Annotated in this window: 52 protein-coding genes (1 of these 52 running past the window's edge); 17 read left to right on the top strand and 35 right to left on the bottom strand. The window is 54.1% G+C overall.

Going from position 1 to position 57,548, the window contains the following annotated elements; translation table 11 throughout:
- Nucleotides 1-638, top strand: partial view of a glycerophosphodiester phosphodiesterase gene (locus ACT3T6_RS11395; RefSeq protein WP_193053947.1) — the 3' portion only. The gene continues 298 nt to the left of window position 1, outside the view; only the last 638 of its 936 coding nucleotides appear in the window; its start codon lies off the left edge, out of view; the stop codon is at nt 636-638.
- A 52-nt stretch (nt 639-690) separates the two neighbouring features.
- Here ACT3T6_RS11395 and ACT3T6_RS11390 read toward each other — a convergent pair whose 3' ends face one another.
- Entirely contained in the window at nt 691-1,584 is an 894-nt protein-coding gene (locus ACT3T6_RS11390; protein ID WP_193053948.1) for a dihydrodipicolinate synthase family protein, read from the bottom strand.
- 196 nt (nt 1,585-1,780) lie between these two features.
- On the opposite strand from ACT3T6_RS11390, the gene ACT3T6_RS11385 reads away from it, so the two are divergent.
- The 4 genes from ACT3T6_RS11385 (at nt 1,781) to dusA (ending at nt 5,114) form a co-directional block, all read left to right on the top strand.
- Complete coding sequence (locus ACT3T6_RS11385; protein WP_193053949.1) at nt 1,781-2,614, top strand: AraC family transcriptional regulator; 834 nt, start codon at nt 1,781-1,783, stop codon at nt 2,612-2,614.
- A gap of 13 nt (nt 2,615-2,627) precedes the next feature.
- The gene (locus tag ACT3T6_RS11380; RefSeq protein ID WP_193053950.1) at nt 2,628-3,236 is read left to right on the top strand and encodes a LysE family translocator; all 609 of its coding nucleotides are present in this window, start codon (nt 2,628-2,630) and stop codon (nt 3,234-3,236) included.
- Between the two features lie 130 nt (nt 3,237-3,366).
- On the top strand, nt 3,367-3,678 hold the full coding sequence (locus ACT3T6_RS11375) for a hypothetical protein (protein WP_193053951.1): 312 nt from the start codon (nt 3,367-3,369) through the stop codon (nt 3,676-3,678).
- A gap of 401 nt (nt 3,679-4,079) precedes the next feature.
- Nucleotides 4,080-5,114, top strand: a complete 1,035-nt coding sequence (gene dusA / locus ACT3T6_RS11370; RefSeq protein WP_193053952.1) for a tRNA dihydrouridine(20/20a) synthase DusA — start codon at nt 4,080-4,082, stop codon at nt 5,112-5,114.
- A 45-nt stretch (nt 5,115-5,159) separates the two neighbouring features.
- Here the strand turns inward: dusA and ACT3T6_RS11365 are convergent, their stop codons facing one another.
- Nucleotides 5,160-6,614, bottom strand: a complete 1,455-nt coding sequence (locus ACT3T6_RS11365; RefSeq protein WP_193053953.1) for a catalase — start codon at nt 6,612-6,614, stop codon at nt 5,160-5,162.
- 201 nt (nt 6,615-6,815) lie between these two features.
- A complete protein-coding gene (locus ACT3T6_RS11360; protein ID WP_193053954.1) occupies nt 6,816-7,847 on the bottom strand; it encodes a succinylglutamate desuccinylase/aspartoacylase family protein in 1,032 nt (343 codons plus the stop codon).
- A 225-nt stretch (nt 7,848-8,072) separates the two neighbouring features.
- On the opposite strand from ACT3T6_RS11360, the gene ACT3T6_RS11355 reads away from it, so the two are divergent.
- Complete coding sequence (locus ACT3T6_RS11355; RefSeq protein WP_193053955.1) at nt 8,073-8,684, top strand: TetR family transcriptional regulator; 612 nt, start codon at nt 8,073-8,075, stop codon at nt 8,682-8,684.
- Between the two features lie 361 nt (nt 8,685-9,045).
- On the opposite strand, the gene ACT3T6_RS11350 is transcribed toward ACT3T6_RS11355, so the two are convergent.
- The 15 genes from ACT3T6_RS11350 to ACT3T6_RS11280 all read right to left on the bottom strand — a co-directional run bounded on the left by ACT3T6_RS11350 (nt 9,046) and on the right by ACT3T6_RS11280 (nt 27,905).
- Nucleotides 9,046-9,720 carry a hypothetical protein gene (locus tag ACT3T6_RS11350; RefSeq protein ID WP_193053956.1) on the bottom strand — a complete coding sequence of 225 codons (675 nt, stop codon included), beginning with the start codon at nt 9,718-9,720 and terminating at the stop codon, nt 9,046-9,048.
- A 202-nt stretch (nt 9,721-9,922) separates the two neighbouring features.
- Nucleotides 9,923-13,108 carry an efflux RND transporter permease subunit gene (locus ACT3T6_RS11345; RefSeq protein ID WP_193053957.1) on the bottom strand — a complete coding sequence of 1,062 codons (3,186 nt, stop codon included), beginning with the start codon at nt 13,106-13,108 and terminating at the stop codon, nt 9,923-9,925.
- Nucleotides 13,108-14,382 carry an efflux RND transporter periplasmic adaptor subunit gene (locus tag ACT3T6_RS11340; RefSeq protein WP_193053958.1) on the bottom strand — a complete coding sequence of 425 codons (1,275 nt, stop codon included), beginning with the start codon at nt 14,380-14,382 and terminating at the stop codon, nt 13,108-13,110. Before ACT3T6_RS11340 ends, ACT3T6_RS11345 begins: the two co-directional genes overlap by 1 nt.
- A gap of 145 nt (nt 14,383-14,527) precedes the next feature.
- Nucleotides 14,528-15,985 carry a TolC family outer membrane protein gene (locus ACT3T6_RS11335; RefSeq protein WP_193053959.1) on the bottom strand — a complete coding sequence of 486 codons (1,458 nt, stop codon included), beginning with the start codon at nt 15,983-15,985 and terminating at the stop codon, nt 14,528-14,530.
- Nucleotides 15,986-16,304: 319 nt separating this feature from the next.
- Nucleotides 16,305-17,150, bottom strand: coding sequence for a fructosamine kinase family protein (locus tag ACT3T6_RS11330; protein ID WP_193053960.1), 846 nt, complete (start codon nt 17,148-17,150; stop codon nt 16,305-16,307).
- A gap of 81 nt (nt 17,151-17,231) precedes the next feature.
- Nucleotides 17,232-18,719, bottom strand: a complete 1,488-nt coding sequence (xylB, locus tag ACT3T6_RS11325) for a xylulokinase (protein WP_193053961.1) — start codon at nt 18,717-18,719, stop codon at nt 17,232-17,234.
- Nucleotides 18,719-20,206 carry a mannitol dehydrogenase family protein gene (locus tag ACT3T6_RS11320; RefSeq protein WP_193053962.1) on the bottom strand — a complete coding sequence of 496 codons (1,488 nt, stop codon included), beginning with the start codon at nt 20,204-20,206 and terminating at the stop codon, nt 18,719-18,721. The genes xylB and ACT3T6_RS11320 overlap by 1 nt, the downstream gene beginning before the upstream one ends.
- An 82-nt stretch (nt 20,207-20,288) precedes the next feature.
- A complete protein-coding gene (locus ACT3T6_RS11315) occupies nt 20,289-20,909 on the bottom strand; it encodes a nucleoside/nucleotide kinase family protein (protein ID WP_193053963.1) in 621 nt (206 codons plus the stop codon).
- Between the two features lie 7 nt (nt 20,910-20,916).
- Nucleotides 20,917-21,702, bottom strand: coding sequence for an L-iditol 2-dehydrogenase (locus ACT3T6_RS11310; protein ID WP_193053964.1), 786 nt, complete (start codon nt 21,700-21,702; stop codon nt 20,917-20,919).
- A 48-nt stretch (nt 21,703-21,750) separates the two neighbouring features.
- A complete protein-coding gene (locus tag ACT3T6_RS11305) occupies nt 21,751-22,428 on the bottom strand; it encodes an HAD family hydrolase (protein WP_193053965.1) in 678 nt (225 codons plus the stop codon).
- Nucleotides 22,425-23,600: an ABC transporter ATP-binding protein gene (locus ACT3T6_RS11300; RefSeq protein WP_193053966.1), complete on the bottom strand. Its 1,176-nt coding sequence runs from the start codon at nt 23,598-23,600 to the stop codon at nt 22,425-22,427. Before ACT3T6_RS11300 ends, ACT3T6_RS11305 begins: the two co-directional genes overlap by 4 nt.
- An 11-nt stretch (nt 23,601-23,611) precedes the next feature.
- A complete protein-coding gene (locus tag ACT3T6_RS11295; RefSeq protein WP_193053967.1) occupies nt 23,612-24,487 on the bottom strand; it encodes a carbohydrate ABC transporter permease in 876 nt (291 codons plus the stop codon).
- A 25-nt stretch (nt 24,488-24,512) separates the two neighbouring features.
- Complete coding sequence (locus ACT3T6_RS11290; RefSeq protein WP_193053968.1) at nt 24,513-25,403, bottom strand: carbohydrate ABC transporter permease; 891 nt, start codon at nt 25,401-25,403, stop codon at nt 24,513-24,515.
- A gap of 78 nt (nt 25,404-25,481) precedes the next feature.
- Nucleotides 25,482-26,801, bottom strand: a complete 1,320-nt coding sequence (locus ACT3T6_RS11285; RefSeq protein WP_193053969.1) for an ABC transporter substrate-binding protein — start codon at nt 26,799-26,801, stop codon at nt 25,482-25,484.
- A 138-nt stretch (nt 26,802-26,939) separates the two neighbouring features.
- Nucleotides 26,940-27,905 carry a sugar-binding transcriptional regulator gene (locus ACT3T6_RS11280; protein WP_193053970.1) on the bottom strand — a complete coding sequence of 322 codons (966 nt, stop codon included), beginning with the start codon at nt 27,903-27,905 and terminating at the stop codon, nt 26,940-26,942.
- Between the two features lie 202 nt (nt 27,906-28,107).
- On the opposite strand from ACT3T6_RS11280, the gene ACT3T6_RS11275 reads away from it, so the two are divergent.
- On the top strand, nt 28,108-28,419 hold the full coding sequence (locus ACT3T6_RS11275; RefSeq protein WP_193053971.1) for a Nif3-like dinuclear metal center hexameric protein: 312 nt from the start codon (nt 28,108-28,110) through the stop codon (nt 28,417-28,419).
- Nucleotides 28,420-28,430: 11 nt separating this feature from the next.
- Here the strand turns inward: ACT3T6_RS11275 and ACT3T6_RS11270 are convergent, their stop codons facing one another.
- A complete protein-coding gene (locus tag ACT3T6_RS11270; protein WP_193053972.1) occupies nt 28,431-28,988 on the bottom strand; it encodes an NUDIX hydrolase in 558 nt (185 codons plus the stop codon).
- Nucleotides 28,989-29,080: 92 nt separating this feature from the next.
- Between ACT3T6_RS11270 and ACT3T6_RS11265 the strand changes: the two genes are divergently transcribed.
- The 3 genes from ACT3T6_RS11265 to ACT3T6_RS11255 all read left to right on the top strand — a co-directional run bounded on the left by ACT3T6_RS11265 (nt 29,081) and on the right by ACT3T6_RS11255 (nt 31,328).
- Entirely contained in the window at nt 29,081-29,758 is a 678-nt protein-coding gene (locus tag ACT3T6_RS11265) for a CoA pyrophosphatase (protein ID WP_193053973.1), read from the top strand.
- Nucleotides 29,755-30,423 carry a 2OG-Fe(II) oxygenase gene (locus ACT3T6_RS11260; protein WP_193053974.1) on the top strand — a complete coding sequence of 223 codons (669 nt, stop codon included), beginning with the start codon at nt 29,755-29,757 and terminating at the stop codon, nt 30,421-30,423. Before ACT3T6_RS11265 ends, ACT3T6_RS11260 begins: the two co-directional genes overlap by 4 nt.
- A gap of 473 nt (nt 30,424-30,896) precedes the next feature.
- A complete protein-coding gene (locus ACT3T6_RS11255; RefSeq protein WP_172116000.1) occupies nt 30,897-31,328 on the top strand; it encodes a PRC-barrel domain-containing protein in 432 nt (143 codons plus the stop codon).
- Between the two features lie 369 nt (nt 31,329-31,697).
- On the opposite strand, the gene ACT3T6_RS11250 is transcribed toward ACT3T6_RS11255, so the two are convergent.
- The 4 genes from ACT3T6_RS11250 to ACT3T6_RS11235 form a co-directional block, all read right to left on the bottom strand.
- Nucleotides 31,698-32,120: an OsmC family protein gene (locus ACT3T6_RS11250; RefSeq protein ID WP_193053975.1), complete on the bottom strand. Its 423-nt coding sequence runs from the start codon at nt 32,118-32,120 to the stop codon at nt 31,698-31,700.
- Nucleotides 32,121-32,384: 264 nt separating this feature from the next.
- Nucleotides 32,385-33,233: an MOSC domain-containing protein gene (locus ACT3T6_RS11245; RefSeq protein ID WP_193053976.1), complete on the bottom strand. Its 849-nt coding sequence runs from the start codon at nt 33,231-33,233 to the stop codon at nt 32,385-32,387.
- Between the two features lie 95 nt (nt 33,234-33,328).
- Nucleotides 33,329-34,324 (bottom strand): gluconate operon transcriptional repressor GntR, encoded by a 996-nt coding sequence (gene gntR / locus ACT3T6_RS11240; protein ID WP_193053977.1) that lies wholly within the window; start codon nt 34,322-34,324, stop codon nt 33,329-33,331.
- A gap of 26 nt (nt 34,325-34,350) precedes the next feature.
- Nucleotides 34,351-34,881 carry a gluconokinase gene (locus tag ACT3T6_RS11235; RefSeq protein ID WP_193053978.1) on the bottom strand — a complete coding sequence of 177 codons (531 nt, stop codon included), beginning with the start codon at nt 34,879-34,881 and terminating at the stop codon, nt 34,351-34,353.
- Nucleotides 34,882-35,376: 495 nt separating this feature from the next.
- Between ACT3T6_RS11235 and ACT3T6_RS11230 the strand changes: the two genes are divergently transcribed.
- Complete coding sequence (locus tag ACT3T6_RS11230) at nt 35,377-35,802, top strand: organic hydroperoxide resistance protein (protein ID WP_193053979.1); 426 nt, start codon at nt 35,377-35,379, stop codon at nt 35,800-35,802.
- A 21-nt stretch (nt 35,803-35,823) separates the two neighbouring features.
- Here ACT3T6_RS11230 and ACT3T6_RS11225 read toward each other — a convergent pair whose 3' ends face one another.
- Entirely contained in the window at nt 35,824-36,519 is a 696-nt protein-coding gene (locus ACT3T6_RS11225) for an aspartate/glutamate racemase family protein (protein ID WP_193053980.1), read from the bottom strand.
- Nucleotides 36,520-36,677: 158 nt separating this feature from the next.
- Here ACT3T6_RS11225 and yghU point away from each other — a divergent pair, with 158 nt between their 5' ends.
- Nucleotides 36,678-37,538 carry a glutathione-dependent disulfide-bond oxidoreductase gene (gene yghU / locus ACT3T6_RS11220; protein ID WP_193053981.1) on the top strand — a complete coding sequence of 287 codons (861 nt, stop codon included), beginning with the start codon at nt 36,678-36,680 and terminating at the stop codon, nt 37,536-37,538.
- Nucleotides 37,539-37,711: 173 nt separating this feature from the next.
- Here yghU and ACT3T6_RS11215 read toward each other — a convergent pair whose 3' ends face one another.
- The gene (locus ACT3T6_RS11215; RefSeq protein WP_193053982.1) at nt 37,712-38,146 is read right to left on the bottom strand and encodes a hypothetical protein; all 435 of its coding nucleotides are present in this window, start codon (nt 38,144-38,146) and stop codon (nt 37,712-37,714) included.
- A 430-nt stretch (nt 38,147-38,576) separates the two neighbouring features.
- Here ACT3T6_RS11215 and ACT3T6_RS11210 point away from each other — a divergent pair, with 430 nt between their 5' ends.
- A complete protein-coding gene (locus ACT3T6_RS11210; RefSeq protein WP_193053983.1) occupies nt 38,577-40,229 on the top strand; it encodes a sodium:solute symporter family protein in 1,653 nt (550 codons plus the stop codon).
- 116 nt (nt 40,230-40,345) lie between these two features.
- Nucleotides 40,346-40,477 (top strand): putative transporter small subunit, encoded by a 132-nt coding sequence (locus ACT3T6_RS11205; RefSeq protein ID WP_216657919.1) that lies wholly within the window; start codon nt 40,346-40,348, stop codon nt 40,475-40,477.
- Between the two features lie 198 nt (nt 40,478-40,675).
- Here ACT3T6_RS11205 and ACT3T6_RS11200 read toward each other — a convergent pair whose 3' ends face one another.
- From ACT3T6_RS11200 to ACT3T6_RS11180, 5 genes are all read right to left on the bottom strand, one after another.
- Nucleotides 40,676-41,365 carry a DUF899 domain-containing protein gene (locus ACT3T6_RS11200; protein ID WP_193053984.1) on the bottom strand — a complete coding sequence of 230 codons (690 nt, stop codon included), beginning with the start codon at nt 41,363-41,365 and terminating at the stop codon, nt 40,676-40,678.
- An 84-nt stretch (nt 41,366-41,449) separates the two neighbouring features.
- A complete protein-coding gene (locus ACT3T6_RS11195; protein ID WP_193053985.1) occupies nt 41,450-42,097 on the bottom strand; it encodes a glutathione S-transferase family protein in 648 nt (215 codons plus the stop codon).
- 182 nt (nt 42,098-42,279) lie between these two features.
- Nucleotides 42,280-42,501, bottom strand: a complete 222-nt coding sequence (locus tag ACT3T6_RS11190; RefSeq protein ID WP_192528609.1) for a VF530 family protein — start codon at nt 42,499-42,501, stop codon at nt 42,280-42,282.
- A 128-nt stretch (nt 42,502-42,629) separates the two neighbouring features.
- Nucleotides 42,630-44,831 carry a catalase/peroxidase HPI gene (gene katG / locus ACT3T6_RS11185; RefSeq protein WP_193053986.1) on the bottom strand — a complete coding sequence of 734 codons (2,202 nt, stop codon included), beginning with the start codon at nt 44,829-44,831 and terminating at the stop codon, nt 42,630-42,632.
- A 315-nt stretch (nt 44,832-45,146) separates the two neighbouring features.
- Nucleotides 45,147-46,715, bottom strand: a complete 1,569-nt coding sequence (locus tag ACT3T6_RS11180) for an MFS transporter (protein ID WP_193053987.1) — start codon at nt 46,713-46,715, stop codon at nt 45,147-45,149.
- A 93-nt stretch (nt 46,716-46,808) separates the two neighbouring features.
- Here ACT3T6_RS11180 and ACT3T6_RS11175 point away from each other — a divergent pair, with 93 nt between their 5' ends.
- Entirely contained in the window at nt 46,809-47,615 is an 807-nt protein-coding gene (locus ACT3T6_RS11175) for a helix-turn-helix transcriptional regulator (protein ID WP_193053988.1), read from the top strand.
- 210 nt (nt 47,616-47,825) lie between these two features.
- Nucleotides 47,826-49,637 carry a DUF4153 domain-containing protein gene (locus ACT3T6_RS11170; protein WP_193053989.1) on the top strand — a complete coding sequence of 604 codons (1,812 nt, stop codon included), beginning with the start codon at nt 47,826-47,828 and terminating at the stop codon, nt 49,635-49,637.
- 97 nt (nt 49,638-49,734) lie between these two features.
- On the opposite strand, the gene ACT3T6_RS11165 is transcribed toward ACT3T6_RS11170, so the two are convergent.
- Both ACT3T6_RS11165 and ACT3T6_RS11160 read right to left on the bottom strand, forming a co-directional pair.
- Complete coding sequence (locus tag ACT3T6_RS11165) at nt 49,735-52,911, bottom strand: efflux RND transporter permease subunit (RefSeq protein ID WP_193053990.1); 3,177 nt, start codon at nt 52,909-52,911, stop codon at nt 49,735-49,737.
- 6 nt (nt 52,912-52,917) lie between these two features.
- Entirely contained in the window at nt 52,918-54,108 is a 1,191-nt protein-coding gene (locus tag ACT3T6_RS11160) for an efflux RND transporter periplasmic adaptor subunit (RefSeq protein WP_193053991.1), read from the bottom strand.
- Between the two features lie 381 nt (nt 54,109-54,489).
- Here ACT3T6_RS11160 and ACT3T6_RS11155 point away from each other — a divergent pair, with 381 nt between their 5' ends.
- The gene (locus ACT3T6_RS11155; protein WP_193053992.1) at nt 54,490-55,449 is read left to right on the top strand and encodes an AraC family transcriptional regulator; all 960 of its coding nucleotides are present in this window, start codon (nt 54,490-54,492) and stop codon (nt 55,447-55,449) included.
- Nucleotides 55,450-55,568: 119 nt separating this feature from the next.
- Here ACT3T6_RS11155 and ACT3T6_RS11150 read toward each other — a convergent pair whose 3' ends face one another.
- From ACT3T6_RS11150 to ACT3T6_RS11140, 3 genes are all read right to left on the bottom strand, one after another.
- Nucleotides 55,569-56,618, bottom strand: a complete 1,050-nt coding sequence (locus ACT3T6_RS11150; RefSeq protein ID WP_193053993.1) for an alpha/beta fold hydrolase — start codon at nt 56,616-56,618, stop codon at nt 55,569-55,571.
- A 167-nt stretch (nt 56,619-56,785) separates the two neighbouring features.
- Nucleotides 56,786-57,061: a DUF1971 domain-containing protein gene (locus ACT3T6_RS11145; RefSeq protein ID WP_172115986.1), complete on the bottom strand. Its 276-nt coding sequence runs from the start codon at nt 57,059-57,061 to the stop codon at nt 56,786-56,788.
- A gap of 1 nt (nt 57,062) precedes the next feature.
- A partial coding sequence (locus ACT3T6_RS11140; protein ID WP_444625947.1) for an O-methyltransferase occupies nt 57,063-57,548 on the bottom strand: 486 nt, incomplete at its 5' end.

Raw genomic sequence — 57,548 nt, 5'->3', positions numbered from 1 at the left:
GCATCAACGATCATACGCTTGCCGAACTCAAGAACCTGGATGCGGGCGCCTGGTTTAACGACGCTTATCCTGACTTGGCGGATGAGGCGTTTATGGGTGCCGAGATATTAACGCTTGAAGAGGTTTTCAGCCGTTTTGGTCAGAACGCCCGCTACTACCTGGAAACCAAGTCGCCCCAGTTGAATCCAGGCGTTGAAGCGGCGCTTGTTAAGCGCCTGGAAGCTTTTGATATGATCAACACCGGACGCGTGTTGATCCAGTCGTTTGAGCAGGAGAGCCTGCTCAAGATTCACGAACTGAACGACGATATCCCACTGATTCAGTTGGTATGGTACTCCCCCAGCACAGAGGACAGTGAACGTCTGGTGGAGTGGAGAGGTACCACGCCTGGAGCGCAGGACATCACCGACGAGCACTTTCAAGCCGTGGCCAATTACGCAGTAGGCTTAGGGTCGAATTACCGTTATGAAGGCGAGCAGGTGATCGACGAAGCATTCATCCGTCAGGCTCAGGATAACGGCTTGGCGGTACACATCTACACGGTGAACGATACCGATCACATGCAGCAGCTCATCGGCTGGGGCGTGAACGGCTTGTTTACCGACTATCCGGATAGGTTGATTGAGCTTGTCGAGTAACGCGTTAAATACGCATTTGCCCAGCGTTTACTGGACGTTTTGATGCTTTCGCCTAACGTAGTTCGAGCTCTTCAATCACCTGCTCGACTCTTGCGCGCTGACTGCCTTGGAACGTGTTTAGCGGCAGCGGCAAGCAAGGCGTGCTGACCTTGCCAAGGATCTCGGCGGCGGTGGCGATAACCCGTAAGCTTCCTCCGTATTCACGGTACAGCGCCCAGAAAGGTTCTAGCTGATCAGAAAGCCTCAGCGCCGTTTTAAAGTCACCCGCCTGGGCTGATCGCGTTATCGCCAGCGCCGTTTCAGGAAATAACCCGCCCAGCACGGAATACCAACTATCGCACCCTGCCGTTAGGCCGGTGGCCGCGACGACGTCGCCACTTATCCCCAAGGTGACATCTTCCGGAATCAAAGCACGCAACCGATCAACCCGCTCGCGAGCGGCGTTGGGATTCATGCTGACCGGTGGAATCTTAATCGAGCGTACCTGAGGCAACTGGGCAATACGCCCATGCAGCTCATCGCTGAATGTAAAGTGAGTCGTACCCGGATTATCGTACACACACAGCGGCACGCTTAATGAACGGCAGACCGTTTCATAGTGACTGAACACTTCGTCATCGGTCAGCGTTTGATAGGAAACGGGCGCCAGCAACACGCCGCTAGCGCCCACTTTCTGAGCATCTTCGGCAAGCGCCAACACATCGCGTGTGCGCATTGCACCAATGCCGATAATCACGGGTATATCGCCCGCGCTTTCTATCGCCAGTTGAGTAACGCGCGCCCGCTCCTCTCGGTTGAGATACACATAGCTTCCGGTTGAACCCAGCACGCCGATAGAGTCCACCCGCGCCTCGGCCAAACGTTCCACTAAACGGGAAAACTCGTTTTCACGAATCCCCTGCTCATTCATGGGCGTTAATGGAAATGCACTCAGGCCGGTAAACATAGGCAGCTATCCTTTTAACGAAGGCTTAGTAGATACGTCTGAAATTATCAGACAACACGGCATGAGGGTAGCGGGAGGAGAATAAGCAGGCACGAAAGGAGCAACCGACACTTATAAAGCGCAATTTTGTACAAGCTGCGCTAACACGTGAGCGTTAAACTAGCGCAATGACATTTGGATAGACGGAGGCTTAGCAATGGGAAAATCGGCAAGCCGCTTTCAGTTCACTAAAAGCCAGCACATCCCCACGCTGAAAACGCTACAGGCAGCGATGTTCGATTTTCGCTATGACCCTCATGCGCATGAGGAGTACGCCTTTGGGGTGACGCTGTCAGGTCGTCAGGACTTTTTCAGCGGTGGGCAATATCACCGTAGCCCACCAGGTAATGTAATTATCTTTAACCCGGATGACATTCACGACGGCCAACCAGGCGGCGACCGCACGCTCGACTACGTCATGCTGTACGTTCATCCCGCTCAAGTTAAGGCCCTATTTGACGACGCCCTGGGGCAGGAAACAGCATCCCACTTTCGATTCGACAGTACGCTGGTGCAAGACATGGCACTACGCGAGTGGATAACCAACGTTGCCCGATTGATTACCACATCAACCGGCAGCCAGATCGACCAGGAAAACGCGCTCTATCAAGTTATTGAACGAATCACCCAACTAGGCGGTGCTTACCAGCCTGGGCATACCTCTAGCAGGCCCGACGCACTTCTCAGCTTGGCCAAAGAGTATATCCACGCGCACCTGGATACCGACCTCTCGCTTGAAGCGATTAGCCAAGCGGCACACCTTTCCAAGTTTCATTTCTTACGACTGTTTCGTCAGCAGTTGGGCATCACGCCCTACCAGTACGTCATCAACTGCCGGGTTAATGCGGCGTGCAGCGCACTTGAAAAAGGCGCATCGCTTAGTGAGGTGACGTTTCGCTACGGCTTTACCGACCTTAGCCATTTCAACCGTCGCTTTAAACGTATTTATGGCCTTACTCCCCACCAATACCAGCACCACCTTAACGACTAACCAGAGAGCTTTTATGTTAGCTATTATCGCTTATGCCGTGGGCATCATGTACTCGCCTGGGCCTGTGAACCTGATGGGGTTAAATACAGGCGTTAATGGGCAGGCAAAAACGTCGCTGGGTTTCTGCCTGGGCGTGGGCACGGCGATGCTATTACTGTTTTTACTCTTCGGCTGGGCGGGTGCTGCGTGGATTGATGGGCGCCTACTCATCGCGGTTAGCGTTTTCGGCTGTGGTTATATTATTTACCTTGCCATACACATTGCGAGAGCGCGCATTGACGTTAATGCCGTATCCAGCTCGCCACTCACCCTTCGCTATCGTGACGGCCTCATTCTGCAATTGCTGAACCCCAAAGGAATTGTGGCGACACTCCCCATCGCCACACTGCAGTTTCCCGCGGCGGGCATTCAAGGGCCTGGCTTGGTAGTTTGGTCGATGGGATTAGCGCTACTGGCCGCAGGCGCCCCTGGAAGCTACATGTGGATAGGTAGCCTGGTCGGTAACCGAATTGACAACCCCGCCTTCTTTAAACGCTTTAATCAGATAATGGCGGTGCTGTTGATGGGCGTCGCGCTATCTATCGCTTATGAGCATGTTTGGGCGACTTTAGTATCTGCGTAGTAGGGTGTGGCAAAGCATCTAACCGTGCTTTTTTGGGCCTGCAGGTTTCAGAGGGCTGTTCTACGCTGTAAGCAGAAAGAGCCACGTTGGCTTTTTCAAAGCGAAGGCTCGGAATACAAAGGAGTACGTCATGAACCATGGACAGGATAAACAGCGTAACAAGAATGAAGAAGCTCAAAAAGCCAAAGAGGTCGTTAATAAAGATACTCCTCGTGGCGATGATGCCACCCAAAAAGCGTCTCACCATGATGAGCCGCGCCCTTATCGGCCAGATGAAAACGTTGATAACCAGAAGAGCCCAGGCGCTCGCTCAGAGCCTGGCCACAACACGTCAGGCAAAGCAGCGCCCATTCCAGGCGCTCAAGTCGTTAAAGAAAAGCGCGTTCATAAAGACAATATCGATCAGCAGTCTGATGAAGCCGACCCGAAAGGAAGCGAGTAGTTTACGCCTGCAACCTTAACGGCTCCTGCATCGTGCAAAGAACCTCTTAAAGGCCATCTGTTACAGGTGGCTTTTTTTGATGCTTTTATGCATTTTTTTTCAAATTCAATGACGCGATTACGAAGCGATGTGAGTAACCCACTCTCGAATGCCTATGCCCAACCACATGCAGCTTGGTAAAAACGTCTTGCTTTGTACTGGCTACCCTTTCTTGCGTACAATTGCCCGCCAACGAATCCTCCGCTTTTGATACGTCGCTTTGGTGTACCCCCTTTTTAGATAATTATCTGATTACGTAACCAAGGTACGAATCAGGTACACCAAGTACACCTATGTACCGTATCAAAGGGTATTGAATATGTGTATTTATATACGGCATCAAAAAGATGCAAATGGTTGATATGAAAAAGTTAAGCCCAGCAGATGCGGCCCGCCGCTTTTCTGTGGCCCCTATGATGGACTGGACAACCCGCGATTACCGGGCGTTCGCACGTACGTTAACCAAGCGGGCGCTGCTGTATACCGAGATGGTGACGACGGGCGCTATTTTGCATGGCTCGCCGCGTGAGCGGTTTTTGGGCTATAGCGATGTGGAGCATCCCATTGCCTTACAGCTTGGTGGTAGCGATGCAGGGGAGCTTGCCGAGTGCGCGGCGATTGCTGAGGCGTGGGGGTATGACGAGGTTAACCTGAATGTAGGTTGCCCAAGCGACCGGGTGCAGAACAACATGATTGGCGCTTGCCTGATGGGCTACCCGGAAAAAGTCGCTGATGCCGTGCGCGCCATGCAGGCGGCCGTCTCGATTCCGGTTACGGTGAAGTGCCGTATCGGGATTGATGAGCAGGATGAAGACGCCGACCTGGCGCGCTTTATCGACATAGTCGCAGATGCCGGTTGTGAAATTTTTACTGTGCATGCGCGCAAGGCGTGGCTGAAAGGCCTATCGCCCAAAGAGAACCGCGACGTGCCGCCGCTCAATTACCCGCGTGTGCACCGTTTAAAGCAGGACCGCCCTGAGCTGCATATCGGCATCAACGGTGGGATTAAAACGCTTGAAGAGTGTCAGGCACAGCTTGAGCGTGTGGATAGCGTGATGATTGGCCGTGAAGCGTACCAAAACCCTTGGTTACTGGCTGAGGTAGATACGTTGCTTTATGGCGTGCCCGGCCCAGCCGCTAGCCGGGTTGAGGCGGCCCGGACATTTCGCCCGTATATTCAGCAGCGGTTGGATGAAGGCGCGAAGCTTAACCATATTACCCGTCATCTGTTGGGGCTTTTTCAGGGTTGCCCTGGCGGTCGGCGTTTTCGGCGTCTTCTATCGGAGCACGCACATAAAGAAGGCGCTGGGTTACTCTTATTTGATGATGCTATCGGGTTAGTTAACGAGCCATCACAAGCGCCGATGCCAGAACGAGAACAGCCCGCCACGTCTTAACGTAGCGGGCTGTGGTGGACGGCGATTAATCCACGTTTGCGTGGTTTAGTTGCCGCGCACGCCTTTTTCGATACGCTCACCAACTTCCTGGTCGATATTACGCCAGTACTCGAAGGCGCGCTCCAGCACTGGCTCTGTTACGCCACCCGACAAGTGCCCCACCACGTTGGATAACAGCCGGTCACGTGCGGCGTCATCCATTACCTCACGCACCAACGTATGCGGTTGGCTCCAGTCGTCATCGTCTTTACGCAGCGTGTAGGCGGTACGTACAAGCTCACCGCTGGTCGCCCATACGGCATCTTCCGGGAAGCGCTCGCCATCGGCTTTGGGGCCGCCTTTGCTGTTCGGCGCATATACCGGGTCCGTTGCGTTATGCACCCGCATCGCCCCGCCCTGGGTATAGCTATTGACCGGGCTCTTGGGTGTATTGACCGGGATATGCTTGTAGTTCACACCCAAGCGAGCTCGGTGCGCATCGGCATAGGAGATTGAGCGCGCCAGCAGCATCTTGTCGGGTGAAAGCCCAGTGCCGGGTACCATGTTGTTAGGCTCGAAGGCAGCCTGATTGATTTGGCTATGGAAGTCGGTGGGGTTTTCATTAAGGGTTAGCTTACCCACTTCCATCAGCGGATAGTCGGCGTGGGGCCACACCTTGGTGAGATCAAAAGGATTGTAGCGATACGTTTTGGCATCCTCGAAGGGCATGATCTGCATCTGCAGTGTCCAGGTGGGATACTCGCCGCGTTTGATGGCTTCAAACAGGTCACGGCGGTGGTAATCCGCATCGCTACCGGCCATCTGGTCGGCCTGCTCCTGGGTCATGCACTTGATGCCCTGGTCGGTTTTGAAGTGATACTTCACCCAGAACCGCTCACCTTCATCGTTCACCCACATATAGGTATGGCTGGAGTAACCGTTCATGTGCCGCCACGTAGCAGGCACGCCGCGGTCGCCCATTAGCCAAGCCACCTGGTGGGCGGACTCCGGCACCAGCGTCCAGAAATCCCACTGCATATCGTGGTCACGCAGGCCGTTATCGGCGCGACGCTTTTGCGAGTGGATAAAGTGCTGGAACTTCATCGGATCGCGGACAAAGAACACAGGGGTATTGTTACCCACCATGTCGAAGTTGCCCTCTTCGGTATAGAACTTCACCGCAAACCCGCGTGGATCACGCCAAGTATCCGGGCTGCCGCTTTCCCCTGCGACCGTTGAGAAGCGAATGAGTACGTCTGTTTTTGTGCCTTTTTTCAGAAACTTGGCTTTAGTGTACTTACTGACATCATGGGTGACTTCAAAGTGGCCAAAAGCGCCGCTACCCTTGGCATGTGGTTGGCGGTCGGGGATCATCTCGCGGTTGAAAGCCGCCATTTGCTCCATCAGAAAATGATCGTGCAGTACAATCGGGCCATCCGGGCCTACCGAAAGAGAGTGTTCATCACTGGATACCGGAATGCCAGCCCCTGTCGTCGTATGCTTGGGTTTATCGCTCGTCATCGCTTTTTCTCCATGTCACGGCTCGCACGGCACTCAAGGCACCGCTTTATAGAAACAAATCATACATTTGTGCTTATTATTTTTAATTTAGGATAACCACTCCCTCATAGGTATAGTCAAAGGAACTGCTTCCCGCCAGCTATCTCATGTACTGCTTGGCTATTGCGCTAATAAGCTTTTTTTATGGCGCTTATCAAACATTTAATAGAGTGCGTCCGGGGGCGGTGTCAGGCTTGATTGAAAGCTCTCAATCGCCGTTTCGGCTTCTTCTATCTCATCAAAACGAGCAATGTGATAAAGCGCCTCACCTTCATTGGCTAACGGCAGTCGGCTCATGCCAATCACAATGCCATCGGCCATCGACTTGACCTCGCCTTCTTGATTGCCAAATGGGTCGGCCACTATACCGAGCACTTCCTCCTTGGCGACACGCGCGCCCAGGCGCACTTTGGGCCTTAAAATACCGTCGATAGGTGCACGCGCCCAACTGGACCCATTGGCAAGCTCGGCAGGCGCTGGCGAGCGGCGCCGCTGTTCGCCGGTCAGCATATCCAGGCGGCGCATTACACGCAGTACGCCGCGTACACCGGGGGCAATGGCCCACTCATCAAAGCGCAGCGCTTCCCCCGCCTCATAAGTCAGTACCGGAATGCCACGCGTTTGTGCATAGTGACGCAGGCTACCTTCGCGCAGCTCTGCATTCAGAATCACCGGCGCGCCGAAGGCATCGGCCATGCGCTCGGTTTCACTGCCAGGACTTAACTGCGCGCGTATTTGGGGAAGGTTCGTGCGATGAATTGCGCCGGTATGAAGATCAATAATATGCGTCGCCTGATCGACAATCTGCTCGCGAAATAGCGCCGCGATTCGCCCCCCGAGGGAGCCGTTTTCACTGCCCGGGAAACAGCGGTTGAGATCGCGTCGGTCAGGCAGGTAGCGCGTTTGCTGCAGGAAGCCAAAAACGTTAACCACCGGCACGGCAATCAAGGTACCTCTTAGGCTTTTGATGGCCTTTGAGCGTAATAAGCGACGTACAATTTCAACGCCATTGATCTCATCCCCGTGAATGCCACCACACACCAATATAACGGGCCCCTCTTTACGTCCGTGTACCACTTCGACCGTAATATGCAGGGGGGTATGGGTATAAAGACGCGCCACCGGCACATCAATTTGGGAACGTTGGCCAGGCAGTATGGTGTGCCCGGCAAGTTGAAAAGGTGCTCGCGCCATCCTGAGTCTCCTTTTTTCAGCGTGATTAACCACTAAGAAAATGGCATTAATGAGGGCATGGCGATGCGCCTACCGCACGCAGTGAGCCCCAGCGGTTTCGAGACATGAGGTTTTGATAACACAAGCCATGCGTTTAATCATCTATCCATACAGTTTTGAATGTAAAAATTACACCATATCGGATAAAATATGTTCATCTTGTGTCATTAATGAGGTTGCGTTTCCATGGCGAGAAAGACCAAAGCGGAAGCCGCTGCTACCCGAGAAGCGTTGCTGGATGCGGCCGAAGAGGTATTTTTTGCAAAGGGTGTTGCACGCACGTCTCTTGAGCAGGTTGCTCGCCATGCGGGATTAACCCGTGGCGCGGTCTACTGGCATTTTAAAAACAAGGGCGACTTGTTTATGGCACTGGTGGAGCGCGTACACATGCCGTTCCAGTCGCTAATGGAAGCTGTCAGCAAGGCCGATGAAACTATCTCTCCGATGGAGGCCATCCGGCTTGCCTGTCATGCAGGTCTGGCGCGTCTTGAGCAACCTTCTCACCAGCGGATTCTTTCCATTTTGCTCCACCGCTGCGAGTTTTTTAGCGATATCAACCCACTTGCCATGCAGGATGATATAGGTGAAGAGTGTTATTCAGAAATGCTGATTGTGTTCAAAGAAGCGGAGCATCAGCAGCTGCTGCGTGAAGATGTGACACCAGAGGTGGCGACGCGCATGTTGCAGTCGACACTGGGAGGCCTTTTCCACGACTGGCTACGCACACCGGATACGTTCTCCATACGCCAACGCGGCGGCGAACTGATTGATACATTGATACGCATTATGCAACGCTAGGCTTTGCACGAAAACTGCTTACGCTCGACCATGCGGCGTTAAAAATCAGCTCGTGCGCGAGTCCGATCAAAATACTCATTTACACATGTAAACTCGTGCGCGAGCTCGGTCCGTTTTTTCGCTGATTTTTGCCTTGTCTGGCCTTCGCTCAGCAACTTTTCGTACAAACCCGAATCCATGCCATCCGCTGCAATGCAGCAACCTGCCTCTACTGGAATGACCCTCTATTGTGGTGATTAGTGGCCAGCATTCAACACCGTTGGGTAAAGCTACACCGCCACAGACATGTCATCCATAAGGCAATGGCTAACAAGGCAGTGGCGGCGCGGGTGCGAGTAGTGAACGTTAATCGCTAATAACGTTAGGTTGAGTAGCCTTCACCCTGGTGGTGATAGCGAAGACGCAGCTTATTTAAACGTACCCGAGTATCCAGATAGGTTTGTTCCATTACGCTGCGATAAGCGCTCTCACCAGCGAGGTATTTCACCAGAACACGACGCTCGCCCTCTTGTGGGCAATCCCCTTCTTTACAGTGCAGCCTGACATGGCTATTGGGCTCGTTTTCAATCACTGCCATGGCAAATCCATCGCCCTGACGCCCGGACACGATAACCGTCGAACCCAACAGGCAGCGCCGCGTAAAGGGCTGATAGCGATGCAAGCCCCGGTGTAAGCGATGGCATAAGACGGCGGCAACGGGTGAAGCAACAGCAAAGGATACCCACAGGATCAGCACGCCTACCGGCACGCGCAACATGCCCAGCGATAGCCAACGCAACACTAAAAGCTCTACCGCTAATGCCAAACTCCCCGCAATCACGACAAGAAACGTCAGCGCAAGCGTCGCTGGCACCCCTGCAAACCCTAACGACACCAGCGTACTGGCCATGTGATCATCGCGCAGGCTGTCGCGCTCAAATAACTCAAGAGGGGCTATTCGAAGCAGCACCAACATCCAATACAGCGCTAACAGCCCCATTAGAAACGTAAATACAATGGTTGGAAACTGTAGCGCAGCAGAAATAACAGGTTGCATGGCGTGTCCTCCTCCAGACATTTCGTCCGGTGCTGTTTCCGCCTGGGCGTATATGATGGGTCCAGGCTAAAAACGTGTGGTCTCTTTTAGCATAGTCCAAACTATTCTTTTTTGCCCTTGGCAGCCTTGATGCGAATCATTACAGCATAAAAAAACGGGCACTCCCTTTCGGTAGTGCCCGCTCATTAGTGGTGAAACGCGGTTACGGCTGGTCGTGCTCCAGTGCCGGTTTCTGGTTATCGCGATCCGGATGACGTTTACGATAGAGCCAATCGGACACAGTGGCGATCATGGCGTAGAAGCTGGGAATAAACACGCTTCCCAAAACGGCCACAGAGGCCATGCCCACCGCAACGGTTGTCCCGATATGGTGGCTACTTACATCGCTGGCGCCGGTTGCCAAGGCCAGTGGCAAGGTACCAAAAATAAACGCAAGCGATGTCATGACGATAGGACGGAAACGCAGCTCAGCGGCCGTAATCGCGGCTTCGCGAATCGTTTTGCCCTGCTCTTTACGCTGCAGTTCGGCAAACTCCACGATCAAGATCGCGTTCTTCGCCGCAAGCCCCACGACCACCAACATACCAATCTGCACATACACACTGGTATCCAAGCCTCGCAACGCGATGCCTCCAATCCCGCCCAGGAAGGCAAACGGCGTTGCGGTAAGTACCGCCAGGGGCAACGACCAGCTTTCATACTGGGCCGCCAGGATCAGGAAGACCATCAAGATACCAAACACAATGGCAAGCATCGCTGTATTACCCATGTTTGCTTCCTGGTAAGCCGTACCGGTCCAGCCCATGCCCCAGTTAGGCCCGAGCGTATCCATGACGACTTCATTCATGGCTTCAATGGCTTGGGTAGAGCTATAGCCAGGCGCCGCGCCGCCCTGGAACTGCGCGCCGGTGTACACGCCAAAGCGTGATACGACCGATGGACCTACCTGACGCTCCAGCGTGACAAACTCAGAGAGCGGGATACGCTCACCATTGCCCCCTCGCACGAAGACACTATTTAAGTCGTCAGGCGTTTTACGGAATTGATCCTCGTTTTGTAGATACACCTGGAAGTTACGGTTTTGGTAACTAAAGAAGTTCACAAAGCCATTACCAAAGGTGTTGGATAACGCCGAGTTGATATTCTCCAGTGCCACGCCATAGCTAAGCGCTTTCTGCTGGTCAATTTCAGCTCGGTAGGAAGGCACGTTCACGTTAAAGGTGGTAAAGACCTGATTTAACGCTGGGTGCTGATTCGCCGCGCCCATAATCTGTAGTGAGGCTTCGTAAAGCTCGCGAGGTGAGGCGCCGTCAAACGACTGCAGATAGCCGGTGAACCCACCGGTGGTAGAAAGCCCCATAATCGGCGGTACGTTAAAAGCCATGGCAGTACCGCCATCAATACTGGCCCCCAGCTGCATAATTTGCCCCACCAGGCTCGCTGCCGTTAGATCACGGTCTCCCCAAGGCACCATATTGACAAAGATAATCCCGCGCGCCGTATTGACCGAGCCTGCAAGAATATCGTAGCCCGCTATCGCCGAGGAGTATTGCACCCCGGGAATATCCTCAATAGCGGAGCTAAGTTTTGCCATGTAGTTCTCGGTGCGGTCAAGCGAGGCGGCATCGGGTAGCGACACGCTGACCAGCACGATGCCCTGGTCGGTTTCCGGCACCAATGTTGAGGGCGTATTGGCGTACAACCAGTAGGAGCCGGCACCGGTTGCGATCGTTAGCGCCAAGGCGAGCACCCAAAAGCGTACTAGGCGCACCACAAACCACATATAAACCGCGGTGATACCTGCAAACAAGCGATCAAATAGACGCAGAGGTGTAGTAATCGCCCGCTTGAATGCTGACTGGCGAGAATGATGCAAATTATGCTTGATGAAGATGGCAGACAGCGCCGGTGTAAACGTCAACGCCATTAGCGCTGACAGCGCTACCGAGATCGCGACAGTAATCGCGAACTGCTGATAGATCTGCCCAGTAAAGCCGCCCATAAACGCAACAGGTACGAAAACAGCGGCCATGATCAGTGAGGTGGCAATAACTGGCCCGCCAACCTCGCGCATGGCACGAACCGTTGCTTCTCTGACGGTAACCTCGTCATCTTCGCTTAATACACGCTCAACGTTCTCCACCACCAGTATCGCATCATCCACCACTATCCCGATTGAGAGCACCAGGGCGAATAGCGTTAGCAGGTTGATAGAAAAATCAAACAGGTAAAAGCCTGCAAAGGTACCAATCACCGACACTGGCACCACCGACATGGCAATCACGGTAAAGCGCCAGTTCTGCAGGAAGATAAACAGGATCACGATAACGATCAGGAAGGCTTCAATAAAGGTATGCAATACCGTTTCTACCGACGCATCGATAAACTGCGTGGTGTCGTACGGCGTAACATACTCAAGCCCTGGCGGGAAACGGTTGGAAAGATCTGCCATGGTTTCACGCACGGCATCAGCCGTGGCCAGCGCATTGGCGCCCGGCTGCTGGTTGATGATGATCGGCGTCATCGTTGAACCATTAAGCTGTGCATCAATGCCGTAAAACGATGCCCCCAACTCAATGCGTGCTACATCTTCCAGGCGTAGCGATGAGCCATCAGGGTTAGTGCGCAAATAGATATTACGGAAATCATCCGTATCCGATAAACGGCCACCGGCAGTGATGGTATACGTATAAGCGCGCGGGCTACCTTGCGGCGTGGCGGCTAAATTACCGGCAGGGATTTCGGTATTTTGTGAACGGATAGCATTAGCCACCTCACTCGGCGTGAGGTCGTATTGCGCCAGCTTGTCAGGGTCCATCCAGATACGCATGGCAAACTCACCACCTCCCAGCACCTCGGCATTACCTACGCCAGGCACCTGGCGTAGGTCATCGAGGATATTAAGCGTGGCGTAGTTCTGCATATACACGTTGTTGTAATCGCCGTTCGGGGACGTTAGGGCGATCAACATAAGGATCGAGTCAGAGCGCAGTGAAACGTTAACGCCCTGAGCCTGAACCTGCTCGGGCAGCTGAGAAAGCGCCCCCTGAACACGGTTATTAACGTTGATGGTATTGATATCACCATCAGTGCCAATATTAAACGCGACACTCAGGCTCATAATGCCGTTATCAGCGCTGTTAGAGGTCATGTAAAGCATGTCCTCTACCCCGTTGATTGCCTCTGCCAACGGTGCAGCGACCGTCTGGGCGACCGTCTCAGCGTCAGCGCCTGGGAATTGAGCCTGTACAGATACGGTGGGCGGCACCACACTTGGATACTGCTCAATGGGCAGTATCCGCATGGCCATGGCACCTATCAGCGTGAGGATAATCGCAAGTACCGTGGCGAAAATCGGCCGGCTGATAAAGAAGTTGGAGAAATTCATTATTGAGTACCCTCTTCCTCTTCCCCTGCAGGCACATCACCAGCACCCTCTGTCATTTGGGAAGCGGCAGCGGCTTGCTCTTGTTGCTCCTGAGCGTCAGCCTCTTCAACACGCTCAACTACTTCATTGGCGTCGCCATCAAACGGCTGCGGGTCAATGGCCATACCAGGCTCAATGCCTGCTGGGTCGCCCACAATCACACGGTCGCCCTCTTCAAGGCCGTCAACAATGATCTGCCAAGGGCCAGCGACTTCGCCTAATTGCACCGTACGCTCGCGCGCCTGGTCATTTTCATCCAGGACAAATACGCGAGGGCCCATTAAACCTTGGGTGACCGCAATTTCAGGTACAGCCATTACGTTAAAACGGCGCAGACCATCAAGGCGTACGCGCACAAATTGGCCGGGCAGGATAGCGCCATCCGGATTAGCAAAGCTGGCAGACGCCTGAACGGTACTGGTACCGGCATCCACGCGGGAGCCCAGGAAGTCGAGCTGACCTTCAAGTTCAGACCCGCTGGCACCGCTTACGCCGGGCACGCTTAACAGCGCGGTAATGGACGAGTCGCCCTCTTCACGCAACTGGCGGCGTAGCTCAAAGGCATCACGCTGGGGCAGTTGAAAACGCACTTCAAGCGGGTCCAGCGGGGTGATAGTGGCAAGCTCAGTTCCTGAGGTAACCAGGTTGCCAACGTTAACCTGGCTCAAACTGATCATGCCCGACACAGGAGCCGTTACATTTGAATAGCCAAGGTCCAGGTTAGCACTGCGTAGTGCAGCCTCAGCTTGGGCAACATTGGCTTGTGCCACGCGCTGCTCTGCCTGCGCCTGGTCATACTGCTGGCGACTTACAGAATTTTGGCTGAGCAGTTGCTCAAAGCGCTGGGCATCACGCTGAGCGCGGGATAACTCGGCACGAGCACTTTGTAGGTCAGCTTCACGCTGGTTAACCGTTGACTGGTAAAGATCAGGCTCAATGGTATACAGCGAATCACCCTCTTCCACCAATTGGCCAGGCTGGAAGTGGCGCTCTTCAAGATAACCGTTAACACGTGCCACCAGCGTCACTTCACTATCGCTACGCAGTAACGAAGGGTACGATTTATTTAACGGAATATCCTGACGTACGGCTTCCGCCACTTCCACCTTATGAGGAGGAGCCTCTGGCTGCTCGGCCTGCTGCTCTTGTGATTGGTCCTGGCCACAGGCCGTCAACACTAGCGCGGCAATCAGCGTTACTAGACTCGCTCGGCGTGAGTGAATCATTTTTCTCATGCGTGGGTTCCCTTGATCTTTTCAAAACGTTGATTGACGGCGCTGGCGGCAGCCCTGGTGTCCAATGACGCTTTATTCGAATGCAGACGACTCATAAAGTCATGTTTTAAAAGCATGTCTTAAAAGCGCCGACGGTTCGTTGTGATCAACGATCCAGCGTCGGTGGCGCACCAATATTCATGGCACGCTCATAGCTGCCACCATCGGTATCAGGTATTGCAAAGGTCACCTGATCATCCGTTAGCCAGGCATTCACTTCTTCGATCGCCGGTACATCCAACAACCCTGCCTGCTGGCGCAACCCAAGGAAGTTAACGACATAGTCGTAACGTGACTCAGCATAATCAGCAATGGCGTCGTAATAACTCTGCTCGGCATTCAGCACATCGACGATATTACGTGTGCCGACTTCATACCCTACCTGCGTGGCTTCCAACGCACTGCGCGCTGATACGATAGTTTGCTGACGCGCTTCTACCGTTTCAACGTTATTGCTGACCTGGGTGTAGAGCGAGCGCACTTGCTGGATCGTGGTACGGCGCTGAGACTCAAACTCGTACTGCGTACTTTCCAACTGGTAAGTGCCTTGGCGGATACTCGCACTGGTACTGCCACCGGTATAAATAGGCAGATTGGCCGATATCCCGACCTGACCGGAGGCGTCATAACCGCTAACCGCATCGCGATCATTATCGGCATGCTGATAGTTGGCGAATGCCTGGAACGTGGGCAGGCGACCGGCACGGGCAATATCAACGCCCACGCGTGAAATTTCGATGCCCGCCTGCTGAGCAAGGACTTGAGGATTAAGCTCAATCGCTTGTTCAACCCAGTAGTCACGATTGCTTGAAGGCTTCACCACCGGCATCGCATCGCCTAGCGCGTTGATGTTCGGGTAACGCTGACCGGTTAACTGCTCAAGCACCTCAAAAGCCACCTGCAGGTTGCTCTCAGCGGCGAGCCGATTAGCACGCGTCTGATCATAGCTTGAGCGTGCTTCTTCGACGTCGGTAATGGCAATCAAACCCACTTCAAACTGCTCACTGGCCTGCTCCAGCTGGCGTTCAATAGCACGCTCCTGGGCCTGTCGGGTGGTCAGTACATCATGCGCACGAAGGATATCGAAATAGGCGTTAACAACATCAAAAAGCAGCTGTTGTTCGGTCGCAGCCAACAGGTAGAACTGCTGGTCGATTTCGCGATCAGCCTGATTGAATTGCTGGCGCGCCACTTCATCAAACAGCATTTGAGTGGCTTCCAGGGTCAGCGATACGCTGTTATAGCGATCATCTCCCCCTCCAACACCAGCTCCCCCTCCGGCGCCCGGTGTGGTGCGCGTTGACTGACTTTCAAATTGCTCATGGTGCGCCACGTTGCCTGATGCATTCACCTGCGGCAGCAGCGCGCCTCTCGCAACATCCCGACCGGCTTCGACCCCAGAGTACTGAGCACGAGCTGAATTTAGCGTGGCGTTATTGCTCAGCGCTTCACGAGCGACCGTTATCAGGTCTGCCGCCTGAGCAGGCAGCGCAATAGACGCAGTGAAAACGGCTAGTAATAAGGGTCGTAAAGGGGCATTGACTGCCCAGTTTGCCAGTCGCATGGTGGTGCCTCTAGGTGTCAACGATGGGAATGCTATTAGTAAACTATTTATGGAAGATGGCATTATAGTTACATTCATGTATGTATGCTAGACTTGAAGTCTAGCAAATTGTATGAACAAAGAGCTTGTCAAGCCTCATCCTGTTAGCCTGGACCAAAGCATGACGCCAGGATTTTCAGCACTGCTTCTCTGCTATTCTTCACGCTATCGCCCTGCCCCTTTGTTTATATTTTACTGTTTGTACTTTAGTGGGTAATTCTTCTATTACTACTTCTTTTGCTACATCTATTACTGCTATTACCGCCACTTCGCTTTCAGCTTAGTGAGCGCAGGTTTCAAGTAGAGCTACGCGCTGCTCAATACCGGTGCGATAGGTCGCTCCAAAAAGCAGTAAATGATTAAGCAGCGGGTACAGCTGAAACAGCGCCTCACGCCTCGACCAATCAGCCGGGGCACTGCCCTCCCAGTAGGCATCAAAAAAGCCGCTGCCCGGCGAACCAAACAGCGTCAGCATGGCAATATCCACATCGGGATAATGACGATAAACGGCAGGGTCGATTAAGGCAGGGCCACGGGTAGTGATCAATACGTTGCCCGACCATAAGTCGCCATGCAAAAGGCTTGCGGGCGCCTCTGGCAGCCACTCTTCAAGCTGATAAGCAATGTGTTCGATGCGGGCGCGTAGTGCATGATCAATCAAACCGTGTTGAAAGCAGGCATCACTAAGCGGGAATAGGCGCCGCTCGCGCTGAAAAACGCGCCCGTTCTTATGCAGCGTGTTGGATTGTGGCGTTTGCCCACAGGCATTATCCTCATGCCAGCCGTGGGCTTCACCAATAGCGCTATGCAGCTTACGCAGCCCTTCACCCAAGAGGGTGTCACTGGTAGGCCCGCTGGGCTGGGTGTTTAACGACTCAAGCAGCAACCACTCTTCATCCAGGCCTAGCACGTCCGGCACAATAAGCGTTTTGCAGGCTCCTCTAAGGGCACGTAGCCCTTCCGCTTCTCCGCGCAAGCGCTCGGCCTTATCATGCTTGACGACCACCCGCCCCTGGGAGGTTTCAAGTGCATATACCGCCGCACTGTCTCCACCGCCAAGCGGCGTTAATTCACCGGTTGGCCGTATCGCCTGGGCGTCGAGTAGCCTTCGCAGGGTAGCATCCATCGCCGTCTCCGCTGGATAGTATTCCCCCAGTGTGCCTGCTAACCCCTGTGCACGTCGATTTTTTGAAAATGTTATAAGCCGCTATACGTTTTGATGGCGCTGCTTTAGCGCTTGCGTATAGCGCGCATAGACCTCTTGATACGCCTCAACGCGTGCAAGGTTCGGCTCCGCAAGCGAGTGCGCATCAAGATGAACGAGGCGGTTACATAACGCGTCAAGCGTTACGCCCTGTGCACGTTGATCACACCATGCAGCTTGAATGGCCGCACCTAGCGCAGCGGCATCGGTAATCTCCGGGCATATTACTTCCGTGCCCGTAATATCGGCCACCATCTGCCGCCATACCGGGCTATTGGCCCCGCCGCCGATCAGCCGGATTTGGCTGGCGCCTGCGGTTAAATCGCCCAGTAACTCAAGCCCATAGCGCAGCCCGAAGGTAGCCCCTTCAACCACCGCACGGCACAGGTTTGCCTGGTGGGTATTGATACTGTTCAAGCCCAAAAAATCAGCCGACGCCTCCGGCAGCATAGGTACGCGCTCACCGTTGAAAAACGGTAGCACGGTAACGCCCTCAGCACCTACCGGGGCGCTGGCCACCTGGTCGCTAAACGTTGTTAAATCCAAACCAAACAGTTCACGTATCCGCGTGGTGGCCGAAGTCACGTTCATGGTGCAGATAAGCGGCAGCCACCCGCCGGTACTTGAGCAGAAATTAGCCACCATGGCGTTATCGCAGAGAATAGGCTCAGGCGAATAAGCGCAAACGGTGCCCGAGGTACCCAGACTAAGGGTTATCAGGCCTGGGGTAATATTGCCGGTACCAATCGCCCCTAGCATGTTGTCGCCGCCGCCTGAAGAGACCACCACGTTATCGCCAAGCCCCAGCTCGCGGGCAATCAGTGGGCGCACCATCCCTGCCGGTTCATGAGCTTCCAACAAGCGTGGCAGTACGCGTTGCGGGTCAAGCTCAGGGGCTATTTCAGCAAACACCTCCAACTGCCAGCACCGCGTGCGGGTATCAAAATAGCCGGTGCCCGAGGCATCGCCCGCTTCGGTCACACGCTCGCCTGTCAGCCAAAAGTTCAGGTAATCGTGGGGCAATAACAGACTATCGATGCGCCGGTAGGCGTCCGGCTGATGCTCGCGCAGCCAGGCGACTTTAGAGGCGGTATAGCCGGTCTGTAGCACCAGCCCCAATTTTTCCAGGCACCCTGTTTCACCGCCCAAGCGGGCGACAAGATCACTGTTTTGGGCGCTGGTTTCGGTATCGCACCATAGTTTGGCGGGGTAAACCGGCACACCATCAGCATCCAATGCCACCATGCCATGCTGCTGACCTGACACACCGATACCGCGAACCTGCGAGGCATTGACCCCAGCGCGCTCCAGGGCACTAAAAAAGGCACCTTTTAAAGCCGCTAACCATTCAGAGGGCGCCTGTTCACGGCGGCCATTTTCACCTTCATCCAGCCGATGCGGGCGGCTTGCCTCGCCCAGGATAACGCCGCGCTCCACATCAACCACTACGACCTTGGTACTCTGGGTACCGCAATCCACACCAATATACATCACAGCGTTCCTTTGGATGCCACAAGCGCCTCAAGCGTAGCCCGTGCGCCGTGCTTATGCAGCGAATTAAGCGTTTGGACATAAGCCTCATAAAAGCGCGGATGGTCGACCAGGTCGCCGAACAGCTCACGATTGTCGATAAACGCGCTGGGCCGGGTACGGTTTTCAGCGGCGATTGCGGTCAGCGTTTCCTTTAAGCGATCTACAATCTCGATGGGCTCGCCCTGCTCATCGACTCCTTCAGCGTAGCGTGCCCAGCTGGCCACTACCGCTGCGCTGCGCTTGATCTCGCCTCCGTGAGCCAACTGATGATGGATCACCGGCACCAGCCACTTGGGAATACGGTCTGAACTTTCGGCACACAGCCGCGCTAGCGTATCCTTAATTTCGGGGTTGGCAAACCGCTCAATCAGCGTTAAGCGGTAAGCTTCCAGGTCGACACCGGGCACAGGCGCCAACGTGGGCGAGCCCTCTTCACGCATATAGCCGAGCAGAAAATCTACAAACAAGGGGTCCTGGCAAACTTCATGGGCATAGCGATAGCCCGCTAAATAGCCAAAGTAGGTGAGCGCCTGATGGCTGGCATTTAAAAGCCGCAGTTTCATTAACTCGTAGGGCTCAACATCCTCGACCACCTGCACGCCTACCCGCTCAAACGGCGGACGGCCCAGCGGAAAGTGATCTTCCAGCACCCACTGCGTAAACGGCTCGCATACCACCGGCCAAGCGTCTTCTACCCCAAAGCGCTGAGACAGTTCATCAATATCCGCCTGTGCGGTAACGGGAGTGATGCGGTCGACCATGGCGTTGGGAAACGCAACCTCTGACGCAAGCCACTCGCCCAGTTGGCTGTCGCGGGCACGGGCATAGGCGGTGAACATGCGCTTGGCCACGTCGCCATTGCCCTGAATGTTGTCACACGACATGACGGTAAACGGAGCAATGCCGCGCTCACGGCGGCGTACCAGCGCCTCGACAATCAGGCCAAAACTGGTGGAGGGCTTTTCAGGGTGCGCAAGATCCTCACTCACTTGGGAATTTTCGAGGTTAAATTCGCCCGTTACTGGATGAAAGTTATAGCCTCCTTCCGTCACGGTGAGTGAGACAATTCGAATGGCCGGGTCGGCCATCTGCTCTATGACCGCCTCTGCGTCCTCCGGGGCAAACAGGTAATTAACCATGCTGCCGATAACCCGAGGCGCGTACTGGCCGTTAGGGTGCTTCACCACCAGAGTGTAAAGGTAATCCTGCGCGGCAAGCGCCTGCTGCATGCGTTTATCACCCTGCATAACGCCAACGCCCACGATACCCCAATCAAGCGCCAGCCCTTGCTGCATCAGCTCATCAAGGTACATGGCCTGATGAGCCCGATGAAAACCGCCTACGCCGACATGCACAATGCCAGGCGTTAGCTTCGCACGCTCATAGCATGGTATGGCAACATCGCCGTTTAAATTGCCCAGATTGTGATTATTAAGTCGGGTCATGGGTACTCTCCAGCCAAAACCTGCTTGGCGCGATGGGTAGATTTGAAAACGGTTAAAAAGAGGGTGAAGCAGCGCATTGGCATTAGTGCCAGTGTTGATCGGGAGGTAAGGAGCAGCGTTTGACGAGTTGCGCGTTGAGCATATCTTTTCGGTGGGTACGCTCCAGCGCCCCTGCGTGGTCCTGGCCCATCTCAAGCCAGCGCTGGATTAGCCGGCCCACCAATACCTCATCGTCGACGTCCAGAAACAGCGTCCAGTCAAACAGCGGACGTAGCTCACGCCAGGGGGAGCGGTCGAGCAGCAAGTAGTTGCCCTCGACAATCACAATGCGTTGCTCAAGGGTGATGAGCCGCCCTCCTGCCCGTGCTAAATCCAACGGCCGATCAAAGACGGGCACCGCGACCGGATGCTGCGCCTGGCGAATACGCTCAAGGGCGCTGCGCAACCCGTCCACATCGAAGGTATGAGGCGCGCCTTTTATCGGCAACTGCTGCTTGCCCAGCACGGCATTGTCGAAATGGTAGCCGTCCATCGGCACGAGCCCCGCCTGACCTGGAAGCAGCTGATTAATAGCCTCGCAAAGCAGAGCGCTACGATAGGACTTACCTGCGCCCGGCGGCCCTGCGAGCGCAACCAGATAGCGCGAAGCGCCTTCGGCTGAACCAATAATTTGGCGGGCCAGGCTATCAAGTTCGGGTGTCATAACCACCTCAGCTCATCCAGTTACCGCCATCCACATTGAGCGTCTGAGCAACAACGTAATCGCTGTCGGCACTGGCCAAAAAGACCGCAGCACCGGTGTGATCCTCCGGCAAGCCCATGCGGCCAAAGGGTACGGCTTCACTGACCAGGCGCTTTTTCTCGCCCAAGGGGCGGTTTTCATAGCGAGCAAACAGCGCATCCACTGCTTCCCACATCGGAGTATCGACGACACCTGGGGCAATGCCGTTAACGTTGATCGCATGTTTGATCAAGTCCAGGCCAGAGGATTGCGTCAGGCTAATCACGGCGGCTTTACTGGCGCAGTAAACGCTCACCAAGGCCTCGCCCCGCCTTCCTGCCTGGGAGGCCATATTGATAATTTTGCCGCCCCGCCCCTGCTCAACCATCCATTGAGCGACCGTCTGTAGCGTAAAGAAAAGCCCCTTGGTGTTCACCGCAAACTGCTTATCAAAACTCTCCTCGGTCACTTCAAGCACCGGTGCCAAATCAAAAACTGCGGCGTTATTGACCAAAATATCGATACCGCCAAAATGCGCCACGACCTTTTCCACCATGGCATCAATAGAGGCGCGCTGGCAGACATTAAGCACGACCCCTAGCGTCTCCTGCCCACGGGCCTGCTGGTGCAACACGGCAAGGGCTTCCTCAATGGCCGCGGCATCAATATCCGCCACCACCACCTTGGCTCCCTCTTCCAAATAGCGTTGCGCAATTGCCAAGCCGATGCCCCGTGCGCCCCCGGTAATCACCGCCACTTTATCGGTCAGTTTCATTATCGCCCCGTCTTATTTGAGTGTTGTTGAGTGCTAACAGCCGCCTGCTTAGCTAGCAATGCGTACTTGCCACTCATTCACCAGCGCGTTCAGCCCCTGCATGTGCTCCAAAATACGCCAGGCGCCTGCGTGTAAAAGCCGTGCTGGCTGTTCGGCATCCACGTGGCTGGCACCGACAAAACCAATGACACACATACCGGCCGCGTGAGCGGCGGTGACACCCGCCACGCTGTCTTCGATGACCAGACAATTACCAGGGAGATAGCCCAGCTGCGTGGCGGCCAGCAGATAAAGCGCGGGGTCTGGCTTGGGGTTGGCTACCTGGTCCGCCGTAAAAATAGGCGTGTCCTTGCCAAAGGCATCAGCCAGCTGAGTGCACGCAAGTGACGCTACAACCCGCTGACGGCGGCTGTTGGATACCACCGCCTTGGCCAAGGGAATTGCCAACACGGCATCGTGCGCGCCCGCGACAGGGGCAAGCTCACGCGCCAGGCGCGCTTCAATGGTCGCGTCCACCTGTTCAGTGGCGTTATCAGGTAGCGTATACACGCTGTGCTGCTCCAGGTGCTTAAGAATGTCGCCGGTAGTCATTCCCAACGCCTGGCTAAGCCGCTCGGCAATGTTCAAATCGGGTAGCCACCTACCGAGATACTCCTCCAGCACACCTTCCGCCAGTGCTTCGCTATCCACCAACACGCCATCGCAGTCAAATATCACTGCCTTCATGCCAACGCCTCATCACCGGGTGTGCGGTTATCGTGGCGCGTAAGCCCCGCCAGCGGATGCTGAGCAAGACTGGGCAACGCGCGGCCATCGGCCGCAAACAAGTGTGCCCGCTCAGGGGCGAAGCCAAAGCGTATGGTCTCGTGAACGCGATAGGCCACATCCCCATCCGTCATCAGCGTGACCAACAGGTCACCCATACGTACATACAGCGAGGTTTGCCCACCCAAGCGCTCAAGCACTTCAATCTGGCCACTGAGCGCACCCGCCTCATCAAGCACCAGGTGCTCGGGGCGAATACCCAGTTCAAGGGCTGGCTGGCTTTCGACTGGTGTGTTTTCAGAAGACGCGTTTTCAAGCGCTTGGGCGTTGACGGGCACCATGCATTCGCCACCACCTGGCAAGCGAACCTGAACACCTTCCGGCGAGGTACTGATTAATTCAACATCAAAGAAATTCATTTTTGGCGAGCCAATAAACCCGGCCACAAAGCGGTTTGCCGGGTGATGGTAGAGCGCCATGGGTGAACCGACCTGTTCGACCACGCCGTCATGCAAGACGACAATCTTATCGGCCATGGTCATGGCTTCAATCTGGTCGTGGGTCACGTAAATCATGGTGGCGTTGAGTTTTTCGTGCAGGCGGGCAAGCTCAATACGCATCTGTACGCGCAGCGCGGCATCCAGGTTGGAAAGCGGCTCATCAAACAGGAAAATACTCGGGTTGCGCACGATAGCTCGACCAATCGCCACGCGCTGACGCTGACCACCGGAAAGCGCCTTGGGCTTGCGGTCAAGCAGCGGCTCAAGCTGAAGTATTTTAGCAGTTTCCAGCACCTTGGCGCGGCGCTCCTCTTTGGGCACACCGGCCAAGCGCATGCTAAAGCCCATATTGCCCTCTACCGTCATGTGCGGGTACAGGGCATAGCTTTGAAACACCATCGCCAAGCCACGGTCGGCAGGCCCCACATCGTTCATTCGCTGGCCATCAATCACGATATCGCCATCAGTGGCGCTCTCAAGCCCCGCGATAATGCGCATCAGCGTTGATTTTCCGCAGCCGGAAGGCCCCACAAACACCACAAACTCGCGGTCGTTGACTTCAAGGTTGATCCCTTTGATGACCGCGGTGTCGCCAAAGCGCTTGGTAATATTGTTAAGTTGTAAGGTTGCCATGCAAAACTCCTTTACTTGACGGCGCCAAAGGTCAGGCCACGCACCATTTGTTTTTGGGTCATCCAGCCAAGAATGAGGATAGGGGCGATGGCCATGGTAGAAGCCGCCGAGAGCTTGGCCCAGAACAGCCCTTCAGGACTTGAGAACGAGGCGATATAAGCGGTTAACGGTGCCGCCTTGGAAGAGGTGAGATTGAGACTCCAGAACGCTTCGTTCCAGCTCAAGATAACCGAGAGCAAACCGGTAGAGGCAATGCCTGGCAGAGTGAGCGGCAAGAGCAGGAAGAACACTTCTTGTAGCGTCGAGGCACCGTCCATTCGCCCGGCTTCAAGGATGTCCTTGGGCATGTCCTTAAAGAAGGTGTAAAGCATCCACACCACAATCGGCAGGTTCATTAGCGTGTAAATAATGATCAGCCCCGTGCGGGTATCCAGCAGCCCGACATCGCGGAAAATAAGATAGATCGGTACCAACACGCCAACAGGCGGCAGCATCTTGGTAGAAAGCATCCAGAGCAACGTGCCCTTGGTGCGTTTAGTGGGCAGAAAGGCCATGGCATAGGCAGAAGGAATAGCAATTAACAGCGCCAGAAACGTCGAGCCAAAGGCGACGGCAACACTGTTGAGCGCAAAGCGTGCATAGCCTGAGCGCGCCTGCACGGCTTCGTAGCTTTCAAGCGTGGGCGTAAAGATAAAGCTTGGGTCGGCAATTGCGGCCGCTTCGGTTTTAAACCCGGTGAGTATCATCCATAAAATCGGGAAGAAAATCACCAGCGCTACCGACCAGCCCACCAGCGTAATCACGAGCGTTTTCATGCCGGCCGACCCGCGGGCAGTGCCCGCCCCCGACACGTTTTGCGCTGGCGTAGTGGAACGTAATAATGACATTTATATTCTCCAAGTGCCCAAAGCGCTAATCTTCAAGGTTTTTCGCAACCATCCGCACCAGGAAAATCGCCACGATGTTGGCAAGAATAATCGCGATTACCCCGCCTGCAGAGGCAACCCCCACATCAAAATCAAGCAGCGCCCGCATGTAGATCAGATAAGCCAAATTGGTGGTCGCAAGCCCAGGCCCGCCTGAGGTGGTCACAAAAATTTCGGCAAAAATGGTCAGCAGGAAGATCATTTCGATCATGATCACCACGCTGATGGCTCGCTTAAGATGCGGAAGCGTTATAAAGAAGAAGATCGCGATAGGCCCGGCACCATCCATTCGTGCGGCTTCCACCTGGTCTTCATCCAGGGATTGCATGGCGGTGAGCAGAATCAACAGCGCAAAGGGTAGCCACTGCCACGCCACAATAATCACGATGGAGGTTAACGGGAGCGTTGAAAACCAATCCACGGCAGGCAAACCAAACGAGTTTGCCAACCATGCCAACACCCCGTTGGAGGGGTGCATCATCATGTTTTTCCACACCAGCGCACTCACGGTGGGCATTACAAAAAAGGGTGAAATTGCCAGCACTCGGGCAATACCGCGCCCGGCAAAGTCTTGTTGAAAAAGAACGGCCAGCAGCGTGCCGCCTACTACGGTAATCGCCAATACCCAGCCTACCAGCAGCAAGGTATTGCCCATTGCCTTCCACAGTGCGGGGTCGGTTAGCAAATACTCGTAGTTTTCAACCCCGGCAAAGCCACTCATGCCCGGCATCAGCAGGTTGTAGTACTGGAAGGAGAACCATATCGTCATGCCTAACGGTATGATCATCCATAACAACAGCAGCGTCACAGCGGGAGCTTGAAGCGATAACGTTCTTAGCCCGCCAACCGTACGGCCAGAAGCACGTGTTTTAGTCATGGGAATACCTGCGCGAAAAAACCAACGAGAAACCGTTACAACACACCTACCCGCGTAACGGGTAGGCGCTTTTACTTATTAGTCGTTGTAACCCGCTCGCTGCATAGTGCGCTCAGTGGCGCGCTGGGCGCTGTTAAGCGCTTGCTCTACCGTGGTGTCACCGGTTAACGCAGCGGCAATGCTCTGCCCTACCTGGGTGCCAATCGCTTGGAACTCGGGAATATTGACAATTTGCACGCCGGTATACGGGTTCGGCTCTAGCGTGGAGTCGGTCGGGTCGGCATTTTGAATCGCGTTCAGCACAAAATCAGCGAAAGGCGCCGCCTCCGTGTACTGCTCATTGGCGTAGGTGGATGCGCGAGTGCCCGGCGGTACGTTGGTCCACCCTTGGGTTTCGCCCACCAGCTCAATGTACTCTTGTGATGTCGCCCAAGAGATAAACTGCTTAGCGGCATCTTTATGCTCGGAGGAGGCTGGAATTGCCAGCGCCCAGGTCCATAACCAGTGCGAGCCTTTTGGCGTTTCAGCCACGGGCGCCGGGGCAAAACCGAGGTTATCGGCGACGCTCGACTCGTCACCATCATAAAGCGTGCCCGCAGCAGAGGTAGCGTCGACCCACATCGCACAGTTACCGCGTGAGAACAGCGCCAGGTTTTCATTAAAGCCGTTGGAGCTGGCGCCAGGAGGACCATAGTTACCCAGCAGGTCCACATAGAACTCAATGGCATTCATCCAGGGCTCAGAATTGATTTCGGGGTTCCACTCTTCATCAAACCAGCGGCCACCGTAGGTATTGACCAGCGTAGTGACGAAGGCCATGTTTTCACCCCAACCGGGTTTGCCACGTAGGCAGATACCCGCCACTCCTTCCTGCGCACCGTGGAGCTGCTCGGCCCAATCGCGTACCTCGCTCCAGGTCGGCTGTTCGGGCATTTCAATCCCGGCCTCCTCGAAGAGGTCTTTGCGGTAGTACATCATCGAACTTTCCGCATAAAACGGCAGCGCGTAGGGCGTGCCGTCAAGGCTTAGCCCGTCGCGTACGGAGGTCAACAAGTCGTCTACGGCGTACTCATCAGGCAGGTCATTCAAGGGTTCAAGCCACTCGCGCTCCGCCCAGATCGGTGCTTCATAAGCGCCAATCGTCATAACATCAAACTGGCCGCCGCCCGTGGCAATATCGGTGGTCATGCGCTGACGAAGAACGTTCTCCTCCAGCACGACCCAGTCCAGGGTGATATCGGGATGCGCCTCTTCAAACGCATCGGTCAAGCTCTGCATGATCACCATGTCGTTATTATTAACGGTGGCGACCGTGATTTCAGTTTGTGCCTGAGCATGGCCTGCCACGGCAATGGCCGCTGCTAAGGTGGTGACGGGCAAGTGACGCGCGAGTCGCATATAACTCTCCTTTGGCTAATGTTGGCATTATTATCGCCTGATCATTTTGATCATGTTTCGAACAAATGATCGTACGTAGAGGAAAAAAAATCAAAGCCCTGCGGCTTAGACTTTATGATTACGCCTCTTTTTAACGCATTACGCTTGGCGGGAAGGTAGCCGCTCAACAATGCGCCGTGCCGCCACTTCGTCGGTGATTAAGCCTTTTAACCAGCCGCCTTGTAGTGCCGCATGAATGCCTAACGCTTTATCGTAGCCACCGGCAATCGCGACCATAAGATGCTTGCCAAAATGCTCAAGCGGCAAGCTTGTCACACGCCGAGTAATGGAGCAGTCAATGACTTCGCCTTGGCTATTTAACGGCCAGCCGAGCAGCTCCCCCACGGCCTCCAAACCCAACAATTCATCAAGCTCGCGCTCACTGATAAAGTGGTCCTGGAACAACGTCGCCTGGCGGTCGATTCGCCCTACCCCAATAAACGCGGCTTCCGACGTCCGAGCCACATTGGCGATAGCCTGAAACAGGCGCTGGGAAAGCATTGCGTTTTTCTCGTCAATCGATTCGGCCACCACCGGCGCGGGGAGTAGAAATCGTTCGCCACCAGTTTTATCCGCCAAGAGCATCACCGCGTCGTAGCGGTTGGCCGAGCCATCCCGGGCGACATTCCCCACCAGCGACACAAACCGGTGCTGGGGCCGCTCCGTTCGATCAAGCGCTTCTACCGCCGCCCGCACAGAGCGTCCACTACCCAGTGATAACGTCAACGGCTCGCTACGCTCAACCAACTTGCCGATGCGCTCTGCCCCGGCAACGCCCAGGTAATACGTGGCGCTTTCCGCAGATGCCGTCTCAGCGGGCACTACATCGCAAAAGGTCAGCCCAAAATGTTCACGCAGCGTGTGACCCAGCGTCATGCAGCTCGAAATAGGATGGTCAATATGCACCTTCACCAACCCTTCCTGACGCGCAAACGCCAACAGACGCTGTACACCTGGCCGGGAAACACCCAACTGGCTTGCGATTTCATCCTGCGTTAGACCGCCCACATACGACATCCAGGCGGCTCTGGCCGCTTGGTCCAACTTCACCTCAAATTTATCCATCGGTTGGCGTCCTGCCTTTATTGATAACGTGACGATAACCATATTCACAAAAGCGTCATCATACAAAGCTAATCATGCGACCAGAAGCCGTCTGTTCGCTACTATTGTTCACTACTGTTGTTCACTACTATGTCACCTGGTATGTCACTAGGCTGTGTTTTAAGTGCCATTTTTTAAAGTCACGTTTTAACAGGAGTATGGCATGTATAAGCTTGCATTTTTTGTGCCCACTGACGATGCCGAAAGCGTTAAAGAAGCCGTTTTCGAGACGGGCGCCGGGCGAATCGGCAACTATGAAGCCTGCTGCTTTCAAACCCGTGGCACCGGTCAGTTTCGCCCGCTTTCGGGTGCTGACCCGCATATCGGCGCAGTCGGAACACTCGAGCACGTTGAAGAGCTTAAGGTGGAGCTCGTTTGCCAAGACACCTGCATACACGCGGCTATCGCCGCGCTTAAGCTTGCCCACCCTTATGAAGAAGTCGCCTATGATGTTTGGCAGCTTGCCGAGCTTTAGGGTTTGCTCGCTTAAGCACTACCAAAGTAACGTTCACGATCCTCAGATGTGATCGTGCCCGTATGTAGCGGAAAGTGGTGGTCCAGCCGGTCCCGGTAGAAATGATGCAGCGTCCGCTCAATGGTCGGAAAGGCTATCTCATCCCAGGGAATTTCATGCTCATCAAACAAGGCGACCTCAAGGCTTTCAACACCGGCGCTAAAGCCACCGACAAGCTCTGCCCGAAAAATCATGTACACCTGATTAATATGCGGTAAATCAATCAGGGTATAAAGGTCGCCCAGGAGCACCTCGGCATGTGCTTCCTCACGGGTTTCGCGGGCGGCAGCCTGTTGCGTCGTTTCAGCATTTTCCATATACCCGGCAGGCAGCGTCCAGTAGCCTTTACGAGGTGAAATGGCACGTTTACATAACAAGACTTTGGAGCCACTGACGGGTAGCGTTCCAGCGACAATGCGCGGGTTCTGGTAGTGAATAGTACCGCAGGCATCGCACAGGTAGCGCGGCCGGTCGTCACCTTCGGGGACCGCGAAACGTACGTTATCGCCGCACTGGCTGCAAAAATTCATGGCATATTCCTACGGCTAAATGGCACTCGTTATCGATGCTTGACGCACATAACCACTGCTGGGTAAAAAGGGACAAAGTGACGGGATACCCCATGTTAGAGAATCTACGCAAACGGCTGCAACAGCTCAACCCACAAAGGCTAGATCAATGTCAGATGCGCGAAGCCGCTGTGCTGATTCCTGTGGTTGATCGCGTATCGCCGACCTTGCTGTTTACACGCAGGGCAAGCCACTTAACTACCCATAGCGGTCAGGTTGCGTTTCCCGGCGGCAAACGCGAGCCGGAAGATACAGATCTTTACGCCACGGCGCTGCGCGAAGCTCAGGAAGAGATTGCTCTTGATCCAGCGGTGGTCGAGCCGCTAGGCCGACTTTCAGATGTGATTTCGCTGCATGGCCTGCGGGTAACACCGTGGGTAGGCATTATTCCACCGGACCTGCCTTTGGTCGCAGATCTCGGTGAATTAGACGCCATCTTTGAAGTCCCTCTTAGCCACTTTTTAGAGGACCAGCGTACCCATACGGATGTCATTCCTGTCGATGGCGTGCCTCACTACGTACCTAGTTACCACGTGGATGGCCATGTGATCTGGGGGCTTTCAGCGATGATGCTGGTCGAGTTGTTAGCCGAAGGATTTGGCATGCCCATCGACTTATATCAACAACCCCCGGGTATACTACGGCACTATCCTGAGCGTACTAGCCCTGAACGTACCAGCCAACTGTCCGCTGACCACCATCCGGCGATGCCCAAGAGTATACGCAAATGATGCTTTCAAACTTCACCACGTCGCCCGTGTTAACGCCCGCTGCACAAGTAGCGATTGTTGATGCGCTGGTGGAGCAAGGCTGGTATGTGGGGCGCGCGGCGATCAATCTTGATCTTTGCCACGCCTTACACCGTGAGCTTTCGCACATGGCCGAGCATGATGCGCTTGAAGAAGCCGGGATTGGCCGAGGTCAGCAGCATCATTTGCGCAAGGATATTCGCGGCGATGCTATTCACTGGCTGGATCGTCAAAGTGAAGCCCAACGCCACTATCTTGATGCAATGAGCGAGCTACAGCAGTCGCTTAACCAAGCGCTGTTTTTAGGCCTTTTTGAGTATGAAGCGCATTTTGCCCATTATCCGGCGGGCGCTTTTTACCAGCGCCATTTGGACAGCTTTCGCGGCCGCGCCAACCGGGTAATTTCTACCGTCGGCTATTTAAATCCTCAATGGCCAAGTGATGGCGGCGGCGAAATGGTGATCTATCATCCTGATGATGCCAGCAAGGAAGTTGCCCGTGTTGTACCGGAAGCCGGAACGTTTGCCTGCTTTTTATCAGAAACCGTTCCTCACGAGGTGCTTCCCACCCACCAACCTCGCTCCAGCATTGCTGGCTGGTTTAGGCGTAATGCTTCGCTAGGCGGCGTACTGGACCCTGCCCGCTAGGCTTTGTACAAAAACTGCTACTTAACCCCTATCAAAGCGGCATACATACCCCAGAGAAGTCTTCTCGAAAGAGGCAGGCTTCCATGCCCCCTGACACAACTTCCGTTAACTAGCACAACGAACCTGCCATTGATTGTAAAGCCTTGCCAACAGTCTTTAAAAATCCGATATTTAAAAAATATGTTAACAATACTATTGAAAAACAGAGCACAGCGACTACATTGATATTGTGTCAAACACGGAGCTTCACACAACCGTAACAAGGCTTTTTTAATTGCAAACAACGCTTAAAGCCTACTTTGCAACTAATCTACAAGCCTTTGGCACCTAATGTATATTCTACATTTTAAGGAAAGGCAGCGATTCAAGTATCACTGCCTGGTTCATAAACTGGATCGTCCTGAATCGTTAGCTTCAACTGTTTGATTTAGACACCAACGTAAGATACTGAGCCTTATCAAGGAGAAAGAGGAATGAAAATGATCAAATCAGCCGTCATTGGTACACTAATGGTTCCTGCTTTCATGCTAGCAGCAGGTAATGTAAGCGCCGAAGAAACAACATCAACGACCGTTGAAGTTGAAGCAACCTACCTGACCAGTGTACCAGAAAACGTTTTCTACTCAGACTCCCTTAAGGGCCATCATGTTAAAAGCACCGTCGAAGATGACGAGAACATCGGTACTATCCACGACCTGATTATTGATGAGAGTGGTCAAGTGACCGCTGTGATCATCGGTGTTGGCGGCTTCCTTGGCATGGGTGAAAAAGATGTCGCCATCGAGTGGGATTCACTCGAACTGATCTGGGATGCGGAAGGTAACGAGTATGATGTCCGCGTTAACGCTTCAAAAGAAGCGCTTGAAGAAGCCGCTGAATTTGAACGTGACGAAGCAGAAGCGTAAAGCAGCCTTCGTATACTAGTTCTAAGCACACTAGCTCTAAAAGCCTTAGCTTCTGCTAAGGCTTTTTTATATACAAATTAAAGCATAGCGTGCATTTAACACCCACACTTCCTACAAGATTAAAAAACGCTTCCTCTTTACACATACATACCAAGCGCTGGACTCAAACCAACAACATCAAGCTTTCTTTATTTTTCAGACACCTTAAAAAGCGCACTCTCTTTATCTATTCGCTATAGCAACCTACACACTAAACGGCAAGCCTAAAACTGTAGTGACTTATAGTTATTGCGCCTTACCCCTCATCATAAAATATTGGCCATTAAAAAAGCGCTACGTGTTTTAAACGTAGCGCCTATCACTAAAGCACTAGCCTTTTAACTGGGCCGTCATGCTTATCTCTGCATTGAGCACTTTTGATACGGGACAATTTTCCTTGGCTTTTTGGGCGGCCTCTTTGAAGCTCTCTTCATCGGCACCACTTACTTCAGCGGTGACATCCAGATGAATGCTGGAAATGCTAAAGCCTGCTGAATCCTGCTTCAGCGTAACGCTGGCAGTGGTATCAATAGCATCAGCGGTATAACCGGCCTCGCCTAAAATATTGGAAAGCGCCATTGAAAAGCAGCTGGCATGCGCAGCGCCAATCAGCTCTTCCGGATTGGTGCCCTTTTCGTCTTCAAAACGCTGTTTGAAGGAGTAATTAGCACTGAGAACGCCACTTTCGGTTGAAACGGTGCCTTTTCCATCCTTCAGTCCACCTTCCCAACGTGCGCTAGCTTTACGATCCATGAAAAACTCCTTATCAGTGATAGCGAAAGACCTGATTGATCAGTGGATACTGATATGGTCAAAAAAGGTTGAATGGTCACTCGTATAGAGCAACTGACCACCCCGTTCAGCGTAGCTGATTTTTAGCACAGTGCAGAACTCAGATGATGGGCGCTTCCCAGGCCGCACCAGGCTGTGTACGAAAACTGCCTGCGCTCGACCATACGGCGTTAAAAATCAGCTCGTGCGCGAGTCCGATCAAACGACTCACCCGACTGCTGCGTCTCAAGCGCCACGCGCCTCAGCCACCAGCGTATCCCCCACGCGAATAATGCTTCCTGCACCAGCATGCAGTGTCGCGTTCTGCCCAAAATAAGCGCCTTTTAATGCAGGCTGAGTATTCAGGCCTATTAACGTTTTAAGCGGCTCGGCAGGCTCAGGTATCTGGGCCGTTTGCTGGTCTACCGTGGTAATTTTGCAACGTTTACACGGCTTACGCAGAATAAGTTCAAATGCGCCATTACTAGCCTGTAGCGCTTGCCAACCATCTTCAGCCCATGGCTTGTCGGTTTCGACCACAATACTGGGCCGAAAACGGTTCATGGGAATAGCCTGGCAACCACTCTCCTCAAGGGCACGGTTGAGTGCATTGAGAGAGCCGGTTGAAGCAATCAGAAAAGGGTAGCCATCCGCAAAAAGCGTGTCGGCGTCATCCCCGTTTAAAAACGCCGTTTCTACCGGACGTTTAAACTGCGTGGCGAAACGGACCAGGCTTAGGCCACTGCCCTGTTCACCTAAAGCAGCTTCCAGCCAGCTTGAAACATCGCGGCTTTCAGGCCACGCCTTACAGTGATCATTCCAGACCTGAACGATACGCAGGTTGCCGCTCGGTTCTGCAAGCGGGATCGAAAGTGGCTCAACATGGGGGTGTGAAAGTACCAAGGCATCAGTGGTTAAGGCTACTTCTACCGTGGCTAGCGCAGGCCGCTGGCGTTGAGTCACAAAGCGCTGCTGTGTATCAACCAGCATCCAGCGGCGGTCCCACGCAAGGCCGGTGGGCAGCAGTTCACTGTGGGTAAGACTGATACCCTTTAAGGATTTGACCGGATAAATATTGAGCTCGGAGATATGCACGGTAGCCTCGATACAAACGAAAATGGTTACTTTAACCAGCCAGCGCGCTTATCACCAGTGCGGCTTCTCTCGGTAATAGTCCGATCAAAAACCGGCTATAGCGTGGCGCCTGTTTCGATGCGATAGCCCAAGTCGACCGTATGATCAGCCACCGCTTCGCCCTGAATCCTGGCCAGCAGTGCTTGCGCGGCAGCCTCCCCAATGGCTTGGCGTGGCGTGATGACACTTGCAAGCTTTGGCGTCATTGCCTGCCCCACGTCGTGGCCGTGGAAACCCGCAATCGCCATCTGCTCAGGCACGTTAATACCGCGGCGCTGACACTCAAAATACGCCCCCACGGCCACGTCATCGTTAGTGCAGAATACGCCATCCGTATGAGGGTAGTCGTTTAAAATTTGCTCTAGAAGCGCTGCGCCTACGCTGTAAGAGGAGCGTTGACTGCTATGCAGCGTTACCGGCGTAAGGCCGTGCTGTTCCATCGCCTGGCGGTAGCCCTGCTCACGTTGCAGCGTGCGCTCATCCAGCCGCACAGCCAGATAAATAATCTGTTGCCGGCCATGGCGAATCATTTCACTCACCATATCAAACGCTGCTGCGACGTTGTCATAGCCTACCGCCTGCTGCAGCGGCTTATGATGGGTGTCCATGATTTCCACCACAGGAATACCGGCGGTTTCCAGCATTCGCAGCGTGCGGGGAGTGTGATGATGGTCCGAAAGAATCACCCCATCCACGTTGTAAGACAGCACCGATGCCAAACTTCGCTCTTCAACGGCCGGGCTATACCCATAGTGAGACAGCATAAGATGATAACCGGCAGGCTCGGTACGTTTCTCAATCCCCACGATGACATCAGCAAAGACTTGGTTCGTCAGCGAAGGAACCAACACGCCAATAGAGTGGCTGGTAGCACGCGAAAGTAGATCCGGCGCTCGGTTGGGAATATAGCCGACCTGCTCGGCCACGCTAAGAATACGCTCGCGCAAGCCTTCTGAAACAGTTTCCGGGTCTCTTAGGCAACGACTCACCGTCATTTTGGTTGCCCCGACCTGATCAGCAATAGTTTGTAGCGTTGGGCGTTTTTTCTTCAAACGGGATACTGCCTCTGTAACAACGATTAGCTGGATGGCGAAGGTAGCCGCGCATTGAGTGTGCCAGTAAATCGGCTCACAATCTCCTCTGGAGAGAGCGCAATGGACAGGCTAACGGCCTCATCATCACCCGGCGGTTGTAAATCAGCAAGCTGGCTGGCCAGCATGTTATCTCCTTTAAAGAAGTGCCCTTCTCTGGTGGCCAGGCGCTCGCGTAATAGCTCCGCGCTCCCTTCCAGGTACAGAATTTGCAGTGCTGAATCGCCCTGGCGCAAACAATCCCGATAACGCCGCTTTAAGCCCGAACACGCAATCACAGCGGTTTCATTTCGAGCCTGGTAGTGGGCAAACAGTGACGACAGCTTCTCAAGCCACTCCTGACGATCATCGTCATTAAGCGGCGTCCCGCCCGCCATTTTGGCTACGTTAGCAGGCGGGTGATAATCGTCACCGTCAATAAACGTGGCATTCATGGCGGCTGCCAGCTGCTGGCCAATGTGGGATTTTCCGCAGCCGGAGGCACCCATCACCAAAATACGATAAGAAGTAGGGCTCATTAGATAATTTCTCCGAAAAGGGCTGATTTACGAGGGCACAAAACCATCGCTGTCAGGGTGCCTGGCAGGTAGCGGATTGACTGGATATCTACAGCTTGAATACCAGCTGTTACCGGTAACAATCGCTTGAAGATTAAAAGACCCAACACAGACGTGTCAAAGCAAAACCGCCCTTCTACAACCAACGTCTAGCGCTAGCAAGCGAACGTATGGCACGCTACATTAACGCATTGCATCAAGTAGGGAGCCGACATGCCCGCGTTAGGCTCTGTCTGAAAAGTGTCTGCGCTCGACAATACGGCGTTAAAAATTGGCTCAAAATGCTCATTTACACATGTAAACTCCGTTTTTTCGCCAATTTTTGCCTTGTCTTGTCTTCGCTCGTCGACTTTTCAGACAAACCCTAGGACCTTGTAGGCTAGAGCCGTGCAGTGAGCTGGAACTTGATCATCATTAAAAGACGTCCCTATTACTCGTCCCAAAAAGGAAACTGCTATGTCTATCGAAAAAATTGCTTACCGCGCCCATGCCCACGCGACCGGTGGTCGTGAAGGCAGCGCCAAGTCGTCTGACGGCGCGCTGGACGTCAAACTCAGCACTCCCAAGGAGCTGGGCGGAGCAGGCGGTGAGGGTACCAACCCGGAGCAGCTGTTTGCGGCGGGTTACTCTGCTTGCTTTTTAGGCGCCCTAAAACATGTCGCCAGCCAGGAAAAAGTAACGCTTCCCCAGGATACCGCCATTGAAGGCAGTGTAGGTATTGGTGCCATTCCTACCGGTTTTGGCATCGAAGTCGAGCTAACAATCAGCCTTCCCGGCATTGACAAGAGCATCGCTCAGGATCTGGTCGACAAGGCCCATGTCGTATGCCCTTACTCCAACGCTACCCGTGGCAATATCGACGTTACCCTAACGCTTGCTTAACGTTTTAGCGTTAATCACCCGTTAGTTATTAAGCGCACGCTCCACTGCTCCGCTTGCATGCAGGGCAGTGGTATCGTAAAGCGGCACAGCGGTATGTGCTTGCTCTACCAGTAAGGCAATTTCTGTACAGCCTAGAATGACCGCCTGAGCGCCCTGTTGATGCAGGCTGGCGATCACCTTCAGATAGTGCTCACGGGAGTCATCGTTGATCTTCCCTTGGCATAGCTCATCGAAAATAATGCGATGAACCGTCTCGCGTTGCCCCTCCTCTGGCACCACGACCTCAATGCCAAATGTGTCCCGCAAACGCGCCTTGTAGAAATCCTGTTCCATCGTAAAGCGCGTACCCAACAAGCCAACACGCGTTATACCGTCCTTTCGCAGCTGCTCTGCGGTCGCATCAGCGATGTGTAACAGCGGGATGCTGATAGCGTGCTCAATCGCGGGTGCCACTTTATGCATGGTATTGGTGGCCAGCAGTAAAAAGTCAGCGCCGGCCCGCTCAATATTGTGCGCCGCCTCAGCAAGGATTTTTCCAGCGGTTTCCCAATCGCCCTGCTTTTGCAGCGCCTCAATCTCAGCAAAATCGACACTCACCATGGCAATTTTGGCCGAGTGGAGACCGCCCAGCGCTTGTTTTACGCCCTCGTTCAAGGCGCGATAATAGCTTTGCGTGGACTCCCAGCTCATTCCGCCCAGCACTCCAATGGTTTGCATGATTGCCTCCCTGGTGACTTATCCGTCAGTTTATTACGCGGCTAATTATTCTCGCCCCTTGTACCTGCGTTTTACTACCCTCATAGAGTACCTATTGCGTTTGAATTGATTATTTTTACCACCGGGCGCTGCCCGCGACACGACACAGCGAGGCCATGATGAGCGATACGTCTTACACCCCACCGCGCGTTTGGAAATGGGAACCGGGCAATGGCGGTAAATTCGCCAACATTAACCGTCCTATCGCAGGGCCTACTCACGATAAAGCGCTGCCCGTTGGTAAACACCCGCTTCAGCTCTACTCATTGGCCACCCCCAATGGCGTTAAAGTGACCATCATGCTTGAGGAGCTATTAGCAAAAGGCATCGAAGCCGCTGAGTATGACGCTTACTTGATCCAAATCGGTGAAGGCGATCAGTTCGGCAGCGGATTTGTAGACGTTAATCCCAACTCCAAAATCCCGGCGTTGATGGACCACAGCACTAACCCGCCTCAGCGCGTTTTTGAGTCAGGCGCTATTCTTCTCTACCTGGCTGAAAAATTCTCCGCCTTCCTACCAACCGACCCAGCCAAGCGTACCGAGTGCCTTTCCTGGTTATTCTGGCAGATGGGCAGCGGCCCGATACTCGGCGGTGGCTTTGGTCACTTCTACGCTTACGCGCCTGAAAAGTACCAGTACCCTATCGACCGTTACACGATGGAAATAAAGCGCCAGCTCGATGTACTTGACCGCCACTTGGCCAATAACCGCTACATGGCCGGTGATGAGTACACCATTGCGGATATGGCGATTTACCCCTGGTATGGCGCCCTGGTGAAAAACCGCGTTTACGAAGCGGCTGAGTTTTTGGAAGCGCACATGTATACACACGTGCTCCGCTGGGCAGAAGAACTTGATGCACGCCCCGCCGTACAGCGTGGCCGTATGGTTAACCGCACATTTGGCGAGCCCAGCGAACAGCTGCATGAACGCCACGATGCCAGCGACTTTGAGCATAAAACCCAGGATAAGCTATAGCGCATAAGGGTTAGCCAAGCAGCTAGCCACGGTATAAAAAACGGCCCACGGGCCGTTTTTTATATGCGCTCACAAGCTAGTAATAGCAAATCGCTCTCTGCCAGAAAGGGTGGGTGGCACGAACCAAAGCCTCCCAAACCTCTAGAAGCGCAGGATAGGCGGCGCGAGTGGCGTTATTTATCGTCACTTGAGCATGGGTTAAGGACCTCAATCCACCAGGCAGGATGCATAGCATCAAAATCTGTGCGGATATTAGCGGGCAGATAACTGGCGGAATCCAGCACCACAGGCTGACCATTGATGCGCTGAAATACCACCCAGTGCCAAAAGTGTTTGCCCTCCTTTTGATGGGGTTTAATCGCTAGCAGCGCCAGCGCCGGTAGCGCCTGCCATGTGGTAAACGGCGTTTCATCCGGCGAGGTAGCCACACCCGCTTGGGCCAGCATCTGGCGCACATACTGGGTATCAGACCACAGCGATTCATCATCTGCGGCAATATCCATCGCATTCGCAATGGCCTTCATCTCAGGGTAGCTTTTACCCAGAATAGTCGCTACAGAAGCAATCCCGCAGCCGGTCGGTTCTTCCTGAATAACGGGATTTAGCATCTTCCTCCGGTGTTTTCTCGACACCTCGCGTTAATTAGCGGCCCGTCCCAAGCCTTCTGTTTTTAGTGAGGCCAACCTGGGGCGGATATGTTCGCGCCTCACTTCAACTAGCACATAGCGGCGCGGGCGTCAACCTGTACTGTTCGAGCGTAAAGGCGTAAGGTACCTCTTCGGTTCGACCTTGCCACCGCTTTATTGCGTTCGCTATTACGCATCATGGCAAGCGTTGACCTGGCCCCCCTATCTAGGGCTTAAGGTGTTTTCAGCACCTGACGCTTGCACGGCCAGACTGCCAATCGCAGTCTTATCTCGCTACAGACATACCTAGAAAGATGTTCTGTTTTTTTGCTCACGTCCTGTGGCGACCTTTCCGACAACGGAACGCTGGTTGCTATTTAGGATGCTGGGCTGCAAAACCTATGGGTATTCCATGTACAACGAAAACTTCTATCAATTCTCGACCCTGACGGTCCTCGCTTTACTGGTGTTCTTTTACGGCGGCACTTATCTGCTGACCCTACTGATCAAGGAGAAAAAGGAAAATACCGACGCCTTCATGGTGTCTAACCATCAGATCGGCTTTGGCCTTGGCGCCGCCAGCATGACCGCCACCTGGATCTGGGCTGCCTCCTTTTACGCCGCTGCGACCTCGGGTTATACCTATGGCATCTCAGGCCCCCTGCATTACGGGTTGTGGGGCGCGTTGATGATCCTGTTCATCTACCCCTTTGGCCGTCGCTTTCGCAAGCTGGCGCCCAATGCGCACACTCTGGGTGAACTGATCCATGCCCGGCATGGCGCCTCCAGCCAGTTGATTCTTGCCTCCTCCAACATACTAGGCAGTATCATCAGCCTGATGGTCAACTTCACGGCGTCCGGCGCACTGGTCTCAGTGCTCTCACCACTCTCCTTTCAAGCCGGGGTGGTGATCGCAGGCGTTGGGGTGCTGTCTTACACGCTATGGTCGGGGTTCCGCGCTTCGGTCCTTACTGACTTTGCCCAACTGATGGCGATGATGGCCATTGCCATTCTAATCATCCCCGCAGTGATGTTCGCAATCGGCGGGCCGGAAACGCTATCGAACGGCATGAGTCTGCTCACTCCAGAACAGGCAAGTCTGTTCTCGGTGGATGCCATCCTCAATCAGGGCGCCCCTTTCTTTGTAGCGGTGTTGGCCTACGCGATTGGTAACCAGACTATCTCCCAACGCTTGTTCGCCGTGCGTGAAGACCATATCAAACCGACCTTTATCACCGCGACCATTGGCTACGGTGCGATTGTTATCGGCTTGGGCATGATTGGCTTGATGGCGCTGATGACCGGTATGGAGCCCATGAATGGCGACATGAATAACCTGATCCCGCAGATGGTCTCGATGTACCTCTCGCCGGTATTTATTGGACTGTTCTTTATTCTGGTGATCGGCTCGCTCTCCTCAACCGCTGACTCGGACCTTTCTGCCATGTCGGCGATTGTCATGGCCGATATCTATGGCAAGAACATTGCGAAAAACAAGCCCGATCCGACCAGGATGCTGTTTATTGGCAGGCTGACCATGATTGTGGCGACGCTGATTGGGGTGATTCTCGCCAGCTTCTCCATGGACATTCTTATCATGCTGATTTTCGTTGGCGCGCTCTGGGGCGCAATTGTCTTCCCGGTGATCGCCAGCTGTTTCTGGAGCCGGGTCACCAACACGGCGTTTACCTCGGCGGTAATCGCAGGCTTGGTGATGTTCTGCATCGCACGATTTGAACTGCTGCCTATGGTCGGCCTAACCGCAGGGCTATTTGAGTTGCTGGCCTCCGTAGGCGGAGGTGTAGTGCTTGGCCTGATGGCCTTTGGATTCTGCGGTCGCCGTGTCGGTTTGATTGTCGGCGCACTCAGCACTCTTGTTTTGGCCTACTTCTGTGTTGGCTTCCTGCGGGACTACACGGTGCTAATGGCCTCATTAATGGCCTACGGCGTCAGCACGATTGTGTGCATCGGTGTCAGCCTGATGAGCTCAAGCAAGTTCGACTTCGCGCAGATTAATCAGGACGTCATCAACTATGACCCGGCTAAGCCTGCTACTCGGGCCTAAGCGCTCTGTGATAAGGGCTGGGTGATAAGGGCTGGGCAATAAGCCCTATGTAAGACGTTGAAATCATTTCATCCGCTGGTGCGCCATAGCGCACCAGCCAAACATTAGGAAAGCACATGCAAACTTTTATATTGGCGTTATATGTATTGATCTGGCCGCTAATCTCACTCTCCGTACTGGGCGTCATCGGCCTGGCAACACTAAAAGACATTCTTGCGGCGCGGCGTGATAAGCGGGGACTGGTGTAACGTAATAATTAATCGCTGAATAGTGGCAATGCAAACAAGAAAGGAAGCAGGAGTGGCAAAGGATTGCCGTGAGGTGGCTTTTTAGCGCCGATACGTCAAATGCGTCATCACTCAACCCACGTCAGGAAAGTTTTCAAGAATAACGTCAATGACCTCCCTGAGTGTATACCCTTTTTTCACCCCCAGTTCAGACGAGTCTTATACGTCATACTCGTCGTGGCGACGATTCCAGCCATACGGCTCAGTTTGTGGCCAGCCTTCTGGAGAATCTTCCCAGGTTTCCTGACGACCAAACGGGGTCAAGTCTAAATAGGTCCAGAGACTACCAAGATATTCGACGCCTCGCGCCCCTGTAAAATAGCTGCGATACATGGCGTTGCCATCACGAATAAATACACTGACGCCGTGCCTCTCACCTTCCGCAGTCGTTACGCCAACATCATGGTTAAAATCGCTCTCATAAGACGAGTACCATGGGATAGGATAAGCCCATCCCATACGGGACCTATACTGATTAAGTTTTTCCAGGGGGGCGCGTGACACCATCACTAGCGAGGTATCGCGAGCATGCAGATGAGCCGGGTGAGTCATGGCATCAGCGACCCACGAGCACCCTTCACAGCCCGCTTTCCAGTCAGGTGCGTACATAAAATGATACACAATGAGTTGACGGCGCCCTTCAAACAGATCGAGCAGAGACGCTGGGCCGTTTTCGCCCTGAAACGTATAATGCTTAGTCACCTTCACTACAGGTAATTTCCTACGCTCAGCACTCAGTGCGTCACGCGCGCGGGTTAGCGCTTTCTCTTTTACGAGAAACTGATCCAGCGCTAATTTCCACTCTTCTAAAGATACGACACTCGGCAATGGTTGTTTAGTTGTAGTCATGGTTTTTCTCTCCGGTGTGTTCCGTCGATCCGCACCAACACTGATAAACTTCGCCGAAGTGCTGGCGTGCGGGATGCTGACCACTCACACTGCCAAGCGCCGATTATAGGCATCAAGGCATTTATGCCACGCTGGCCGGTCGTGACAGCGCGTTAAATAGGAAGTCACATTAGGAAACTCATCTAGAAGATTTGTATGCTGTATTTGACTTAACGCAGCAACCATTAGAATGTCTGGATAGGTAAATTGGTCGCCAAGCAGATAGCGCTTGCGGATAAGCACACCTTCGAGCACTGCGAGGCAGTTCCTGGCCATCTCCACGAGTGCCGGACGTCGCAGCTTTGCCCACTCGGCATCCGCTTCAAATAAATCAATCATGGCAATTTGCGTCATCGGTGGCTCCACTGTATCCAGGGCAGCAAACGTCCATTGCAGGGCTTTAGCGCGTTCTGACTCACTCGTCGGCAGAAGCCTCCCTGATTGCTCCGCCAAGTAGATAACAATAGCCCCTGACTCAAAAATGATCACGCCATCATGGTCAATCGCGGGTACTTTGCCAAAGGGATTGATTGCCAAATAATCAGCGCTATGTAGTTCACCAGCGACATCATCGAGCCCATTAACCTGATGAGGCAGTTCGCACTCCTCTAGTGCCCACAGCACACGTAAATCCCTCGTAATCCCCACCACTTGCGGCGTTACTTTTCCAAATCCATACATCGTAATCATCATTAATTTCCTCACGAAAGCCGATACTTCAAACGGTCTGTGATTGCATGAGCGAACTATCACTAGTCGTTCGAGCGTGAGAGAAATCGACAAGCTACGATGTATTTTTTATTCTCAATGGCCGCATAAACGGCGCGAGGAGCGTAAACCTCATAGCCCACTCCGCCGCTACACTTATTTCTGCGTTAACCCGTAAAGGTATTGATATACAGCGCTTCTACTTTATCCCGTGCCCACTGCGTTTTACGCAGGAATTTCAACGACGACTTAATAGAAGGATCATTGAAGAAGCAGTTAACGTTGATCTCTGCGTACAAGCCGTCCCAGCCGTAACGCTCAACCAAACGCGTCAAGATCTTTTCAAGGCTTAAACCATGTAACGGATTATTGGGTTGTGGATGGCTCATTAGTAATTCCCAGTGGTATTTCAAACGCCCTGTCCAACATGGCAGGCGACAAACCACGAATATTAACAGAGGGCATGAATAAGCGCGGCGGAAGTAGCCGTCCGCCGCGCTTATCAAAGGCATGAACCTCAGCGGTGCAAGTCGAACCGGTCATTCTCCATCACCTTGACCCATCCAGACACAAACTTGTTGAGCATATGTCGCTCACCGCCATGGGCAGCGTACTCCTCTGCAATGGCACGCAGCTGCGAGTTAGAGCCGTAAACCAAGTCAACCCGAGTGGCCGTCCACCGGGTTTCGCCGCTCTTACGATCACGGCCCACAAAGCGCGCTTCGGTGTCATCAACCGGCTCCCACACGGTTCCCATATCGATGAGATGGACAAAGAAGTCATTGGTCAGCTGCCCAGGGCGATGCGTTAAAATACCGTCATTGTTGTCATCGCCCGCGTTAATACCAATCGCCCGCATGCCGCCCAGCAGTGCGGTCATCTGGGGCGCGCTCAGGTTTAACATGAATGCCCGGTCGACCATTAAATGCTCGGTTGGAATGGACGTTGACTGCGCCTGCATATAGTTACGAAACGCATCATGCCTGGGTTCAAGATAGGCATGGGTATCCACTTCGGTCATCTCCTGAGTGGCATCCGTACGCCCTGGTGTGAAAGGCACTGTCAGGTCATGCCCGGCTGCTTCCGCCGCCATCTCAACCCCAACACTCCCGCCCAGAACAATCATGTCGGCCAACGAAATATTGGCATCGGATGCGTCCTTGATGCCCTGCAATTGGTCGATCACCTCCGCCACGCCACCGCGTATGTTGATATCCCAATGGAGCTGCGGTTCAAGGCGAATCCGCGCGCCGTTAGCGCCACCTCGATGGTCCGTTTGGCGGTAGGTACAAGCAGAGGCCCAAGCCGTTTCGACCAACTGCCGGGCCGTTAGGCCGGTGTCGGCAATGGCCTGCTTGAGCGTTGCAATCTGTTCATCGGAAACCAGCGGCCCTTCATGCTTGGGCACGGGGTCCTGCCACACGAGCACTTCGCTCGGCACCTGAGGGCCGAGGTAACGAGCACTTGGCCCCATATCGCGATGCAGAAGCTTGTACCAGGCGCGGGCGAACTCGTCGGCCAGCACATCGGGATTCTCGCGGTACTCCTTGGATATTTTCAGATAATCGGGATCGACAATCATCGCCATGTCAGCGGCGTTCATCACCGGAGGGTTCTTTTTACCCTCAACATGCGCGTCGGGCACCCAAAATCCATCTTTAACTTCTACCGGCTCCCACTGGTTGGCGCCCGCCGGGGATTTCTTGACCCGCCATTCGTGGGAGAAAATCGTCTCAAGATAGGTGTTGTCCCACTTGGTCGGTGTGGGGGTCCAGGCACCTTCGAGCCCGGATGTGATGGTGTACTCACCCAGCCCCGTTTCGTGCTTATTAGCCCAGCCAACGCCCATTTCGTTGAGCTTGGATTCCTCGGGTGCTTTGCCAACGGCATCCGCAGGCCCGTTGCCGTGCATCTTGCCAAACGTGTGGCCACCCACCGTCAGCGCTACCGTCTCGCGATCATTCATCCCCATTCTGGCGAACGTTTCACGTACGTCCATCGCGGATTTAGCTGCGTCTGGCACGCCATTAGGGCCTTCCGGGTTAACGTAGATCAGCCCCATTTGCACCGCGGCAAGAGGGTTATCGAGGACACGGTTACCGTCCTCGAAACTGCCGGTATAGCGCTCATCCTTGGTGCCCAGCCACTCATTCTCAGGGCCCCAATAAATATCATCCTCGGGCGCCCATATATCAGCACGACCGAACCCAAAGCCGAAGGTTTTAAAGCCCATGGTTTCAAGCGCGCGGTTACCTGCAAACACCAGCAAGTCGGCCCAGGAGATTTTCTCACCATATTTTTGCTTTATCGGCCACAGCAGGCGGCGCGCCTTGTCCAGGTTGCCGTTATCCGGCCAGCTGTTGAGTGGGGCAAAACGCTGAGCGCCGGTACCACCGCCGCCGCGCCCATCAAGCGCCCGATAGGTGCCCGCAGCGTGCCACGACATGCGAATAAAGAACGGACCATAGTGCCCCCAGTCAGCGGGCCACCACACTTGGGAATCTGTCATTAACGCATCAACGTCAGCGCTTAACTCTTCAACGTTGAGCTGGGCAAATGCGTCGCCATAGCGAAAGCCTTCACCAAAGGGGTTGGAATCAGGGTGTTTTTGATGCAGGACATTAAGGTTGAGCTGGTCAGGCCACCAGTGCTCGTTACCTTGTAGGCGCGGCGTGGTACGTGCGCCCCACTCCTGACGCGTAGGCTTTTGATCAGACACGTTATTCTCCTCGACTAAATGCTGGGCTTATTAGGCATTCAAGCGATATTTCTGATCACGCCAAGCGCCAACCACACCGCCCGAACTGCGATAGAAAGCATTGAGCGCTTCTATAAGCCATCACGTTAATGAAGGATTCACTTTGAACCCATCAAGAGACAGTGAAGGATTCAATAGAGAGACCGTCAAGCAGGAAAAAGAAAGTAGGTGCATGAATCATAGTAGTTGCATGAATCATTGCGGGCCGCATATTAACGTTCAGAGAGATTAACGATAGTATTGTTTCTCACCATCGGCGTCCCCCGTGCGGGCCACTCAATCGCTCTCATCTCCGACTACTTTTACATGCCGTAAAGCAATGGCAGATATCAACGCAAGCACCAGGATAGCGATACCACTCACCATAGCGGCCATGCTCATACCGTGAGTAAATGCCAACTGTGCCTGATCAAGTAGCTCGGAGGGGACGCGATCAGCGACAACCATAGTTGCCCATAAGCTCTCTCCAAGGGCAGTGGAGACTTCGTGCGGTACTCCTTCTGGGATCACTGGAGTCATCTGCACTCGATACATCAGAGTAGCCAAGCTACCCAGAAGAGCCACTCCTAGCGCCACACCTAACTCTTGAACCATCTCAGACATCGCCGATGCAGACCCTGCTTTCTCACACGGCGCTGCCCCTACTACCAAATCTGTGCCAAGTGCAGCAATGGTACCCAACCCTAGATAAACCAGCGAAAAACCTATTACGACCAGAGTTACTTGAACAGAGTGTGCATGGACTTGCGCAAGCAAGCCGCAGCCGATACTTGAGAGCATGAGGGCTACAGCAATAACAAACGCTGGTCGAATACGACGTGCAAGCAGAGGGGCAAGTATGCCAGCCAGCACCATCATCAGCGCCGGAGGCCCCATCCAAAGCCCGGCAATCAACGGTGTGTAACCCGCCACTAGCTGAAGATATTGAGTGACCAAGAGCATCATGCCAGCAACGCCAAGCAGTCCTACCAGGAGTATGATAAGTGCGGCAGTGAAGGTCTTACTGGCAAACAATTTCAGATCAAGCAATGGATGGAAGAGGTGCTGTTGTCGACGCACAAAAAGTAATATTCCCAACGCTCCAGTAGCAAGGGTGATCAGCACCGTTGGTGTAACACCCGCTTTAGAAAATTCCTTTATGCTATAGATGCTTGGCAGAATTGCTATTAATAGCAATAGGACACTAAAAAGATCCAGACGACCTGCACGCGGGTTACGGTACTCTGGCAGCAGTATTGGGGCAGCTAACAATAATACGATGACAATAGGCACAGCAATCAGGAAAGCGGCTCCCCACCAAAAGGAAGCTAACAATAATCCTCCAACCATTGGTCCCAACGCCATACCCAATGCAAACATGGTTGCCCATATCCCAATTGCCAATGCACGCTGCCTCAGATCAAAAAACATATTGCTTAATAAGGCCAGCGTAGAAGGCATCAGGGTCGCACCAGCAATACCCAAAGCTGCCCGGGCTACAATTAGCCACTCTGCATTTGGCGCAAAGGCTGCAAACACAGAGGCAACCGCAAACGCGAAGGCCCCAATCATCAGTAGCCGACGTCGGCCGATCCGGTCCCCAAGCGTGCCCATAGTGATTAAAAAACCGGCAATCATGAAGCCGTAGGCATCCATAATCCACAGTGCTTGGGTGTTGCTCGGCTGTAACTCTACCGCTAATGCCGGTAGCGCCAAGTAGAGGATAGTGACGTCGAGGCCTAGCAGAATGGTAGGCAGAGCCAATACTGCAAGCCCCGCCCACTCTTTCATGCCAGCCTTGTTAGACAGGTCGCCTGTTCCTGTATCCGTATTTAAAGGGATGTGAGCATCAACTTTGAATGACATGCTGCCTCCTGTTCCTTCATGGAAGCTGGCATTCTCAGACACTACATATAGGGTTACAATATAGCTAATTATCCTATTACCAAAGGTAATGGCATGGTTAATCAAAGGCTTGAGCGAACACAGAGCGATATTACGGAGTTCATGCTACGGCATCGTCGCAAATTGACGCCCGCTGATGTTGGGCTTCCTAGCAACGGACGAAGGCGTACACAGGGTTTAAGGCGAGAAGAAGTTGCAGCACTTGCCGGAGTAGGGCTGACTTGGTACACGTGGTTTGAGCAGGGCCGTGATATTAAGGTCTCCGAACGCTTTCTGCTCAATATCGCCCATGCGCTGAAACTGGATGATGCCGAATGCTGCCACCTTTTTCTGCTGGCACACCGCCGCGCACCACCAGCAGAAGCGTATCAAGAGCAGAGCATTTCTCCCCGCGTCCAGTCGCTGTTGGATGACCTCTCCCGCCCTAGCTACGTCGTAAACCTTCGCTGGGATGTTCTTGGCTGGAATGCGCAAGCTGATGAGCTACTCCAGTTCAGCTCCCGTGAAACGCCTGAACGCAATCTATTAAGAATGATCTTTACCGCCCCAGATCTGCGTCGGCGACTCCCCGACTGGGAACAGGATGCATCGCGTATGCTGGCGCAGTTTCGTTGTGACTTGGCTGTCGCTCCTGAGGACCCGATCATGCAAACTCTGATCGACGAGCTTAGCCGATTATCACCTGATTTCCGTCGCTGGTGGGAGGCTTCAAACATGGATGGCTATAATAGAGGGATCAGCAGCCTCCTTGATATAGATGGCACGCAACATACCTATGTCCACGAGGTGCTGACCGTTGATGAGCACCGCCATTTGAGGATGATTATCTATTTCGATAGTTCAAATGATCCTATGCCATAAAACTTATCTAACCCACATCATGAAGAGAGTATCTCACCGTCACATTACTTCTGCTTCGTGCGGCTTGGCAGAAAAATACAAAGAACCAGCAATATTCGATACATTTTCATTCCCTGCCATGGTGATGTTGTTATTTAATCCAACGCTACCCTGATTATGTTTAAAGCAACGTAAATTTTATTACGCCAACCTCACCTGCGGACAACTGTCATGGATGATCATCGCGCAAATACGCTGGACAAGCCCACCCGTGCGGGCTTGATTTTGCTGGCCGTGGTACAAGGAATGGCGCTGCTGGCCCTTCACCTGGCGATTGAGCATGAGCACTGGCTGGCCGCTGACCAGCGCTGGCTCAAGGCGCTTTATACCGTAGCAATCGCCCTGCCCGCGTTTTATCTAATTGGCATGGAGCGGCTACGTGATCGCCTCAATTTTTTGCCGCTGTTGCTGGCCCCGTTGCTGTTTTGGCTGGGCTGGCACCTTGGCTGGGTAGAGCAAACACCCGAGCAGCAGTGGGTGCGGCACCCGTTCACGTTTGCCTTTTGCGTGTCACTTGGCGTGGCGCTTTTCATCCTGGCGCTGTTTTTTCGGAGTAGCGCCACTAGCAGAACCTGGCCTACCGCCTATTCACCGCTGCTGAATTACTCTTGGGAATTCACCCAGACGCTTTCACAATTAACGCTGTTTATTGGTGTGTTCTGGGGCCTGTTATGGCTGGGGGCAACGCTGTTTTCGGCTATTGGCGTGCGCTTTTTTGAGACGCTTTTCAGCGCCCCCCTATTTATTTACCCCGTCACTTGGCTGGTGATCGGTTTAACGCTAGTGATGATTCGTAACCGCTTTCGCCTGATTCAAAGCGTGCGGCAGATGAGCGAGGCACTTATCAAAGCGTTACTGCCGCTGGTAGCCCTTATCATTCTGCTGTTTTTTTCCATGCTCCTTTTTACCGGCGTGCAGCCCGTCTGGGATACAGGCAGAGCCTCCTCCATATTAATGGCGCTGATGTTAACCCTGCTGCTGTTCTTCAACGCGGTCTTTCATCAAGCGCATGGCTTACCCCCCTATCCCACCTGGCTACGCCGCATCACCCTGCTGGCCGTTGTGCTGCTGCCGGTGGGTAACGTGCTGGCCGCTTGGGCACTCTGGCTGCGTATAGATCAATACGGCCTTAGCCTGGACAGGCTGTGGGCTGCCCTGCTGCAAGTGCTAACAGCGGCATTTACCGTAAGCTACAGCCTGCTCCTGCTGTGGCGCCGCCAGGCTGCACTTCCCAGCCTACAGCGCGCCAACGTTGGCCTGGCCCTGCTGGTGGCCGTTGTATTGATCGTGGTTAACACGCCGCTGGCAGATATGCGCCACTGGGTTGCCGAGCAGCAAATCAAGCGGTTGCTGGATGACCGCACAACAGCCGAGGCGTTTGATGTTAACTACCTGCGCTACCAGCTCGGCCAGCCGGGCACCCTGGCCTTGCAAGCCTTGGTAGAGAGCGAATTTGCCCAAGCGCAGCCTGAGTTAGCTCGGCGTATTGAACTTTCGCTCAGGCAAACCGAACGTTGGAGCCAGGAACCACTGGTGGATACTCAGAACCTGGATGACGTCGCCCAACAGTTCAGGGCAAGCCCTAACGGCGCCACCCTCCCAGAGCCCTTGCTGAACCTGTTGGTTGAGCAGAATTCCACCTGTTTAAGCCAGACGAAACCCTGCCAGACCCTACAGATAAGCAGCGGCACGCCCTTCCAGTGGCTGGTTTATGAACCTTATAGCGCGGTGGGCAAGGCGTATGGCGAACGCAATGGCGACTGGCTGTTGCTCGGCCATTTGATGCTACTCGGCACGACTCAGCCGCAAGATGACCTAACGTGCCAAACGACTCTGACTACGAATGAGCTGGAACGTATTATCGGACCAGCTGATGTCTACCGAAGCGGTAACTGCCTTTATAACCTGCAACCGACGCTTGAAAACGCTAAGCAGCAGCTTTCTATTCAACTTGATGAAAGCAGACAAGCACAGCGGGACTAGTCCGCTGTGCTTGTCTGTTCAGTTACCGAGCGAGCCTTTCGCCCTTTTTCTATACTAGCCCGCCCAAGCTCTACCCGGCCGGTGTTCTTCCTGCCATTCAGGGATGGCTGGCTGGGTAAGCTGGGGCTTCTAACGTGGGGCTGTGATGACTGACCAGAGGGCCGGACAGTTTACGCAGCGCCACATAGAACACCGGAGTCAGGAACAAGCCAAACAGGGTGACGCCGATCATGCCTGCAAATACAGCAGTACCCAGCGCCGCCCGCACCTCGGCACCCGCACCGGTGGCAATCACCGAAGGCAAGACTGCCGCCGTGAAGGCGATTGAGGTCATGATGATAGGCCGCAAACGCAGCCGACAGGCTTCAAGGGCTGCCTCCACCACTCCCTTACCTTGCAGTTCAAGTTCGCGGGCGAACTCCACAATCAGAATCGCGTTCTTGCATGCCAGGCCTATCAGTACCACTAGCCCCACCTGCACGAAGATGTTGTTGTCGCCACCGCCAAACCAAACGCCAATCAGGGCCGACAGCATCGACATGGGCACAATCAAGATGACTGCCAGCGGTAACGTCCAACTTTCATAGAGTGCCGCCAATACCAAAAATACCAGCAGAATCGATAGCGGGAAGACCACCAGCGCCGCGTTGCCTTGAGTAGATTGCTGGTAGCTCAGGTCGGTCCATTCCAACGCCATACCTGGGGGTAATACTTCTGCCGCCAGAGCGTTGATAGCCTCCATCGCCTGCGCAGAAGAGAGCACTCTAGGGTCAACTTCCCCGGCTAGATCCGCCGCTGGGTAACCGTTGTAACGCAGTACCGGGTCTGGGCCAAAGGTTTGCCGGATATCCACCATCGTGCCGATCGGCACCATTTCCCCTTGGTCATTGCGGGTGCGCAGTCGGGCGATGTCTTCTACGCTGGCCCGATACGGAGCATCCGCTTGGGCGATGACCTGCCAGGTGCGACCAAAGCGGTTGAAGTCATTCACATAGGTCGAGCCAAGATAGGTTTGCAGGGTGTCGAACAGTTCAGTCAATGGCACGCCTTGGGCCTTGGCCCTTAACCGATCCACCTCGGCATCCAACTGTGGCACGTTGGATTGATAGCTGCTGATTGGGAAGCCCATGCCCGGCGTTTGCGCAACCGCGCCCTGGAATTGATTAACCGCCTCCTGCAATGCTCCATAGCCAAGATTACCGCGATCTTCTATGAACAGCTGAAAGCCAGAACCATTGCCAAGCCCCAGAATCGGCGGCGGCATAAAGGAGAACGCAAAGCCCTCTTTCAAGCCACCAATGCGCTGGTTGATGCGGGCATTGATCTCCGCGGCGCTAATGGTGCGCTCATCAAAAGCGCTGAGGGTGAGAAATGCTACCCCGGTATTGGAGGTATTGGTGAACTGCAGCGCGTTCAAACCAGGAAAAGCAATAGCGTGCTCCACGCCTTCGGTTTCCATGGCAATATCCACCACCTCCTGGAGCATCTGATCAGTTCTCTCCAGGGATGCTCCTTCCGGCAGAATAACGCCCGCAATCAGATAAAGTTTGTCCTGCACCGGAATAAAGCCGGACGGCACCGCCTTGAACATCATGCCGGTACCCAGCAGCAACAGCGCATAGACCATAAACACCGCACCACGATGTTTCAGAGACCTAGCGACCCCTCCCTGATACTTATTTGAGCTGGCATTAAAAAAGCGATTGAAGGGACGAAAAATCCAGCCGAACAGCTTGTCAATCACTCGGGTAAGGCGATCTTTAGGCGCGTCATGAGGCTTGAGTAGCATTGCTGCCAGCGCGGGTGACAGGGTAAGGGAGTTAATGGTGGAGATCACCGTGGAGATAGCAATTGTCACTGCGAACTGGCGGTAGAATTGACCGGTCACACCAGAAAGGAAAGCCATGGGGATAAACACCGCGCACAGCACTAGGCCGACGGCAATAATAGGTCCGGAGACCTCTCTCATTGCCTGATGAGCGGCTGCCTGCGGCGGTAAACCCTCCTCAATGTTCCGCTCCACGTTTTCCACCACTACGATGGCGTCATCCACCACGATGCCGATGGCCAGCACCAGGCCAAATAAAGTGAGCGTATTGATGGAGTAACCCAATAGATAGAGCGCCCCAAAAGTACCGATAACCGATACCGGCACAGCAAGCAAAGGGATAATAGAGGCACGCCAGGTTTGTAAGAAAAGCGTGACCACTAACACCACCAGCAGCACAGCTTCCAGCAGCGTTGCTATTACCGACTTTATAGAGTCGTTCACAAAAATGGTGGTGTCATAGATTGCCTCATATTCCACACCTTCAGGGAACTGCTCGGACAGTTCATCCATGGTGGCCACCACCTGCTCACGGATCTCCAGCGCATTGGCACCCGGTGCTTGGAAGATGCCAATCGCCACCGCGTTCTGGCCGTCCAACTGCGAACGCAGGGTATAGTTTCCGGCGCCCATTTCCAGCCGGGCCACGTCTGAAAGCCTGAGTAATTCGCCGTTATCGCCACGTTTCAGCACGATATCGCCAAACTCCTCCACTGTTTCCAGTCGCCCGCGGGCATTGATCAGCGTCAGGAAATCACTCTCTTCAATGGGTTCAGCGCCCAGTTGTCCGGCGGAGACTTGAACATTCTGCTCCCGCATAGCACCGACCACATCGCTGGCCGTCAGGCCGCGAGCGGCTATGCGAGCGGGGTCCAGCCAAGCTCGCATGGCGTAATCCCCCCCACCAAAGAGTTGGGCATCCCCTATTCCTTCGAGACGGGCCAGACGATCGCGAACATTCAGCCGCACGTAGTTGCGCAGGTAAAGGGTGTCGTATTCACCGCCAGGCGAAGTCAGGTGAACCACCATCAGAAAGGTAGGTGATTGCTTCTGTGTGGTGACCCCTTGACGACGTACCGCCTCAGGTAGCCGCGCTTCAGCTTGGCTGACGCGGTTCTGCACCCGAACGGCAGCCTCTTCGGCATCGGTCCCTGGGCGGAAGGTAACGGTCATCTGCAGCACGCCATCAGAACCCGCGACGGACTTGAGATACATCATGTCCTCAACGCCATTGATAGCTTCTTCCAGCGGGGTGGCCACTGTATCGGCGATCTCTTTCGGATTGGCACCCGGATACACGGTACGCACTACCACCGAGGGCGGCACCACGTCCGGATACTCGCTGATCGGCAGGTTGGGGATGGATATCAACCCCACCGCCAGGATAATAATCGACAGCACCGCCGCAAAAATCGGTCTGTCCACGAAGAAACGGGAGAAGTTCATGGCGGATTAATCTTCCCTGGCAGCAATGGTGGACTGGGCAGTAACCGGCGGGGCATCCACTACCTGTTGTGGGGAGACTTCCATCCCCGGCATGAATACTTTTTGCACGCCGTTAACAATCACCCTGTCACCGGCGTTAAGCCCTTCGGTGATAACCGTTCGTTCTGCCACTTGGCGTCCGGTGGTCACCTGGCGCCGCTCTGCCAGGTTGCTCTCATCAATGACATAGACGTAGCGGCGATCCTGGTTGGTCAATACCGCCTTTTGATCTACTAGCAACGCCTGTTCTAAACGAGCGACCGGCATTTCAACCCGTGCAAACTCTCCAGGGCGAATATACCCATCTGGGTTGGCTAACACTGCCCGGAATTGCAGAGTGCCCGTATTGGGGTTTAAACGGTTATCGATAAAATCTAGAGCGCCTGTGAACTGACGCTGCGGGTCGCCCCCCAACTCAATCGTCAGGCGGTTCGGCGCGTCTCCGATCAGCATGGTCTGGCTGGCAAACGCAGCTTGTTCATCCGCCTCGAAGTAGACATGGGCCGGATCGATGCTCACTAGCGTAGTCAGCAGGCTCTGATCGGCGTTGGCCAGATTGCCGCGAGTCACCATGGCCCGACCGATACGGCCACTGATCGGTGCCGTGATGCGGGTATACTCAAGGTCAAGCTCGGCAGTATCCAGCGCTGCTTGCGAGGCATCCACCACGGCCCGGGCATTGTTCAAGGCCGTTTGACGCTGGTCATGCACCTCCTGAGAAATGGCTTGGCGCCCCAATAACACTCGGGCGCGTTCGGCTTCGCTGCTCGCCTGGGCCAGTTGGCTTTTGGCCTGGGAAAGATCAGCCTGGGCGGCTCCGATACGCGCTTGGTAAGGCCGCGGGTCGATCAGGAACAGTAGCTCTCCCTGCTCCACCAGTTCGCCCTCATCAAACGCCACCTCTTGGATATAGCCGCTAACCCGGGCCCTTAATTCGACCGTTTCGGCAGCCTCCACGCGTCCGGTGAATGACTCACTTAACACCACCGGCTGAGCGACGATTTCCGCTACGTCGACTTCCGGCGGTGGAGGTAATGAAGATGCTACGGACTCCTCGCTCTGGGCCTCGCACCCAGTGAGTAAAACCGTTATCAGCAGGAGCAGGATCACTGCCCCTCTGCTGTTTGCAAACGGAGTTCGTTGAGACAGACTTCCCATGATTACTTGCTCCAATGGCTATCGAAAACCGATAGCGGCGTCAGAATCGACAGTCGATGGTGTTGGCATAGAGGGACTAAACAAGCGGGCACCGTCGCGCGCCCAACAAACGCCACTCACCATAGGTGGGGCGAGCGCGTTCAAGGTAGCGCGTTCCTGCACCATGATTGCCTAATTCTGTCGTAGGTCGTAAGCAATGGAACAAGGCTGGCGGATCAAGAGAGCAAAGGGTTTTCGCGTCTATGCATTGTGTCTGTCTGATGACACTCAGCGTGGTTGCCAATTTCTACGAGGTACTTGCCTGATCCTGCAAAACAGATAAAAAAACATCGGATTTATAAAACGTAGGCGTACACTGCAATTTGTTAAGGAGGAAAGCCATTGACCGTTCTCGTGCCTGAACAGATTCCCCATCTTGGCGACAGCCTGCTGCCACAATTAAGCCAAGTCGCCCGCCGCTGGGCGCCCCTGGAAGAACTGCAGGATACGGCGATTGCCGAGGTTCAACTGGTACGCGCTGACGCCCCTACCAGTTTTCACTGCGCCGTCTATGAACCGTGCCTGTGCTTTGTCATTCAAGGCAGCAAGACTGTGCTATTGGGTGACAAGGAGATCGTCTACACCGGACCTAGCTATATGGGTAGTGCCGTTCACCTGCCGATGGTAGGCAGGATTGACCATGCTACCCCGGAGACCCCCTACCTGGCGGTAAAGGTGTCGGTGGAGCCTCAGGAAGTAGCTGGGTTGATACTGGAGGTGGGTGACAAGGCACCGCACGCGGGAGGTAATGCCATCTGCCCCGGGATGGACTGCGGTTTAAAATCGGCCCCCATGGATGCCCGTATGCAGGGTGCACTCTATCGATTATTAAGCCTGCTCGACTCACCAGAAGATATTAAGGTACTTTCCCCCTTGGCCCGGCGGGAGCTAATCTATCGAGCCTTAATGGGTGACATGGGGCCTCACATGCGCCGGTTTGCTGCCTCGGACTCACAGGCTAATCGGATTGCACGGGTTATCTATGCCCTTAAAGAGCACTATGCTCAGCCACTTAAGATCAGTGAGCTGGCAGCAACTGCTAATATGAGCGAATCGACGCTTTACCACAGCTTCCGACAAGTAACACGAATGTCGCCCCTGCAATACCAGAAGAAGTTGCGCCTACTAGAAGCCCGGCGATTAATGCTGGCCGAGGGGCTGGAAGCGGCTACCGCCAGTTACCGAGTGGGTTATGAAAGCCCTTCTCACTTTAGCCGCGAGTACAGTCGTATGTTCGGTGCCCCGCCGCGTGCCGATGTTAGCCAGTTAAAGGGCATTGCGATGGCCTCAGCGACCGCTTAAGGTGAGGAGAAACTGCGGGAGTAAACAGGCTGGCAGGCGCAAGCTGCTTAAGTCTCCCCGCGCCTGCCTATTACAGGTCACTCATGCAGTGACGCTGTCTTCTAATGTGTATTCCTATGTTACTGGCTTTCCAGGCCTTTCAGCAGCGCTTCGTGAAAACGCTCGGGTTCCTGAATTTGCGGTGAATGGCCAAGCTCTGGAAATTCAACGAGCGTTGCCTGGGGGATGGCCTCGGCAGCCTGCTCACCCAGCACATCGTAACGGCCCAGAGTTTTCTGAACCTCTTCCGGCGCCTGCGCCTTGCCGATGGCGGTGTTGTCCTTCTCGCCAATCAGTAACAGCGTAGGCATCTGCAGCTGATCAAATTCATGAACCACAGGCTGAGTGAAGACCATATCTGAAGTTAGCGCCTGATTCCAGGCGACCAGTTCCCCGTCTTCGCCTGCATACATGCCCGCCAGCATTTCCACCCAGCGGTCGTACTCCGGCTCCCAGGTATTCACGTAGTAGGTGCTTTCCTGATAAGCGCGGATACCCTCAGCGGTTTTCTCGAGTTCGGCCTGGTAGCCTTCATCGATGCTCTGGTAAGGCACGCCAAGGGCTTTCCAGTCTTCCAGGCCAATCGGGTTAACCATCACCAACTGCTCGGTTTGCCCTGGATACATCAGCGCAAAGCGCGTGGCCAACATACCGCCCATGGAGTGGCCCATGACAGTCACTTCATCTACCTCCAAATCTTCCAGCAACGCGTGAGTGTTAGCGGCCAGTTGATGGAAGCTGAACTGATAATGCTCCGGCTTGGTCGATTTACAGAACCCCACCTGGTCTGGCGCAACCACCCGATAGCCCGCATCATGCAGCGCTTCAATGGTGCCTTCCCACGTACCCGCGCAGAAATTCTTACCGTGCATCAGCACCACCGTTCTGCCGTTGGCGCTGCCCTCTTTAGGCTGCACATCCAGATAGGCCATCTGCATGTCCTGCCTCTGGGAGCTGAAATTAAACCGCTCGACCGGGTAAGCGTATTCGAAGCTGGAAAGCTCACCATCGTATTCAGGCGCGTCTTCAGCGATAGCGCTGCCGATAGCACCAACGGCCGCGATACTGCTAATACCGCTAGCCAGCAGTGTCCGGGGAAAGTGTCTCTGAGAAAACCTGCGACGGCCCATTATGTCTCTCCTCTCTTCCATGGGATAAGTGACACTGGAGAGTATGGCAGTAATTGTCAGACATGCCGCTTTTAAGCTTTTTTACCCGACGTCAAGATTAAACCTGTGAAGTGCGTAACGCTTATGGCGAACACTACTCAAATGGCGGGTTCTCAACAGCTTCCCTATTAACGATAAAACTCAACAAAAAATCTTACCGGGCCCAATGGCTTTATATGATGCTTTATCGTTGGCTCTACAACGCCATACTGCTCTGGGCTTAGCTCGATGATATCCAGTGCTGGCTCTTGAATGGTGTATTCCAACAAGCCTTCAAGTACCACTATTTTTCCCCACACCCCCTCTTTGGTCGTGTGGTCATTCAACAACCCTGTGGGAACGCTCTCTTCGGTGAATTCTGGCGTTCTTTTATAGGGAGAAACATTGACGGGTAAGTCTTTCATGTTATCGGCTCCTTGTAGCCAAAAACTCGCCGTTTCCGACAGGCACGGTACACGTGGCGAAATCAGGGTCTGCGGAAACCAATGCCACAAAAGATAACATCTCTTCAGCATGAGACGTGGCATTATCAACCACAAGAAGCCCTCCTACACGAAGAACCCGCTTAATGTCGGGCCACCATGCCAGATACTCAGAACGCTCAGAGTCGAGAAAGAGAAGATCGATACTGGATGTGGAGCTGCGACCAAGTACGGCACCCGCCTCACCATGAACCTGGGTAATGAACGGAGCAAGGCCTGAACGCTCGAAGCTCTTCGCCGCAAGCGAAAGTTTGAAATCGGATTGTTCAACGGTCGTCACATGGCCGTTAATTGCCGCTGCGGCCCAGGCCAGCCAAAGCGTTGAGTAGCCGTTAGACGTTCCAATTTCAAGCACGCGTTGAGCATTCGTGGCCCGAACCATCACGGAAAGGAATTTTCCCGTGTCACG

This window comes from Halomonas sp. 72 (genome assembly GCF_052379785.1).
GTDB lineage: Bacteria > Pseudomonadota > Gammaproteobacteria > Pseudomonadales > Halomonadaceae > Vreelandella > Vreelandella citrativorans.
This window is presented reverse-complemented; position numbering and strand designations above follow the sequence as displayed.

Excerpts from the sequence above, each read along its gene's own strand:
- ACT3T6_RS11390 (WP_193053948.1), bottom strand. The coding sequence starts at position 1,584 with ATGTTTACCGGCCTGAGTGCATTTCCATTAACGCCCATGAATGAGCAG.
- ACT3T6_RS11385 (WP_193053949.1), top strand. The coding sequence starts at position 1,781 with ATGGGAAAATCGGCAAGCCGCTTTCAGTTCACTAAAAGCCAGCACATC.
- ACT3T6_RS11380 (WP_193053950.1), top strand. The coding sequence starts at position 2,628 with ATGTTAGCTATTATCGCTTATGCCGTGGGCATCATGTACTCGCCTGGG.
- ACT3T6_RS11375 (WP_193053951.1), top strand. The coding sequence starts at position 3,367 with ATGAACCATGGACAGGATAAACAGCGTAACAAGAATGAAGAAGCTCAA.
- dusA (WP_193053952.1), top strand. The coding sequence starts at position 4,080 with ATGAAAAAGTTAAGCCCAGCAGATGCGGCCCGCCGCTTTTCTGTGGCC.
- ACT3T6_RS11365 (WP_193053953.1), bottom strand. The coding sequence starts at position 6,614 with ATGACGAGCGATAAACCCAAGCATACGACGACAGGGGCTGGCATTCCG.
- ACT3T6_RS11360 (WP_193053954.1), bottom strand. The coding sequence starts at position 7,847 with ATGGCGCGAGCACCTTTTCAACTTGCCGGGCACACCATACTGCCTGGC.
- ACT3T6_RS11355 (WP_193053955.1), top strand. The coding sequence starts at position 8,073 with ATGGCGAGAAAGACCAAAGCGGAAGCCGCTGCTACCCGAGAAGCGTTG.
- ACT3T6_RS11350 (WP_193053956.1), bottom strand. The coding sequence starts at position 9,720 with ATGCAACCTGTTATTTCTGCTGCGCTACAGTTTCCAACCATTGTATTT.
- ACT3T6_RS11345 (WP_193053957.1), bottom strand. The coding sequence starts at position 13,108 with ATGAATTTCTCCAACTTCTTTATCAGCCGGCCGATTTTCGCCACGGTA.
- ACT3T6_RS11340 (WP_193053958.1), bottom strand. The coding sequence starts at position 14,382 with ATGAGAAAAATGATTCACTCACGCCGAGCGAGTCTAGTAACGCTGATT.
- ACT3T6_RS11335 (WP_193053959.1), bottom strand. The coding sequence starts at position 15,985 with ATGCGACTGGCAAACTGGGCAGTCAATGCCCCTTTACGACCCTTATTA.
- ACT3T6_RS11330 (WP_193053960.1), bottom strand. The coding sequence starts at position 17,150 with ATGGATGCTACCCTGCGAAGGCTACTCGACGCCCAGGCGATACGGCCA.
- xylB (WP_193053961.1), bottom strand. The coding sequence starts at position 18,719 with ATGTATATTGGTGTGGATTGCGGTACCCAGAGTACCAAGGTCGTAGTG.
- ACT3T6_RS11320 (WP_193053962.1), bottom strand. The coding sequence starts at position 20,206 with ATGACCCGACTTAATAATCACAATCTGGGCAATTTAAACGGCGATGTT.
- ACT3T6_RS11315 (WP_193053963.1), bottom strand. The coding sequence starts at position 20,909 with ATGACACCCGAACTTGATAGCCTGGCCCGCCAAATTATTGGTTCAGCC.
- ACT3T6_RS11310 (WP_193053964.1), bottom strand. The coding sequence starts at position 21,702 with ATGAAACTGACCGATAAAGTGGCGGTGATTACCGGGGGCGCACGGGGC.
- ACT3T6_RS11305 (WP_193053965.1), bottom strand. The coding sequence starts at position 22,428 with ATGAAGGCAGTGATATTTGACTGCGATGGCGTGTTGGTGGATAGCGAA.
- ACT3T6_RS11300 (WP_193053966.1), bottom strand. The coding sequence starts at position 23,600 with ATGGCAACCTTACAACTTAACAATATTACCAAGCGCTTTGGCGACACC.
- ACT3T6_RS11295 (WP_193053967.1), bottom strand. The coding sequence starts at position 24,487 with ATGTCATTATTACGTTCCACTACGCCAGCGCAAAACGTGTCGGGGGCG.
- ACT3T6_RS11290 (WP_193053968.1), bottom strand. The coding sequence starts at position 25,403 with ATGACTAAAACACGTGCTTCTGGCCGTACGGTTGGCGGGCTAAGAACG.
- ACT3T6_RS11285 (WP_193053969.1), bottom strand. The coding sequence starts at position 26,801 with ATGCGACTCGCGCGTCACTTGCCCGTCACCACCTTAGCAGCGGCCATT.
- ACT3T6_RS11280 (WP_193053970.1), bottom strand. The coding sequence starts at position 27,905 with ATGGATAAATTTGAGGTGAAGTTGGACCAAGCGGCCAGAGCCGCCTGG.
- ACT3T6_RS11275 (WP_193053971.1), top strand. The coding sequence starts at position 28,108 with ATGTATAAGCTTGCATTTTTTGTGCCCACTGACGATGCCGAAAGCGTT.
- ACT3T6_RS11270 (WP_193053972.1), bottom strand. The coding sequence starts at position 28,988 with ATGAATTTTTGCAGCCAGTGCGGCGATAACGTACGTTTCGCGGTCCCC.
- ACT3T6_RS11265 (WP_193053973.1), top strand. The coding sequence starts at position 29,081 with ATGTTAGAGAATCTACGCAAACGGCTGCAACAGCTCAACCCACAAAGG.
- ACT3T6_RS11260 (WP_193053974.1), top strand. The coding sequence starts at position 29,755 with ATGATGCTTTCAAACTTCACCACGTCGCCCGTGTTAACGCCCGCTGCA.
- ACT3T6_RS11255 (WP_172116000.1), top strand. The coding sequence starts at position 30,897 with ATGAAAATGATCAAATCAGCCGTCATTGGTACACTAATGGTTCCTGCT.
- ACT3T6_RS11250 (WP_193053975.1), bottom strand. The coding sequence starts at position 32,120 with ATGGATCGTAAAGCTAGCGCACGTTGGGAAGGTGGACTGAAGGATGGA.
- ACT3T6_RS11235 (WP_193053978.1), bottom strand. The coding sequence starts at position 34,881 with ATGAGCCCTACTTCTTATCGTATTTTGGTGATGGGTGCCTCCGGCTGC.
- ACT3T6_RS11230 (WP_193053979.1), top strand. The coding sequence starts at position 35,377 with ATGTCTATCGAAAAAATTGCTTACCGCGCCCATGCCCACGCGACCGGT.
- ACT3T6_RS11225 (WP_193053980.1), bottom strand. The coding sequence starts at position 36,519 with ATGCAAACCATTGGAGTGCTGGGCGGAATGAGCTGGGAGTCCACGCAA.
- yghU (WP_193053981.1), top strand. The coding sequence starts at position 36,678 with ATGAGCGATACGTCTTACACCCCACCGCGCGTTTGGAAATGGGAACCG.
- ACT3T6_RS11215 (WP_193053982.1), bottom strand. The coding sequence starts at position 38,146 with ATGCTAAATCCCGTTATTCAGGAAGAACCGACCGGCTGCGGGATTGCT.
- ACT3T6_RS11210 (WP_193053983.1), top strand. The coding sequence starts at position 38,577 with ATGTACAACGAAAACTTCTATCAATTCTCGACCCTGACGGTCCTCGCT.
- ACT3T6_RS11205 (WP_216657919.1), top strand. The coding sequence starts at position 40,346 with ATGCAAACTTTTATATTGGCGTTATATGTATTGATCTGGCCGCTAATC.
- ACT3T6_RS11200 (WP_193053984.1), bottom strand. The coding sequence starts at position 41,365 with ATGACTACAACTAAACAACCATTGCCGAGTGTCGTATCTTTAGAAGAG.
- ACT3T6_RS11195 (WP_193053985.1), bottom strand. The coding sequence starts at position 42,097 with ATGATGATTACGATGTATGGATTTGGAAAAGTAACGCCGCAAGTGGTG.
- ACT3T6_RS11190 (WP_192528609.1), bottom strand. The coding sequence starts at position 42,501 with ATGAGCCATCCACAACCCAATAATCCGTTACATGGTTTAAGCCTTGAA.
- ACT3T6_RS11180 (WP_193053987.1), bottom strand. The coding sequence starts at position 46,715 with ATGTCATTCAAAGTTGATGCTCACATCCCTTTAAATACGGATACAGGA.
- ACT3T6_RS11175 (WP_193053988.1), top strand. The coding sequence starts at position 46,809 with ATGGTTAATCAAAGGCTTGAGCGAACACAGAGCGATATTACGGAGTTC.
- ACT3T6_RS11170 (WP_193053989.1), top strand. The coding sequence starts at position 47,826 with ATGGATGATCATCGCGCAAATACGCTGGACAAGCCCACCCGTGCGGGC.
- ACT3T6_RS11165 (WP_193053990.1), bottom strand. The coding sequence starts at position 52,911 with ATGAACTTCTCCCGTTTCTTCGTGGACAGACCGATTTTTGCGGCGGTG.
- ACT3T6_RS11160 (WP_193053991.1), bottom strand. The coding sequence starts at position 54,108 with ATGGGAAGTCTGTCTCAACGAACTCCGTTTGCAAACAGCAGAGGGGCA.
- ACT3T6_RS11150 (WP_193053993.1), bottom strand. The coding sequence starts at position 56,618 with ATGGGCCGTCGCAGGTTTTCTCAGAGACACTTTCCCCGGACACTGCTG.
- ACT3T6_RS11145 (WP_172115986.1), bottom strand. The coding sequence starts at position 57,061 with ATGAAAGACTTACCCGTCAATGTTTCTCCCTATAAAAGAACGCCAGAA.